Source organism: Novosphingobium mississippiense, assembly GCF_044029535.1.
Taxonomy (GTDB): domain Bacteria; phylum Pseudomonadota; class Alphaproteobacteria; order Sphingomonadales; family Sphingomonadaceae; genus Novosphingobium.
Window position 1 is genome coordinate 3,122,040 of record NZ_CP147001.1, and the last position, 56,247, is coordinate 3,178,286.

The 56,247-nt window shown below is 65.9% G+C and carries 54 protein-coding genes (2 of these 54 running past the window's edge); 23 read left to right on the forward strand and 31 right to left on the reverse strand.

The window, feature by feature from the left end:
* Both WBP06_RS14715 and WBP06_RS14720 read right to left on the reverse strand, forming a co-directional pair.
* Positions 1-102, reverse strand: the start of a protein-coding gene (locus WBP06_RS14715; RefSeq protein WP_395329257.1) for a DUF4118 domain-containing protein. 2,556 nt of this gene lie to the left of the window's left edge; only the first 102 of its 2,658 coding nucleotides appear in the window; the start codon lies at positions 100-102; its stop codon lies beyond the left edge, outside the window.
* 183 nt (positions 103-285) lie between these two features.
* Positions 286-570 (reverse strand): hypothetical protein, encoded by a 285-nt coding sequence (locus WBP06_RS14720; protein ID WP_395329259.1) that lies wholly within the window; start codon positions 568-570, stop codon positions 286-288.
* A 141-nt stretch (positions 571-711) separates the two neighbouring features.
* On the opposite strand from WBP06_RS14720, the gene WBP06_RS14725 reads away from it, so the two are divergent.
* Complete coding sequence (locus WBP06_RS14725; RefSeq protein ID WP_395329262.1) at positions 712-2,595, forward strand: potassium transporter Kup; 1,884 nt, start codon at positions 712-714, stop codon at positions 2,593-2,595.
* A 186-nt stretch (positions 2,596-2,781) separates the two neighbouring features.
* Here the strand turns inward: WBP06_RS14725 and WBP06_RS14730 are convergent, their stop codons facing one another.
* Both WBP06_RS14730 and WBP06_RS14735 read right to left on the reverse strand, forming a co-directional pair.
* Positions 2,782-3,768 (reverse strand): bile acid:sodium symporter family protein, encoded by a 987-nt coding sequence (locus WBP06_RS14730; RefSeq protein ID WP_395329265.1) that lies wholly within the window; start codon positions 3,766-3,768, stop codon positions 2,782-2,784.
* A 32-nt stretch (positions 3,769-3,800) separates the two neighbouring features.
* On the reverse strand, positions 3,801-4,835 hold the full coding sequence (locus tag WBP06_RS14735) for an aldo/keto reductase (protein WP_395329268.1): 1,035 nt from the start codon (positions 4,833-4,835) through the stop codon (positions 3,801-3,803).
* Positions 4,836-5,221: 386 nt separating this feature from the next.
* Here WBP06_RS14735 and WBP06_RS14740 point away from each other — a divergent pair, with 386 nt between their 5' ends.
* Positions 5,222-7,666 carry a TonB-dependent receptor gene (locus WBP06_RS14740; RefSeq protein WP_395329271.1) on the forward strand — a complete coding sequence of 815 codons (2,445 nt, stop codon included), beginning with the start codon at positions 5,222-5,224 and terminating at the stop codon, positions 7,664-7,666.
* Positions 7,667-7,951: 285 nt separating this feature from the next.
* Here the strand turns inward: WBP06_RS14740 and WBP06_RS14745 are convergent, their stop codons facing one another.
* Entirely contained in the window at positions 7,952-8,326 is a 375-nt protein-coding gene (locus WBP06_RS14745) for a YciI family protein (RefSeq protein WP_395329274.1), read from the reverse strand.
* A gap of 285 nt (positions 8,327-8,611) precedes the next feature.
* Here WBP06_RS14745 and WBP06_RS14750 point away from each other — a divergent pair, with 285 nt between their 5' ends.
* From WBP06_RS14750 to WBP06_RS14780, 7 genes are all read left to right on the forward strand, one after another.
* Entirely contained in the window at positions 8,612-9,901 is a 1,290-nt protein-coding gene (locus WBP06_RS14750) for a CynX/NimT family MFS transporter (protein WP_395329277.1), read from the forward strand.
* 133 nt (positions 9,902-10,034) lie between these two features.
* Positions 10,035-11,237 carry an SRPBCC family protein gene (locus WBP06_RS14755; protein WP_395329280.1) on the forward strand — a complete coding sequence of 401 codons (1,203 nt, stop codon included), beginning with the start codon at positions 10,035-10,037 and terminating at the stop codon, positions 11,235-11,237.
* A 210-nt stretch (positions 11,238-11,447) separates the two neighbouring features.
* Entirely contained in the window at positions 11,448-11,933 is a 486-nt protein-coding gene (locus WBP06_RS14760; protein WP_395329283.1) for a VOC family protein, read from the forward strand.
* 269 nt (positions 11,934-12,202) lie between these two features.
* Positions 12,203-12,985: a 4,5-DOPA dioxygenase extradiol gene (gene ygiD / locus WBP06_RS14765; RefSeq protein WP_395329286.1), complete on the forward strand. Its 783-nt coding sequence runs from the start codon at positions 12,203-12,205 to the stop codon at positions 12,983-12,985.
* 40 nt (positions 12,986-13,025) lie between these two features.
* Positions 13,026-14,138 carry an acetamidase/formamidase family protein gene (locus tag WBP06_RS14770; protein ID WP_395329289.1) on the forward strand — a complete coding sequence of 371 codons (1,113 nt, stop codon included), beginning with the start codon at positions 13,026-13,028 and terminating at the stop codon, positions 14,136-14,138.
* Between the two features lie 70 nt (positions 14,139-14,208).
* Entirely contained in the window at positions 14,209-15,021 is an 813-nt protein-coding gene (locus WBP06_RS14775) for a TauD/TfdA dioxygenase family protein (RefSeq protein ID WP_395329292.1), read from the forward strand.
* A gap of 171 nt (positions 15,022-15,192) precedes the next feature.
* Complete coding sequence (locus tag WBP06_RS14780) at positions 15,193-16,971, forward strand: bifunctional metallophosphatase/5'-nucleotidase (protein WP_395329295.1); 1,779 nt, start codon at positions 15,193-15,195, stop codon at positions 16,969-16,971.
* A 7-nt stretch (positions 16,972-16,978) separates the two neighbouring features.
* Here the strand turns inward: WBP06_RS14780 and WBP06_RS14785 are convergent, their stop codons facing one another.
* The 4 genes from WBP06_RS14785 to WBP06_RS14800 all read right to left on the reverse strand — a co-directional run bounded on the left by WBP06_RS14785 (position 16,979) and on the right by WBP06_RS14800 (position 22,139).
* Positions 16,979-17,692, reverse strand: coding sequence for an SDR family NAD(P)-dependent oxidoreductase (locus WBP06_RS14785; protein WP_395329298.1), 714 nt, complete (start codon positions 17,690-17,692; stop codon positions 16,979-16,981).
* On the reverse strand, positions 17,685-18,896 hold the full coding sequence (locus WBP06_RS14790; RefSeq protein ID WP_395329300.1) for an MFS transporter: 1,212 nt from the start codon (positions 18,894-18,896) through the stop codon (positions 17,685-17,687). The genes WBP06_RS14785 and WBP06_RS14790 overlap by 8 nt, the downstream gene beginning before the upstream one ends.
* Before the next feature lie 133 nt (positions 18,897-19,029).
* Entirely contained in the window at positions 19,030-20,109 is a 1,080-nt protein-coding gene (locus WBP06_RS14795) for a PLP-dependent cysteine synthase family protein (RefSeq protein ID WP_395329303.1), read from the reverse strand.
* Positions 20,106-22,139, reverse strand: coding sequence for a M3 family metallopeptidase (locus WBP06_RS14800; RefSeq protein WP_395329306.1), 2,034 nt, complete (start codon positions 22,137-22,139; stop codon positions 20,106-20,108). The genes WBP06_RS14795 and WBP06_RS14800 overlap by 4 nt, the downstream gene beginning before the upstream one ends.
* 239 nt (positions 22,140-22,378) lie before the next feature.
* Here WBP06_RS14800 and WBP06_RS14805 point away from each other — a divergent pair, with 239 nt between their 5' ends.
* The gene (locus WBP06_RS14805) at positions 22,379-22,765 is read left to right on the forward strand and encodes a hypothetical protein (protein WP_395329309.1); all 387 of its coding nucleotides are present in this window, start codon (positions 22,379-22,381) and stop codon (positions 22,763-22,765) included.
* Positions 22,766-22,771: 6 nt separating this feature from the next.
* On the opposite strand, the gene WBP06_RS14810 is transcribed toward WBP06_RS14805, so the two are convergent.
* Positions 22,772-23,830 (reverse strand): LD-carboxypeptidase, encoded by a 1,059-nt coding sequence (locus tag WBP06_RS14810; RefSeq protein ID WP_395329311.1) that lies wholly within the window; start codon positions 23,828-23,830, stop codon positions 22,772-22,774.
* 97 nt (positions 23,831-23,927) lie between these two features.
* On the opposite strand from WBP06_RS14810, the gene WBP06_RS14815 reads away from it, so the two are divergent.
* Together WBP06_RS14815 and WBP06_RS14820 are read left to right on the forward strand one after the other, a co-directional pair.
* Positions 23,928-24,803, forward strand: a complete 876-nt coding sequence (locus WBP06_RS14815; RefSeq protein WP_395329313.1) for an LOG family protein — start codon at positions 23,928-23,930, stop codon at positions 24,801-24,803.
* A 7-nt stretch (positions 24,804-24,810) separates the two neighbouring features.
* Positions 24,811-25,314: a GNAT family N-acetyltransferase gene (locus WBP06_RS14820; protein ID WP_395329316.1), complete on the forward strand. Its 504-nt coding sequence runs from the start codon at positions 24,811-24,813 to the stop codon at positions 25,312-25,314.
* Here the strand turns inward: WBP06_RS14820 and thiD are convergent.
* The 3 genes from thiD to glmM form a co-directional block, all read right to left on the reverse strand.
* Entirely contained in the window at positions 25,292-26,065 is a 774-nt protein-coding gene (thiD, locus tag WBP06_RS14825; RefSeq protein WP_395329318.1) for a bifunctional hydroxymethylpyrimidine kinase/phosphomethylpyrimidine kinase, read from the reverse strand. The genes WBP06_RS14820 and thiD overlap by 23 nt on opposite strands.
* Positions 26,066-26,157: 92 nt before the next feature.
* Entirely contained in the window at positions 26,158-26,385 is a 228-nt protein-coding gene (locus WBP06_RS14830) for a DUF1272 domain-containing protein (protein WP_395329320.1), read from the reverse strand.
* On the reverse strand, positions 26,385-27,725 hold the full coding sequence (glmM, locus tag WBP06_RS14835; RefSeq protein ID WP_395329322.1) for a phosphoglucosamine mutase: 1,341 nt from the start codon (positions 27,723-27,725) through the stop codon (positions 26,385-26,387). The genes WBP06_RS14830 and glmM overlap by 1 nt, the downstream gene beginning before the upstream one ends.
* A 135-nt stretch (positions 27,726-27,860) precedes the next feature.
* Here glmM and WBP06_RS14840 point away from each other — a divergent pair, with 135 nt between their 5' ends.
* Positions 27,861-29,147 carry a dicarboxylate/amino acid:cation symporter gene (locus WBP06_RS14840; RefSeq protein WP_395329324.1) on the forward strand — a complete coding sequence of 429 codons (1,287 nt, stop codon included), beginning with the start codon at positions 27,861-27,863 and terminating at the stop codon, positions 29,145-29,147.
* An 8-nt stretch (positions 29,148-29,155) separates the two neighbouring features.
* Here WBP06_RS14840 and WBP06_RS14845 read toward each other — a convergent pair whose 3' ends face one another.
* Complete coding sequence (locus tag WBP06_RS14845) at positions 29,156-29,764, reverse strand: HNH endonuclease (RefSeq protein ID WP_395329326.1); 609 nt, start codon at positions 29,762-29,764, stop codon at positions 29,156-29,158.
* 301 nt (positions 29,765-30,065) lie between these two features.
* Here WBP06_RS14845 and gluQRS point away from each other — a divergent pair, with 301 nt between their 5' ends.
* From gluQRS to WBP06_RS14870, 5 genes are all read left to right on the forward strand, one after another.
* A complete protein-coding gene (gluQRS, locus tag WBP06_RS14850) occupies positions 30,066-30,926 on the forward strand; it encodes a tRNA glutamyl-Q(34) synthetase GluQRS (protein WP_395329328.1) in 861 nt (286 codons plus the stop codon).
* On the forward strand, positions 30,923-31,156 hold the full coding sequence (locus WBP06_RS14855; RefSeq protein ID WP_395329330.1) for a hypothetical protein: 234 nt from the start codon (positions 30,923-30,925) through the stop codon (positions 31,154-31,156). Before gluQRS ends, WBP06_RS14855 begins: the two co-directional genes overlap by 4 nt.
* Positions 31,157-31,160: 4 nt before the next feature.
* Positions 31,161-31,730, forward strand: a complete 570-nt coding sequence (locus tag WBP06_RS14860) for a cob(I)yrinic acid a,c-diamide adenosyltransferase (protein ID WP_395329332.1) — start codon at positions 31,161-31,163, stop codon at positions 31,728-31,730.
* Positions 31,731-31,794: 64 nt separating this feature from the next.
* Positions 31,795-32,664, forward strand: a complete 870-nt coding sequence (locus WBP06_RS14865; protein ID WP_395329334.1) for a 3-hydroxyacyl-CoA dehydrogenase family protein — start codon at positions 31,795-31,797, stop codon at positions 32,662-32,664.
* Between the two features lie 97 nt (positions 32,665-32,761).
* Complete coding sequence (locus WBP06_RS14870) at positions 32,762-33,088, forward strand: hypothetical protein (RefSeq protein ID WP_395329336.1); 327 nt, start codon at positions 32,762-32,764, stop codon at positions 33,086-33,088.
* A gap of 68 nt (positions 33,089-33,156) precedes the next feature.
* On the opposite strand, the gene WBP06_RS14875 is transcribed toward WBP06_RS14870, so the two are convergent.
* From WBP06_RS14875 to mutS, 3 genes are read right to left on the reverse strand one after another with little or no spacing between them, the layout of a single operon-like run.
* Positions 33,157-33,588 (reverse strand): hypothetical protein, encoded by a 432-nt coding sequence (locus tag WBP06_RS14875; protein WP_395329338.1) that lies wholly within the window; start codon positions 33,586-33,588, stop codon positions 33,157-33,159.
* Positions 33,589-33,620: 32 nt separating this feature from the next.
* On the reverse strand, positions 33,621-33,836 hold the full coding sequence (locus WBP06_RS14880; protein ID WP_395329340.1) for a hypothetical protein: 216 nt from the start codon (positions 33,834-33,836) through the stop codon (positions 33,621-33,623).
* A 23-nt stretch (positions 33,837-33,859) separates the two neighbouring features.
* Positions 33,860-36,454 (reverse strand): DNA mismatch repair protein MutS, encoded by a 2,595-nt coding sequence (gene mutS, locus WBP06_RS14885; RefSeq protein WP_395334186.1) that lies wholly within the window; start codon positions 36,452-36,454, stop codon positions 33,860-33,862.
* Between the two features lie 151 nt (positions 36,455-36,605).
* Here mutS and WBP06_RS14890 point away from each other — a divergent pair, with 151 nt between their 5' ends.
* Entirely contained in the window at positions 36,606-38,867 is a 2,262-nt protein-coding gene (locus WBP06_RS14890; protein WP_395329342.1) for an NADP-dependent malic enzyme, read from the forward strand.
* A 224-nt stretch (positions 38,868-39,091) separates the two neighbouring features.
* On the opposite strand, the gene WBP06_RS14895 is transcribed toward WBP06_RS14890, so the two are convergent.
* The 10 genes from WBP06_RS14895 to hisN form a co-directional block, all read right to left on the reverse strand.
* Positions 39,092-39,841, reverse strand: coding sequence for an SDR family NAD(P)-dependent oxidoreductase (locus WBP06_RS14895; RefSeq protein WP_395329344.1), 750 nt, complete (start codon positions 39,839-39,841; stop codon positions 39,092-39,094).
* An 11-nt stretch (positions 39,842-39,852) separates the two neighbouring features.
* On the reverse strand, positions 39,853-40,743 hold the full coding sequence (locus WBP06_RS14900; protein WP_395329346.1) for an aldose 1-epimerase family protein: 891 nt from the start codon (positions 40,741-40,743) through the stop codon (positions 39,853-39,855).
* Between the two features lie 44 nt (positions 40,744-40,787).
* Entirely contained in the window at positions 40,788-43,196 is a 2,409-nt protein-coding gene (gene pheT / locus WBP06_RS14905) for a phenylalanine--tRNA ligase subunit beta (protein WP_395329348.1), read from the reverse strand.
* A gap of 20 nt (positions 43,197-43,216) precedes the next feature.
* Positions 43,217-44,314, reverse strand: a complete 1,098-nt coding sequence (pheS, locus tag WBP06_RS14910; RefSeq protein ID WP_395329350.1) for a phenylalanine--tRNA ligase subunit alpha — start codon at positions 44,312-44,314, stop codon at positions 43,217-43,219.
* A 110-nt stretch (positions 44,315-44,424) separates the two neighbouring features.
* Positions 44,425-45,297 carry a helix-turn-helix domain-containing protein gene (locus WBP06_RS14915; protein ID WP_395329352.1) on the reverse strand — a complete coding sequence of 291 codons (873 nt, stop codon included), beginning with the start codon at positions 45,295-45,297 and terminating at the stop codon, positions 44,425-44,427.
* A gap of 166 nt (positions 45,298-45,463) precedes the next feature.
* A complete protein-coding gene (gene rplT, locus WBP06_RS14920; protein WP_395329354.1) occupies positions 45,464-45,823 on the reverse strand; it encodes a 50S ribosomal protein L20 in 360 nt (119 codons plus the stop codon).
* A 13-nt stretch (positions 45,824-45,836) separates the two neighbouring features.
* The gene (gene rpmI / locus WBP06_RS14925; protein WP_021232722.1) at positions 45,837-46,040 is read right to left on the reverse strand and encodes a 50S ribosomal protein L35; all 204 of its coding nucleotides are present in this window, start codon (positions 46,038-46,040) and stop codon (positions 45,837-45,839) included.
* A 319-nt stretch (positions 46,041-46,359) separates the two neighbouring features.
* Positions 46,360-47,112, reverse strand: coding sequence for an SDR family oxidoreductase (locus WBP06_RS14930; RefSeq protein ID WP_395329357.1), 753 nt, complete (start codon positions 47,110-47,112; stop codon positions 46,360-46,362).
* A gap of 10 nt (positions 47,113-47,122) precedes the next feature.
* Positions 47,123-47,557, reverse strand: a complete 435-nt coding sequence (locus WBP06_RS14935; RefSeq protein ID WP_395329359.1) for a gamma-glutamylcyclotransferase family protein — start codon at positions 47,555-47,557, stop codon at positions 47,123-47,125.
* An 11-nt stretch (positions 47,558-47,568) separates the two neighbouring features.
* Complete coding sequence (gene hisN / locus WBP06_RS14940; protein ID WP_395329361.1) at positions 47,569-48,351, reverse strand: histidinol-phosphatase; 783 nt, start codon at positions 48,349-48,351, stop codon at positions 47,569-47,571.
* A 187-nt stretch (positions 48,352-48,538) separates the two neighbouring features.
* Between hisN and WBP06_RS14945 the strand changes: the two genes are divergently transcribed.
* Positions 48,539-49,483: a helix-turn-helix domain-containing protein gene (locus tag WBP06_RS14945; RefSeq protein WP_395329363.1), complete on the forward strand. Its 945-nt coding sequence runs from the start codon at positions 48,539-48,541 to the stop codon at positions 49,481-49,483.
* Between the two features lie 81 nt (positions 49,484-49,564).
* Here WBP06_RS14945 and WBP06_RS14950 read toward each other — a convergent pair whose 3' ends face one another.
* Positions 49,565-50,500: a ribose-phosphate pyrophosphokinase gene (locus tag WBP06_RS14950; protein WP_395329365.1), complete on the reverse strand. Its 936-nt coding sequence runs from the start codon at positions 50,498-50,500 to the stop codon at positions 49,565-49,567.
* Between the two features lie 205 nt (positions 50,501-50,705).
* The gene (gene glpX / locus WBP06_RS14955; protein WP_395329367.1) at positions 50,706-51,680 is read right to left on the reverse strand and encodes a class II fructose-bisphosphatase; all 975 of its coding nucleotides are present in this window, start codon (positions 51,678-51,680) and stop codon (positions 50,706-50,708) included.
* A gap of 133 nt (positions 51,681-51,813) precedes the next feature.
* On the opposite strand from glpX, the gene WBP06_RS14960 reads away from it, so the two are divergent.
* A complete protein-coding gene (locus WBP06_RS14960; protein WP_395329369.1) occupies positions 51,814-52,230 on the forward strand; it encodes a hypothetical protein in 417 nt (138 codons plus the stop codon).
* A gap of 113 nt (positions 52,231-52,343) precedes the next feature.
* Here WBP06_RS14960 and WBP06_RS14965 read toward each other — a convergent pair whose 3' ends face one another.
* Both WBP06_RS14965 and WBP06_RS14970 read right to left on the reverse strand, forming a co-directional pair.
* On the reverse strand, positions 52,344-53,651 hold the full coding sequence (locus tag WBP06_RS14965; RefSeq protein WP_395329371.1) for a homoserine dehydrogenase: 1,308 nt from the start codon (positions 53,649-53,651) through the stop codon (positions 52,344-52,346).
* Between the two features lie 98 nt (positions 53,652-53,749).
* A complete protein-coding gene (locus WBP06_RS14970; protein ID WP_395329373.1) occupies positions 53,750-54,607 on the reverse strand; it encodes a hypothetical protein in 858 nt (285 codons plus the stop codon).
* 368 nt (positions 54,608-54,975) lie between these two features.
* Between WBP06_RS14970 and WBP06_RS14975 the strand changes: the two genes are divergently transcribed.
* Both WBP06_RS14975 and WBP06_RS14980 read left to right on the forward strand, forming a co-directional pair.
* Positions 54,976-55,638: an energy transducer TonB gene (locus tag WBP06_RS14975; RefSeq protein WP_395329375.1), complete on the forward strand. Its 663-nt coding sequence runs from the start codon at positions 54,976-54,978 to the stop codon at positions 55,636-55,638.
* Between the two features lie 71 nt (positions 55,639-55,709).
* On the forward strand, positions 55,710-56,247 hold the 5' portion of the coding sequence (locus WBP06_RS14980) for a MotA/TolQ/ExbB proton channel family protein (RefSeq protein ID WP_395329377.1). The gene runs 236 nt beyond the window's last position; the window shows 538 of its 774 coding nt (coding positions 1-538); the start codon lies at positions 55,710-55,712; its stop codon lies off the right edge, out of view.

Below are 56,247 nucleotides of genomic sequence, written 5' to 3' on the forward strand. Positions count from 1 at the left end.
GCCCACCCCCGGGGCAGCGCCGAGAAAAATCTTCAGGCGGCCGCGATGCTCACGCGCGGCGGCGCGCAACAGGGCTTCGGGATCGGGGCGCGGTTCGTTCACGGCTGCGCTTGTGCGCCGGTGGCCGGCCGCCTGTCGAGAGCCAGATTCACGCCGGACATGTCGCACACGAAAAGATCCGCCCTGAGGCAAATCCCCGAGGCGGAAGGCGTCACCAGGCAGGAAGGAACGGGAAAACCTGGGGATTTCGGAAAGGGCGGGGCGGCGGCGCGATTCATCGGCGGCTCAAAAGTGACCGGGCAGGTCGATCTCAAGGAACAGGCGCGGCCCCCACAGGGCCAGCGCCAGGCCAAGGCTGAGCAGCGCGATGAACACCGCGCAAAGCCCAAGGTCGGCCACCGTGGGATCGTGCAGCACCGGCGTGATCGCCATCCGGTGTTCGGCCAGAATGACGCGCGATGCCGCCAGCAGGCACAGCAGGCCCACCACGCGCATCGCGACTTCGGCCGGCCACCAGCGCTTTCCCACACGCAGCGCGGCCAGCCTTTGGGGGGACAGATATCGGCGCATGGCACCATACTCCCGTCAGTGGATAACGGGTGCGAGATGGTCCTTCAGGCCGTTAAGGTTCCACGGGGAATTGCTCCGGCCGCATAAAGAAAGCATAAAGTTGGTGGCGCCTTCGCGCGCGCGAGACTAGGCGCCCGAACCATGAGCGAATCCTCAGGGCACCACGCCCCCAATGAAAGCCTCGCTGCGCTGGCCGTCGGCGCGATCGGGGTGGTTTTCGGCGATATCGGCACCTCGCCGCTCTATGCCCTGAAGGAAAGCTTCATCGGCCACCACCCGCTGGTGGTGGACCGGATGCACATCTTCGGCGTGATTTCGCTGATGTTCTGGACGATGATGCTGATCGTCACCGTCAAGTACGTCTTCATCATCCTGCGTGCGGACAACAACGGCGAAGGCGGCAGCCTCGCGCTGCTGGCGCTGATCGGGCGGACATTGGGCAAAAGCCGCTGGACGCCGCTGATCGCCATGCTGGGCGTGATCGCCACCGCCCTGTTCTACGGCGATGCCATCATCACCCCGGCCGTCTCCGTCCTCTCCGCCGTGGAGGGGCTGACCGTGGTGAACGAGGAATTTGCAGAGTTCGTGTTGCCGATCGCGGTGGTCATCCTGATCGGGCTGTTCTCGATCCAGTCGCACGGCACCGCGACGATGGGCAAGCTGTTCGGCCCGGTGATGATCGTCTACTTCCTGGTGCTGGCCGGCCTTGGCCTGCATTCGATCGTCAAGGCGCCCGAAGTGGTCTGGGCGCTGAGCCCGCACCACGCGCTGCAATTCTTCCTGATCAACCCGAAGCTGGCCTTCCTGGCGCTGGGCTCGGTGGTGCTGGCGGTTACCGGCGCGGAGGCGCTCTATGCCGACATGGGGCACTTCGGCCGCAAGGCGATCTCGATCTCGTGGCTCTATGTGGCTTTTCCGTGCCTGCTGCTGAACTATCTGGGGCAGGCGTCGCTGGTGCTGCGCAATCCCGATGCGATCCAGAACCCGTTCTTCTTCATGGCGCCGGACTGGGCCCGCCTGCCGCTGGTCCTGCTGGCAACGATGGCGACGATCATCGCCAGCCAGGCGGTGATTTCCGGCGCGTTCTCGGTCTCGCAACAGGCGGTGCAGCTGGGCTTCCTGCCGCGCCTGAAGATCCTGCACACCAGCGCCAAGGCGGCGGGGCAGATCTACGTTCCGCTGGTGAACTGGGGCCTGCTGATCATGGTGGTGCTGCTGGTGTTCGGCTTCCGCAGTTCGGGCAACCTGGCGGCGGCCTACGGCATCGCGGTGACGGGCACGATGCTGATCACCGCCTGCCTGCTGGGCGTGCTGACCTTCACCGTGTGGAAATGGCATCCGCTGCTGGCAGGCAGCGTCACCGCAGGCTTCCTGTTCATCGACGCGCTCTATTTCTTCTCGAACGTCACCAAGATCCCTGACGGCGGCTGGTTCCCGCTGCTGGTGGCTGCCGTGGTCTTCACCCTGCTGACGACCTGGGCCACCGGCCGCCAACTGATGCGCGACCGGCTTCGGGAGGACTCGATCCCCTTCGCCACCTTCATCCGATCGGTGGGCGAACGCGTGCGGCGCGTGGCGGGTACTTCGGTATTCCTCGCCTCCAATGCCGATGGCGTGCCGCCCGGGCTGCTGCACAACCTGAAGCACAACCATATCCTGCATGACAGGGTGGTGATCCTGACCGTCGCTGGGCAAGGCGTGCCGCATGTCGCCCCGGAAAACCGCGCCGAAGTGGAAGACCTGGGCCAGGGCTTCTATCGCGTGGTGCTGCGCTACGGCTTCATGGACGAGATCGACATTCCCGCCGCCCTGGGCGATGAAAACCGTGCCGGCGGCCCGTTCAAGCCGATGGAGACGAGCTACTTCCTCTCGCGCCAGACGCTGATCCCCTCCAGCCGCCCCGGCATGGCGCTGTGGCGCGAGAAGCTGTTCGCGGCGATGGTGCGCAATGCCGAAAGCGCAATGGAATTCTTCAAGCTGCCCACCAACCGCGTGATCGAACTGGGCAGCCAGCTGGAGATTTGAGCGGCGGGCGAGATTGCGCCTAACCTCACGCCACTCATCTCTACCATCACACCCAAGCGCTATCATCAAAACCCTCGTCGCCCCCGCGAAGGCGGGGGCCCCGCTTTCTTCTGCACTCTCTCGTATGGCGCAAGAAAAGCGGGATCCCCGCCTTCGCGGGGATGACGGGTTTGGGTGGGAAGCGAATCAGGCTGCCACGGGCTGCGCTTCCACCTTCTCCTGCGCCGCCAGTCGGCGGGCCAGCACGGCGCAGACCATCAACTGGATCTGGTGAAAGAACATCAGCGGCAGGATGATCGCCCCCACTTGCGCCGGCGGAAACAGCACCCCCGCCAGCGGCACGCCGGTCGCCAAGCTCTTCTTGGAACCGCAGAACAGGATGACAATGCGGTCCTCGTGCGAAAAGCCCAGCATCCGGCCCAGCACATTACCCAAGACCATGATCACCGCCAGGATACCCAGCGAGAGCGCTGCGATCAGGCCCAGTTCGGCAAGCGTCACCTTGTGCCACAGCCCATCGAGCACGGCCGCGCCGAAGGCGGTGTAGACCACCAGCAAGATCGATCCCCGATCGGTATAGCCCAGCAGTTTCTTGTGGCGGCTGACGAAGCCGCCGATCCACGGGCGCAGCAAATGCCCGGCGATGAACGGCAGCAGCAGTTGCACGGCAATCGCGATGATCGGGTCGGTCGAGAAGCCCTGCGTCTTGCCGGTGATGAACAGCGCGGTCAGCACCGGAGTGATGAAGATGCCCGCCAGATTGGAGAACGAGGCACTGCACACCGCCGCCGCCACATTTCCCCCGGCAATCGCGGTGAAGGCGATGGAGGACTGCACGGTAGAGGGCAACAAGGTCAGGTAAAGCACGCCCATCGCCAGCGAGGGCTCCAGCCCCGGAATCGCGCTGACGCCAAGCCCCAAGATCGGAAACAGCACGAAGGTCAGGCAGGCGACCGTCAGGTGCAGCTTCCACGCCTTCGCGCCATCGATGATCGCCTCACGCGAGAGTTTGGCGCCGTGGAGGAAGAACAACAGCGCGATCCCCGCGTCCGCCACCCCGCCCGCGATCCCCGCACAGACGCCGCGCGCGGGCAGGATCGAGGCGAGACCCACGGTCGAGATCAACAGCAGCAGGTAAGGGTCGATGTTCAGGCGGGCGAGAAGGCGGAGCATGGGCAGTCCTGATCTGGGAAAGAGCGTCTGAGTCAGTCCGGAATCGGGCCGGAACCCGCGCCGACTTCGCGAATGGCGGCGGCGATCCCGGCACGGTCCTCTTCGGTAAGGGCAAGGTTCGCACCCGCCACCCAGCCGTCGACTTGCGCCGGGCTGCGCGCGCCGACGATAGCGCCGGTCACCCCCGGCACCGCCAGCACCCACGCCACCGCGACCGCCGCTTGCGAAACGCCGTGCCGCTCCGCCACCGGCTTCATCGCCGCCGCCACCGCAAGGTTGCGCGTCAGGTTCTCGCCGGTGAAATCCGGATGGCGGGAACGCCAGTCGTCATCGGCCAGCCCCGCCGCCCGCTCGGCCGAAAAGGCGCCGGAGAGCAGGCCGGACTGCATCGGGCTATAGACGATCACGCCGGTATCATGGGCCAGGCACCAGGGCAGTTCGCGCGCGATCGCATCGCGCTTCAGCGCCGAGAGCGGCGGTTGCAGCGTATCGACATGGCCCATGGCCTCTGCCGCCGCCAGTTGATCGGCATTGTGGTTGGACAGGCCCACCGCGCGCACCTTCCCCGCCGCCTTCAGGTCCAGCAGCGCGCCCCAATATTCGTCGAGCGCGGTGCCGTCCTCGGCCGGCCAGTGCATCTGCAGCAGATCGATCCGCTCCACCTTCAGGCGGCGCAGCGACGCCTCGCACTCGGCCACGATCGATTCCCGCCGCCCCACGCGCCGCTTCGACTGGCGGTCGTTCGGATCCCACACCTGTCCGCACTTGGTGAAGACATAGGGCCGCTCCGCCTCCGGCATTTCCGCCAGCGCCTTGGCGACGACTTCCTCCGAATGACCGAGACCGTAGATCGCGGCGGTGTCAATCCAGTTCACCCCGCGCTCCACCGCGTGGCGGATCGCGCGGACCGAATCGGCATCGTCCTGCGCGCCCCAGCCCACTGCCCAGTCCGCCCCGCCGATCGCCCAGGCGCCGAAGCCGACGCGGCTGATCTCCATGCCAGTGGTGCCCAATGGACAGGTCATGGGCCGGTTCAGGGGCCGGGTATCGAGAGCGGCGGTGTTCATCGGGCTTCCTCCCTGGGGCCGGCACGATCAAATCCGGCCCCCTGTCCTGCCCCCATGGCAGGGGTGTGGAAAGCGGTCTTGTCGCTGAAAGCGCCAATGGCTTGACGCGAGGCGCCCCGGTGCCCGCCCACTCACTGGCCTGCGCTGCAGCGCAAAATGGCGAAATCGGTTCCCGAGCGCCGCACACCCGCAAAACCGTCGCATTTGCGCGAGTCCTGAGGGCCCACCAACCTCAGGCCGGGTTACAGCGGTCAACTACTTATTCGCAACTGCACAAGACCGGACTGTCATCGAACCGCCAAGTTCTCCCTCAAGCGGCCACCCCAGCAGCAAGCATGAGCCGCAAGCCCGGGAATCGATCTTACGACCTGCTTCGGGGAGCTGACATGAGAACCAAGTCCACTTTCGCCTATGCCCTGGCCACGGGCATATCCCTGCTTGCCTTCACTTCCGCCGCCGCCCATGCCGCCGCCTATTCCGCCAACGGAAACGCGGCCGATGCGGCGCCTGCCCCGGCTGCGGCCGCCGATCCGGCACCGGATCCGGCCGCCGGCACCCTGACCGACATCGTCGTGACCGCAGAGCGCCGCGACGTCAGCCTTCAGCAGGCGCCGCTTTCGGTCAGCGCGATCACCAACGATACGCTGAAGGCGGGCAACATCACCGATATCACCGGCCTCAACGGCACGGTGCCCGGGCTGGTCATCGCCAAGAGCGGCGGCGGCGAGCGGATCATCTCGATCCGCGGCATCGGTTCGGAAACGCCGGAGAACACCAACACCCAGCCCGGCGTCTCCTACCACATCGACGGCGTCTACATCTTCAACTCAATCGCCGCGAGCGCCGCATTCATCGACGTGGCGCAAGTGGAAGTGCTGCGCGGCCCGCAAGGCACGCTGTTCGGTCAGGGGTCGACCGGCGGCACCATCAACGTCGTCTCGATCGAGCCCAGCACCGATGCGCTGAAGGGCAACGTCAGCGCCGGCATCGGCAATTACAACTACATGGAAGGTTCCGCCGCCCTGAACGTGCCGGTTACCGATACGCTGGCGATCCGCGGCGCCTTCCAGTTCACCAAGCATGACGGCTATGCCCACGCCACCGAAGTGCCGGGCATCGACAAGTACGATCTGGACGATCAGGACGAGACCGGCTGGCGCCTGGGTGCCAAGTGGCAGCCACTGTCGAACCTGTCGATCACGCTGAACACGATCCAGTTCAATTCGAACACCAACGGCCCGGCGCAGAAGAACATCCTCGACCCCAATCCCGATCCGCGCGAACTGACGCAGGACTATCCGGGCCGCTCGAAGGTGAAGACCCAGCTCTATACCGGCGTGATCAAGTGGGACACGTCCTTCGCCACGATCAAGTCGATCACCGGCTACCAGAAGCTGCATTCGGAACAGGCCTGGGATGCCGACGGGCTGGACACCACGCTGTTCTACCAGAACACCTACAACCCGGTCAGCTACACCGGCGTCAGCTACGATCACGTGCCGCTCTGGGCGTCGGACACCAAGAGCTGGAGCCAGGAACTGAACCTCACCTCGAACAGCAACGGTCCGTTCCAGTGGGTGCTGGGCGGCGTCTACCTGCACTCCGAGAACAGCCAGTACGTCAACGAATACCGCAGCGACGACGACAACTTCCTGCAGAAAGCGCTGCCGGAAGACACCGCCTGGAACGATCCGCTGGTCAGCAACCTGACTTATGCCGAACTCTCCTCGATCAAGCGGGAGCTTTACGCCGTCTTCGCGCAGGGCACTTATGCGCTGACCGACAGGTTGAAGCTGACCGCCGGCGCCCGCTACAACCACGACAAGTCATCGGGCATGTACGATTCGATGTCGGGCGGCGTGTCCGGCCAGACCTCGGGCGCGTACCTCCAGCCCGCCTCCACCGGATCGCGCAGCGACCATGCGTGGACCGGCAAGGTGGCACTGGATTACCAGTTCACCCCCAGCAACATGCTCTACGCCAGCTATACGCGCGGCTTCAAGCCGGGCGGCATCAACAGCGCATCGGCAGCATGCGGCGGCGCCTATTGCATCTTCGGATGGCAGGATTCGATCAAGCCCAGCTACAAGAAGGAAACCGTCGATTCCTTCGAGATCGGCAGCAAGAACCGCTTCCTAGACGATACGCTCCAGATCAACGCCTCCGCCTTCCTGTACAACTACAAGAACATGCAGTTCCTTGAGGAAGACCCGGTGCTCTACGGCGAAGGCATCAGCAACGCACCCAAGGCGCGGGTCTACGGCCTGGAACTGGAAAGCACCTACGCGCCGACCGACCACTTGCGCTTCGACGCATCGATGTCCTGGCTGGAGGGTGAGTTCACCTCGCACTACTACGCGCTGGACCCGAATGCGGCTGCCAATGCCCAGAACGCCGCCGGCTATCCGGACTATCTGTTCTGGACCAACTTCTACTCCGCCTCGGTCGCCCGCGATGCCGCGCGCCAGGATATCAAGGGCAACCGCATTCCCAAGCTGCCGCGCTGGCAGGGCAATATCGCGGCCACCTGGAACGGCGAAGTCGGCCCTGGCAAGCTGACCGCCCGCGCCCAGCTGATCTATCGCGGCAAGTACCAGTATCGCCTGTTCAACGAAGGCGCGGTGGACCTCACCCCCTCGTACACGCAGGTCAACACGATGCTGAAGTACGAGCCGGAAGGCACCAACGCCGACATCACGCTGCGGGTGATCAACCTGTTCGACAAGAACGGCATCAACTCGCGCTTCTCGGACCCTTACGGTTCGGCGCAAGTGATGGACACCTATATCCCGCCGCGTCAGGTGATCCTCTCGGTGGGGTACAAATTCTAAGAGGGAGCCGATCGGGTCGCACCGTTGGTTTTACGGGAACGCGCCGGTCGCAAGGCCGGCGCGTTCTTGCGTATTCGAGGAAGGCGTCGAAGCTGTCCTTTCCGTCCCAAAACCCCGTCGCCCCCGCGAAGGCGGGGCCCCGCTTTTCTTCTCAACCTCTCACAATCACACAAAAGAAGCGGGATCCTCGCCTTCGCGGGGATGACGGAGATGCGAAGAGGGTGGGGCGAGTAAACGGCGCTCCTTCTCTCCCCGCCGCAACTTCTACCGGCGCAAACGGCAGCTCTAGCTCGCCGGATCGTACATGAATTCGCGAAGTTCCTGCGCGCAGCGGCAACTGGCCGCAATCTTGCGCGCCCATTCGACGGCGTCCTCTCGCGTGGGCAGTTCCAGCACGGTGAACCCGCCGGTGAGATGACCGCCCGGATAGATTTCGGCCGAGACCGTGCCGTCGACGGACACCAGCACGGGATCGACCGTCTCGTCGATGCCGCCGCCGAAGACGTAGACCCCCGCCGCCTTGGCTTCCTCGATCACGGCGTGCGATTCCACGACCGCGCTCTGGAACTCTGCTTCGCTGAGCACCATGGCTTCGCTGGGGAACGAGATGAGGTACTTGGTCATGCCGCGAAAGGTGCGCTGACTGCCGGGAAGCGTCAAGCTGACTCGCCTGTCCTCCCCGACCCGGGGAGGTGGCATCGCGAAGCGATGACGGAGGGGATTGGCCTCGTCACGAGACGCCAGTGTAAACCGCGAGTCCCCTCCACCGCCTTCGGCGGTCCCCCTCCCCTTGCCGGGGAGGACAAGACCTTCTCCCCCTTGCTCCCGCCCCGCGATCAACTATTGAGTCGCGCACCATCAAGAGTGTGCAGGTGCAGCATGTCAGCCTGCAAGGCATGATGGTCCCGCGATTCCGTGCGGACCGAAAAGCCCGCAGGAGTTGCCATGCCGTCCGGATTGTCCATTCCGCGCCGCGTCCCCCGCAGCGCCCTGGTCATGTTCGCCGCATCGCTCGGCTTCTTCTTCGTGACCGCGACGACGTTCACCTCATTGGGCTACGTGCTCTACACGATGATTGCCGAACTGGGCTGGTCCAAAGCCGCCGCCGGGCTCAGCTTCTCTCTGCTCGGCCTGGCCTGCGGGTTGGCCAGCCCGTTGCCGCCAATGCTGATGAAGGCGATCGGCACGCGGTTGACGGTGTTTGCGGGCTGTCTGGTCCTTGCGATCGGCTTCTTCATCGCCTCGCAGATCCATCATCTGGAACTGTTCTTCGTGGCGACCACGCTGATGGGCGTGGGCTTTTCGCTCGTCGCGCCCTCGCCCGCGGTCTACCTGCTGGCGACGTGGTTCCCGCGCACCTCGGCACGGATGATCGGCTTCTATTTCATGACCGGCGCGGCGGGCGGTATTGCCGGGCCGCTGATCGTCGGCACCATCGTCGGCCTCACCGGCAACTGGCGGCTGCACTGGATGGTCATGGCCGCCAGCGCGCTGGCATTGGGCGTGATCTCGCTGCTGTGCATCCGCGACGCGGTGAAGGTGGAAAGCGTCGATCAGGTGAAGGGCGCCGGGCATGAGGGTGGCGGCCCCGCAACCAGCGCGTGGACCGTAAGGCAGGCGCTGATGACGCCCACCTTCGTGATCCTGGCCCTGGCCATGACCGTGGTGCAGACCGTGGTCACCACCACCCATTCGATCCTTGTCGCGCATATCGCCAACCTCGGCCAGGGCGCGGCGCCGGGCGCCATCGCGATGAGCCTGCTGGCTTTCGCCGGCACCGGCGCCAAGGGCGTGACCGGCAGCTTGTGCGAGCGCGTGGACCCGCGGCGCATCTTCATCGCCGGGCTGGCCGTGCAGGCGCTGGCCATGGCGCTGCTGTGGTCCGCCAGCCACGTGCTGGTGGCCACGGTCGCCGCCGCGCTGTTCGGCATGGGCTGGGGCATGGCCTGGCTTTCCGCGCACATCCTGCTACTGCGCTACTTCGGTGCGGGCATCGCCGGGAACATGACGGCGATGGCCACCACCGTCACCACGCTGGCCGTGTTCGGCCCGATCGGCGCCGGCCGCATCGCGGACATGACCGGCAGCTATGCGCCCGCCCTGCTGGTCTTCGCGCTGATGCTGGCGGCGGCAACCGGCATGTCGATGCTGTTCCTGCGCGCGCCGGGTTCGCCGCCCGTCCGCACCGAAGCGCCGGAAGCGCTCGAACCCGCCGAACTGGTCCCCGCCGAGTAAAAAACCGCGCGGAACTTGCCAAAAGTCCCTTCGCCCAGCGCCAAGAGACGACCGGCAAGGCCCGCTAGGGTCATCCGGTAGCAAGGGATTGCCGAAGTGCGATCCGCAGTTTGCGTCACACGGGAAGCCAGCAATGACCATTCTCACCGACAAGTTCATCGACAGTCTGGAAAGCTCCACGCTCGACACGCTGGAAGCCGAGACGCTGCCGGCGGAATGCTATGTCGACGAGGAATTCTACCGGTTCGAAAAGGCCGCGCTGTTCGAGCATGAATGGCTCTGCGTCGGCCGGACCGAATGGCTGGAGAACCCGGGCGATTTCTTCACCGTCACCCGCGCGGACGAGCCGATGGTGATCTGCAAGACGCGCGACGGATCGATCAAGGCGCTGTCCTCGGTCTGCCAGCACCGCGCGATGCTGGTCGCCGAAGGCCACGGCAATGCCCGCGCCTTCGTGTGCCCCTATCACCACTGGACTTACGACCTGGACGGCACCCTCGTCGGCGCGCCGGCGATGAACCGCACCTGCAATTTCAACAAGAAGGCCGCCAGCCTGCCGGTGATCCGGCACGAGATCTGGCACGGCTTCATCTTCGTGAACTTCGATGCGGACGCCGCCCCGCTCACCCCGCGCCTGGCCGGGCTGGAGGAGGTGGTCGCCAACTATGACTTCGCCAACCTGCGCGGCCCCCGGCCCGAGGAGCCCAGCGTGTTCCCGTGGAACTGGAAGGTCATGCTGGAAAACAACAACGACGGCTATCACGCCAGCCGCCTCCACGCCGGACCGCTGCATGACTTCATCCCCAGCGGCCTTGCCAGCTTCCCCGAAGTGCCCGCCGATTCCGCCGGCTATTACCGGCTGAACGGCACGCTCCATAAGAACGCCGCCTTCAACGCCACGCAGAAGGCGGTCTTCCCGGTGTTCCCGAAGCTGACCGAGGAAGAGCAGAACCGCCTGCTGTTCGTGAACCTGCCGCCCAGCCTCTCGCTGGTGGTGCTGAACGACACCGTGCTCTACCTGATCATGGACCCGCGCGGGCCGGAGAGCCACGCGCTGACCATCGGCACGCTGATGGTGCCGGAGGCGATGGACGATCCGCTCTACGAACTGAAAATGAAGATGAACGACACCGCGGTCGAAGAGATCGTGGGGCAGGACTTCCACGTGGACGAACTGGTGCAGCAGGGCCTGCGATCCAAGTTCGCGCCGCGCGGTCGCTATTCCTGGCAGGAGGGCGCGCAGCGGCTGCTCAACGTCTGGCTGGTCGAACGCTACCGCGCCGAGTGGGATCGCCGTCGCGGTCCATCCGCTCCGGTCACGCGCCTCCACGCCTGATTCAAGTTTACCGTCACCCATTCCCGACGGCTGCGGCGTCCGACTTCTGTCGGGCGCCGCCTTTTTATCTGCGTGCGGTTAGGTGTCGTTCGGGGGCGTTTAGGTTCACTTGTGGACGGACGCTCAAGATCAAGGATTCGTGCGCCCCATGCCGCGCATGCAAACTCCCTCCGGCTAGGCCTTGGACGATAACCAAGGGAGCCTTCCGCAATGACCAACACGCTCATCTTCGTCGATTTCGCGACCGACGATCCCGCCAGGGCCGGCGAATTCTACGCCGAAGTCTTCGGCTGGGAGAACGATGCGCGCCCGCACGGGATCTACCACCGCATGGTTCCCGGCGGCTTCTTCCAGAACAAGGACGGCACCGACAGCCAGATCGGCAACCTCCACCTCGGCGTGTTCGACGCGAACAACGCGCGGCCGCACCCGAACCCCGAAGGCGTGGAGCCGCGCACACTGGCCACCGAAGGCCGCAAGGCCCGCATCTGGGTGCTCGTTTCGGACGACGACAGCCATGAGCGCATCCTTGCCACTGCCGAGAAACTGGGCGGCAAAGTGCTCTGGCGCGACCACTACTGGGCCGAGTTCAACGGTTACAACCACGCCTTCGCCGATCCCTGGGGCAACGAGATCATCCTCTGGGGCAAGGCGGGTGAAAATCCCGAAATTCCGGCGGATTACACTAAGGAATAACCGAGTTGCCGAAGTTGCCGAGCACACGGCCACCCCGGCAACTCACAACCCATCACCACCAAACCTCGTCGTCCCCGCGCAGGCGGGGACCCCGCTTTTCTTGGCGTCGTGGCAAAAGGCAGCGGGGCCCCCGCCTGCGCGGGGGCGACGAGGTGTTTTGATGCAAACACGGCCCCCCTTCCCCAACAAGTTCTTGTGCGCTTGCCCGCAAGACCATCCGCCCCCGCTCTCCCTAGCCTTGAACCACTGAGCAACGGAGCAATACGCGAATGAGCCGTCTTCCGATCGTCTTCTACGGTCACGGCAGCCCGATGGTGGCGCTGGAAAAGAGCGACGTGACCAGAAGCTGGAACGCGATCGCCGGCCGCATCGGCAAGCCGCGTGCGATCCTGTGCATCTCCGCCCACTGGCAGACGCGCGGCACCGCCGTCACCGCGATGGCCCAGCCGCGCACGATCCATGACTTCGGCGCTTTCCCGCAGGCCCTGTTCGACGTGCAATACCCCGCCCCCGGCGATCCGGAACTGGCCGAACGCGTGCGCGAACTGCTGGAACCGATGCCGGTGAAGATGGACGCCAACTGGGGCCTGGACCACGGCACCTGGTCGGTGCTGGTCCACGCCTGGCCCGAGGCGGACGTTCCGGTGGTCCAGCTTGGCATGGACCTGGCCAAGAGCCCCGCCGAACACTGGCTGGTCGGCCGCATGTTGCGCCCGCTGCGCGATGAGGGCGTGCTGATCATGGGCACCGGCAACATCGTCCACAACCTGCCGGCGATGGACTGGGCCAACCCGCTCGCCACACCCTATCCCTGGGCCGAACAGTTCAATTCCACCATGTGCAAGGCCATTGCCGAGGACGATCCCAAAGTGGTGATCGACTACGCGGCGCTGGGCGATGCAGCCCGGCTTTCGGTGCCCAGCGAGGACCATTTCCTGCCGCTGCTCTACGTGCTGGGCGCGCGCCACGAAGGCGAAGCGGCCGAGTTCGCGCCCCATTTCATCCAGCACAAGTCGCTCAGCATGACGAGCGTGCTCATCGGCGCGGAATGACCGCGCCCTTCCCCGATTTCCCTGCGTAACAGGAGTTTCGATGGCACTGATCAGCCTTAAGCCCGCGCTTGAAAAGGACCTTGTCCAGCCTAGCGCGCTGCACCACTTACGGGCCACGCCCGAAACGGTGCACTGGGGCTACTTCTCGCCCGAGATCAAGCCCGCGCTCACCGTGAAGAGCGGCGACCTGATCATGGCGCAGGCGGTCACCCACCATGCGGGCGACGATCCGGACCTGATGTTCGACGAGGACATCCGCCGCATCTTTACCGAGATCGATCCCGCCACCCGCGCGCCGGGCTGCCACATCATGACCGGCCCGATCTACGTGGAAGGGGCCGAGCCGGGCGACATGCTGGAAGTGCGCTACTTCCAGATGAAGCCGCGCTTCAACTACGGATCCAACCTCGCGGCCAACTGGGGCCATCTCTACGAGGAATTCGGCCAGACCGAGCGGGTGACGATCTACAAGCTGGACCCCACCGCCAACACCGCCGCCGCGCTCTACGCCTATGACGTGGAGGAAAAGTACGTCGTCCCCGGCCGCATCACCCATTGCCCGGAATGCGACCGATCGACCGCGCTGCCCGGCATCACCATCCCGGCGCGCCCGCACCTCGGCACCGCCGGCGTAGCGCCCGCCGTCAACGATCCGGTGAGCACGATCCCCCCCGGCCTCCACGGCGGCAATATCGACAACTGGCGCATCGGCGCCGGCGCGACGATGTATTACCCGGTGCAGGTGAAGGGCGGCCTGTTCTCGATCGGCGATCCGCACGTTTCGCAAGGCGACGGCGAGATCAGCGGCACCGCGATCGAAGCCTCGCTCGACGTGCTGTTCCAGATCGTGCTGCGCAAGGACTTCTCGTTCCCCTCTCCGCTGCTGGAAACGCCCGATTGCTGGATCGTCCACGGCTTCGGCAAGAATCTGGACAAGGCGATGAAGTCCGCCTCCACCGACATGCTGCACCTGCTGACCGAGCATCAGGGCCTGTCGCGCAACGACGGCTATTCGCTGATGAGCGTCGCCGCGGACTTCGGCGTGACGCAAGTGGTGGACGGCACGCAGGGCATCCACTGCCGCATCGAACGCCGCATCTTCCCGCACAAGGGCAGCGTGGCCGACCCGATCATCAAAGACAGTGAAGCTTGAGAGTGCGTTCGTGCCGGCCGGGTCCGGCCGGCACGAAGCCCGTGATGCGTTACACTGGAGCCGCCAAGAAATGGCCTATGAACTGATCGACGTGCGCCCGATGACCAAGCGCATCGGCGCGGAAATCTTCGGGGTGGACCTGACCCAGCCACTGGGCAATCAGGCCTTTGCCGAGATTCACGACGCACTGATGCAGCATCAGGTGGTGTTCTTCCGCGACCAGCCCATGGACCATGATGCGCACAAGGCGCTGGGCCGTGCCTTCGGCCGGCTCGCCATCCACTCGGGCGTTGCCGGGCTGCCCGATCATCCCGAGGTCGTCGCCATCCATGCCGACGAGAATTCGAAGTTCGTCGCGGGCGAGAACTGGCATTCGGACCTTTCCGCCGATGCCGAACCGCCGATGGGATCGATCCTGACGCTTCACACGCTGCCCGAAGACGGCGGCGATACGCTGTTCGCCAGCATGTACGCGGCTTACGACGCGCTATCGCCGGCGATGAAGGCCTTCCTCGATCCGCTGACCGCCGTTCATGACGCCAATCCTGTCTACAAGGCGATCTTCCCGGATTCGACCAAGACCTATCCCTGCAATTCGCACCCGGTGGTCCGCACCCATCCGGTGACGGGGCGCAAACTGCTGTTCGTGAACTCATCCTACACGACGAAGATCAACGGGCTGTCCGGGCCGGAGAGCAAGGCCGTGCTCGATTTCCTGTTCGAGCATGTGAAGGATGCGAACTTCCACGTCCGCTTCCGCTGGGAAAAGCACTCGGTGGCGTTCTGGGACAACCGCTGCACCCAGCACTTCGCGGTATGGGATTACTTTCCCGAAGTCCGCTCCGGCTTCCGCGTCACCGTCGCGGGCGACAAGCCGTACTGATCTGGCCCTACTGATCTGTTTGCCGCCACGGCGCTTGCCCTCACGAGCCCGGCGGTGGCAACCGCGCCTGTGTCGCCCCCAAGCAAGGCGGCACAGGCGCTCCGCCAATCTTTCTCGCACATGCAAAAAACGTCCTTGGCGCGTCATCTTGCAATCCGATAGAGCGCGGCCATGATCAGTTTCCGCATCGTGCGCGTCGCGCCGCTCGTCGCCGCCCTTCTCGTTTCCGCCTGCGCCACGCCGCAGGCGCATCGTCAGGCCTCCGATCAGTCGCCCGCCGCCAATGCGAAGGGCCCGATCGAGATCGGCGTGATCGCCATCAACGATTTCCACGGCGCGCTGGAACCGCCCAAGCAGACGGTCGACGCGCCCGACGGCAAGGGCAACGAAGTCTCCGTCCCGGCGGGCGGGGCGGCCTGGCTGGCCTCTGCCGTGGACGCGCTGAAGGCGGAACATCCTGAGCATGTGGTGGTGGCCGCCGGCGACCTTACCAGCGCCTCGCAATTGGCCTCCTCGCTCTATCTGGACGAGCCTTCGGTGGGCGTGATGAACCGCATCGGGCTGGAATTCAACGCCGTGGGCAACCACGAATTCGACCGGGGCTGGCAGGAGCTGAAGCGCCTGCAGGACGGCGGCTGCGCGAAGAACACCCGCTTTGAGCCGTGCCAGCTCGAACAGTTCGAAGGCGCGCACTACAAGTACCTCGCCGCCAGCACGGTGATGCCGGACGGTTCCACGCTGTTCCCCGGCACCGGCCTGAAGACCTTCGGCACCGGTGACCGCAAGATCACCATCGGCTTCATCGGCCTGTCGCTGAAGACGATCCCCACCCTCGTCGCGCCGGACCGCGTAGCCGGCCTGAAGTTCGAGGACGAGGCAGACACCATCAACCGTGCCGTCCCCGCGCTCAAGGCCGCCGGGGCCGATGCCGTGGTCGTGCTGATCCATCAGGGCCTGCGCACCAAGGGCGTGGCCGATCCCAACGGCTGCAACGAGGCGGCCGGCGATATCCAGCCGATCCTCGATCACCTGAACCCCGGCGTGGACGTGGTCGTTTCCGGCCACACGCACTGGGCCTATATCTGCAACTACACCGGCAATGCCGCCACCGGCCCGATCCTGCTGACCAGCGCGGGCGTCTACGGCAAGCTGGTGACCGACATCACGCTCGATTTCGATCCGGCCACGCACAAGCTGGTGAACAGGCAGGCGCACAACGTGATCGTGCAGTCGGAAGCCTATACCTCCGGCAAGGGCCCGGTGCCGACCACCACGGCTTTCCCGCAGTTCCAGCCGCGCGCGGACGTTTCCGCCTATGTGAAGCGCTACAAGGACGCATCGCTGCAACTGGTGGAGCGGCCGGTGGGTCACCTGTCCGGACCGATGGAAAAGGAAGGCGAAGGCGGCGTCGGCAACGGCGCTTCGCTGGGCGCGCTGATCGCCGATTCGCAACTGGCCGCCACCCGCAGCTATGGCGCGCAGATGGCCTTCGTGAATCCGTTCGGCATCCGCACCTCGCTGGTCCCCGCCGCCGACGGCACCGTGACGTTCGGCCAGATCTACGCGGTCACCCCGTTCAACAACCAGATGGTGACGATGACGCTGACCGGTGCGCAGATCCGCGCCACCATCGAACAGGGGCTGGACGATACCGGTGACAAGCAGATCCTCTCGCCCAGTCAGGGTATGAAGATCGCCTTCGACATGCGCCGGCCTTCGGGTTCGCGCGTGACGGCGATTGCGCTGGATGGCAAGCCGCTCGATCCGAAGAAGACCTACCGCGTCTCGGTGGTGAATTTCCTGGCCGAAGGCGGCGACGGCTTCGCCGGCTTCAAGGACGGCACCGACCGGGTGAACGGCCCGATCGATATCGAGGCGTTCGAGGACTGGCTTGCCGCCGTGAAGGTGCGTCAGGTCCCCGCGGAGGACCGGACGCAGCAGGCGAAGTAACTTCGCCTCACCAGGCCGTAGCGCCGGCGTCGATGGCGATGTCGGCGCCGGTGACGTAGCGGGCTTCCTCGCTGGCCAGCCAGCAGGCGGCCCAGGCGATATCCTCCGGCTCGCCAAGGCGCTTCAGCATGTTCTTGGCCAGCACCTGCCGCTCGAAATCGGGATCTGCGGCCAGATGGCGCGCGGTGGCGGCGGTCTTGATGAAGCCGGGCGCGATGGTGTTGGCGCGAATGCCGTGCGGCGCACCCTCCATCGCCAATTGCCGCGTCATCGCCAGCACGCCGCCCTTCCCCGCGCAATGCGCCAGCGCCGGAGAGCCTTCCAGCGCATGGCGCGCATTGGCCGATGCGAAATTGATCACGCTGGAAGTGCCGCCCTGCTTCAGCCACGGCCACGCCGCGCGGGTGGCAAGGTAGACGATGTCCAGTTCCCCGGTCAGCGTCGTCTTCCAGTCGGCGTAGGACAAATCCTCCAACCACGCGAAGACGGCGAAGGCGGCAGCGTTCACCAGCACGTCGATCCGGCCATGCGCTGCGCCGATGCGCGCGAACAGGGCCTGCGTCTGCGCCTCGTCGGTAAGGTCGCAGGCTTCGTCGGTGTCGGAACGGTCGACGCCGATCACGGTCGCGCCTTCCTCGCGGAACAGGCGGGCCACGCCCTGGCCGATGCCGTTGGCGGCCCCGGTGACGACGGCGATGCGGTTCTTCAGACGATCAGCCATGGGCCATCTCCATCTTGGCCGCCCCGCGCAGGCGCGAAGCGACGAGGGCGATCGCAACGCCACCCAGCGCCGCGATGGAAAGCACCATGAACGCGCCCAGCAGGCCACCGTTATGCTGCGCGGAAAAAGTCACGACGACGGGCGAGAGGAACTGCCCCAGCGCAAAGGCCGATTGCCAGAACCCGGTGCCACGACCGCGAAATTCGAAGGACAGGATCGACATCGACCAGACCAGCAGCGTCGGCAACAACAGCCCCGCACCGATCTGGTTGACGAAGCAGCCGATCAGGAAGCCCGGCACGTTCCCCGCCTTGCCCATCAGCGCGAAACCGAGCGAGAGCAGTGCGAATTCCACCAGCAGCAACCGGCTGACCGGCCACTTCCGGCTGAGCCGCGAATAGAAGAACGTCCCCAGCGGCACGCCCAGACTGGCCACCGCCGTCAGGATGCCACGCAGGGGATTGTCGATCCCCAGTTCGGCAAGCCCGCTGGGAGCCTGAATCTGCACGGTATAGAAGAACACCGACCCGTAGATCGTGATCAACACGATCATCGCCATCGTCCGCCAGGGAAAGCCCGCCCAGGACAGGTTGCGCGGTGCCGCGTCGGCCTCGTCATCCGGGCGCGCGGCGCTGGCCGGCTCCCACGTGAACTTCAGCACCAGACCGAACATCAGCACCGCGGAAATGTAGACTGCGAAAGGAATGCGCCAGCCGAAGCTGCCCAGAAACCCGCCCATCACGATGAACAGCAGCGCCGATACGGAGGCGAAGGCGGTCTGCGCCGCCAGCCAGCGATCGCGCGCCGCGCCCTTGTAATAGTCACCGATCATCGTGGTCGACAGCACGTAGATCAGCGCTTCCGCAATGCCCACGCCCACGCGGGAGATCAGGATGTGCGTCAGGTCATGCAGGAAGATCGGCAGCACGCCCACCACCGCATAGAGCAGGAACGAGAACAGCAGCAGGCGCCGCCGCCCGAAGTAGTCCCCCAGCATCCCGGCCAGCGGGCAAAGCAGCGCCACGCAGAGCGAGGGCAGCGTCAGGATCATCGGCACCCAGTATTCGTGGTTGGGCACCGAGGAGAACTCGGCCATCAGGTTGGGCAGGATCGGCGTCAACAGCACGATCGCCATCGTCGTCAGCGTGATCGGCAATAGCAGCGATACGCCGGTCATCCAGCCGGCCTGGTGATGTCGAACCATTCTCTCCCTTTCGCCACCCCATGTCGCTTGGGCGCGGATATTGGGAGAGATGGTGTCCGCGCCGGCAGGGCCCGTCCAATCGATTATGCGGAACGGTTGCTATCGGCAGCGTAGGTTCGGCCGAAAAGTCCGCTCAGGCCGGGCCCAGAAGTCCGGCGATCCGCGCCTCTGCCGGGCGCCAGTCCAGCCCGCGACCGGCCAGCCATTCCTCGTCGTAATACGTGCAGCCATAGCGTTCGCCGCCATCGCAGAGCAGCGTGACGATGCTGCCCTGCTGGCCCGCCGCATGCATTTCCTCGACGATCCGGGCGCAGGCCCAGAGGTTGGTGCCGGTCGATCCGCCCACGCGCCGCCCCAGCCGCGCCGAAAGCGCGCGCATGGCGCCGATGCTGTCCGCATCGGGCACGGCGATCATGCGATCGACCACACCGGGCACGAAGCTGGGCTCCACGCGCGGGCGGCCGATCCCTTCGATCATCGCCGCGCAGCCTTCGGGCAGCATGGTCTGGCTGCGATCCGCAAAGTGGCGGTGGAAGATCGAATGCTCCGGATCGGCCACGCAAAGCTGCGAGGAAAGGCGGCGATAGCGCAGGAAGCGGCCGATCGTGGCGGACGTGCCGCCGGTGCCCGCACCGCAGACGATCCAGGACGGTTCCGGATGCTCTTCCTCCGCCATCTGGTGGAAGATGCTTTCGGCAATGTTGTTGTTGCCGCGCCAGTCGGTCGCCCGCTCCGCATAAGTGAACTGGTCGATATAGTGCCCGCCGGTCTGCCGGGCGAGATCGTGCGCCACCTGATAGACCGTGCGCGGATCGTCCACCGCGTGAATCTCGCCGCCGTGAAAGCGGATCTCGTCCAGCTTAGGCTGCGCGGTCGTGGCCGGAACCACGGCGATGAAGCGCAGGCCCAGCATCCGCGCGAAATAGGCCTCGCTCACCGCAGTCGAGCCCGAACTCGCTTCGATCACGCAAGTATCCGGGCCGATCCACTCGTTGCACAGCGCATAGAGGAACAGCGATCGCGCCAACCGGTGCTTCAGGCTGCCCGTGGGGTGCGAGCTTTCGTCCTTCAGATAGAGCGTGATGCCCGGATAGCGCGGCAGATCGAGGCGGATCAGATGCGTGTCGGCGGACCGGTTGTAGTCCGCCTCGATACGCCGAACCGCCTCGCGCAGCCAGGTGCGCCGGTCTTCCCCCGCTTTACCTTCGCTCACGCCAGCAGACCGCGCCGTTCGAGCAGGGCGGTCACGTCGGCGTCACGCCCGCGGAAGGCGCGGAAGCTGTCCGCCGCCGGGCGCGTGGCACCGCGCGCCAGCACTTCGTCACGGAAGGCATCGCCGGTCGCCCGATCCACCACGCCCGCCTCCACGAACTTGCGGAAGCCGTCCGCCGCCAGCACTTCGGCCCAGAGGTAGCTGTAATAGCCGGAGGCATAGCCGCCCGAGAAGACGTGGGTGAAAGAGTGCGGGAAACGGTGCCATTCGGGCGGGATCACCACCGCCACTTCCTCACGCACGGCGCCGATCACTTCCATCGGATCGCTGCCCATCGTGCCAAGGTGGAGCAACAGGTCGAACAGGCCGAACTCGATCTGGCGCAGCACGAACAGGCCGGACTGGAAGCGGCGTGCGGCCAGCATCTTCTCGAACAGCTCCGCCGGCAGCGGCGCTCCCGTGCGGTGGTGGCCGGACATGCCGGTCAGCACTTCGCGATCCCAGGCGAAATCCTCCATCAACTGGCTGGGCAGTTCCACCGCGTCCCACTCGAAGCCGCTGGTGCCGGCCACGCTCGGCCGGTTCACGCGGGTGAACAAGTGGTGGAGGCAGTGCCCGGTTTCGTGCAGCAACGTTTCCACTTCGGTATGCGAGAGCAGCGAAGGCGTATCGCCACCCTTGGGCGCGAAATTGCAGGTGAGGTAGGCCACCGGCACGCGGGCACTGCCACCATCCGCCAGACGCGGGCGCGCCTGCGCCATCCAGGCCCCGCCCTGCTTGCCCTGTCGGGCGTGGAGGTCGAGATAGAGCCCGGCGATCACCGCGCCATCCTCGTCCGCCACATCGTAGTAGCGCGCATCCTCATGCCAGAGCACGACATCGGTCCGCTCTGCCAGAGTGATACCGAACAGGCGGCCCAGCAGCACCTGCCAGCCCGCCAGCACCCGCTCCACCGGGAAATAGGCACGCACTTCCTGCTCATCGACGGCGAAGCGCGCCAGCTTCATGCGGTTGGCGGTATAGGTCAGGTCCCACGGCTGAAGATCGGCAATGCCCAGTTCCTGCGCGGCGAATGCGCGCGCGTCGGCCAGGTCACGCTCGGCACCCGGACGGGCGCGACCCGCCAGATCGCGCAGGAAGTGCAGCACTTCACCGGCGTTGGGCGCCATCTTGGTGGCCAGCGACAGCTCCACCGGATCGGCAAAACCCAGCAGCGCGGCGGATTCGCGGCGCAGTTCCAGGATGCGGGCGATGCGCTGGGTATTGTCGAACGCGCCCGCGTTGGGGCCCTGATCGGAGGCGCGGGTGCCGAACGCGGTGTAGACGCGCTGGCGCAGCCCGCGATCCTCGGCAAAGGTCAGCACCGCGTTGACGCTGGGCCACTGCAGCGTGACCACCCAGCCTTCCAGCCCCTTGGCGGCGGCATTGGCGGCGAACATGCCCATCGCCGAATCCGGAATGCCGGCCAGCAGCGCTGCGTCGGTAACGTGCTCGCTCCAGGCATCGGTCGCGTCCAGAACGGCGGCGGAAAAGGCATTGGCCAAGCCCGCCAGTTCCACCGACACTTCGGCGAACCGCGCGCGCTGCTCCGGCGGCAGCGCCACGCCGGACAGGCGGAAACTGCGCAGCATGTGCTCGACGGCAGCACGATCGGCGGGGGAGCGCTGGGCGAAGTCCGGGCTGGTCTCCAGCGCGGCGATCACTTCGTACAGTTCGTGGTCCTGGAACACCGCCGTCATGACTTCGACGATGCGCTGTTCGCCGGCGGCATGCGCCTCACGCAGTTCGGGGGTGTTGGCCACCGATTTCAGGTGCGACACGGCCGACCACAGCGCATCCATGGCGGTATCCGCCTGTTCCAGCGGCAGCCAGGCGGCATCGAAATCGCGCGGCTTTTCCGCCACGATCCGCGCCACAGCCGCCTGCATGTCCGCCAGCGACTGGTCCAACGCCTTGCCGATCGCCTCCGGCGTGAGCGCGGCATAGTCGGGCAGCGACAGGGGATCGAGCAGGGAGGAGGTCATCGGCATGCTTTCAGGTATTGTCGTTGCGCCTGACCTAGTGGCTGGGGCGCCGGGGTTAAACCCCCTGCCTCCAGATAGGGCCATTCCGGCCTCGATATCCGCAACCATCCCTAGCCGCGCGGAAGGGCGGGGAAAGGAATGGTTGGATACCCTCTCGGTGAAGACAAACGGTTAGCGCAGCTTCTGATCCTATTGTGATTGGAAAACGCTCTAGCCTGTTCGGATGGCCCGAGGGATGGATGCGCATGGACGAACCCGAGATCGCCTTTCAGCCCGCAGCCGAGATCGCGTCGCCCGTCATCGTTGCCCAGGATCGCCGCGAACCGCGCGAGGATGTGGAGATCATCGCCAACTTGCGCAGCGCCTTCGCGACCTGGACCGTGGTGCTGAAGGACCTGAATCGGCTCGGCGCCCGGGTCGAGGGGATCAAGGGGCTGGAAGTCGACGAGGCGGTCAACCTTGGCCTGCCCGGCTGCCGCCCGGCGATGGCTTTCGTCGCCTGGAACAGCGCGCATGGAACCGGGCTGGAATTCGCCGAACCGCTGGACCTTGCCGTCTATGAGGATCTGGTCGAGCGTCACGGGTTGGGGCGGCAGAGTGCGCCGGCCATCACCTTGCGCCCGATCGGCTGATGCCCCTTAACTGACGGCAGCTTCCAGCAGGCGCATCGTTCCCGCATCCGCGTCGATCTCCACCGGCAGGCCCACCGGCACGCTGGCCTGCGCGGCGATATGGCCGATCTGCAAACCCTGGAAGGCGGGAACCTTCAAGGTGCCGAACTGGCGGTCCAGCACTTCGTAGATGGTGAAGTTCGAATAGCCGCCGTCGGGGTTGGTGCAATTGGTGCACTGGCCGAAGACCACGCCCGCCACCTTGTCGAACACCCCTGCCAGCGCCAGTTGCGTCAGCATCCGGTCGATCCGGTATTCGGATTCGTTGGTGTCTTCCAGGAACAGTACCGCGCCGGTGAAGTCGGGCAGGTAGGGCGTGCCGACCAGCGCCGACAGCACCGAGAGATTGCCGCCCAGCAGCCGCCCGCGGGCCGTGCCGCCGTGAAACACGCGCACGTCCCTGCCCCGCCCGGCCAGATTGACGCCCGCGCCTTCGGGCACCTGCCACGTGGGCGTCGCCCCCTCGAATGCCAGCGCGTGGAAATTCGCCCATGCGGCGGGCGGCCAGGACGCGCCGGCATTCGGGCCGTGGATGCTGGCCACGCCGGTGCGCGCCGCGAAAGCCAGATGGAGCGCCGTGTTATCGCTGAAGCCGACGAACAACTTGGGCGTCTTCGCAATCTTGGCATAGTCCAGCAGCGGCAGGATCCGCGCGCAGCCCCAGCCGCCGCGCACCGACATGACACCACGCACCTCGGGATCGGCGAACATCGCCATCAGATCGTCGGCCCGCGTGCGATCGGATCCGGCCAGATAGCCCTCCCGCTCCAGCATGTGCGGCGCCGGCCTGGGCACCAGCCCCATCGCGCGCACCGTGGCCGAAACCTCCTCCAGACCGAAGCGGTCGCCGACGAATCCGGCCGGCGCGACCAGCCCCAGTACATCGCCTTCGCGCAAGCGCGGCGGCTTCACCAACCGGGGCGCAGCCGGGGCGGAAAACGCCGGCATCGCAGGCAGCGCCGCCGAAGCCGCCGCGATGCCAAGACCGGCCAGTGCCGTACGGCGCGTCAGGATCGAATTCGTCATGGAAACGAAACTAGGCGAGCGCATCTCTTGCATGCAACCGCAAGCGTCCTAGATATTTGTGCTTTCTCACGCCGCGTCCTGCGGCCATGGTACCCCGATGAGCGATACTGAAGACACCAAAGTCACCAAGCGCCGGTTCTACAAGGCCGAGCAGGAAGCCTCCTTTGCCGATGCGCAGGAAGGCACGCTGCAGACGCAGAACCCCTCTTACCGCCTGGCTTTCCAGGACACCGAATTCCTGCTGCGCGACGAACTGCGCCCGGTCCGCTTCCAGCTTGAACTGCTGAAACCGGAAATGCTGCTGGAAGAGGCCAACATCGGCTCCACGCTGGTGATGTACGGCTCTGCCCGCATTCCCTCACCCGAACAGAGCGATGCCGTGCTGGCCCGCGCCACCACCGACGAAGAAAAGCTGGTGGCCCAGCGCCTGGTCGCCAAGGCCAAGTATTACGAAGTCGCGCGTGAGCTTGCCCAGATCGCCAGCAAATGCGCGGTGGTGGAAAAGGGCATGCGCCAGTTCGTGGTCTGCTCGGGCGGTGGCCCGTCGATCATGGAAGCGGCCAACCGCGGTGCGCGCGAAGTGGGCGCCGAGACCCTGGCCCTGAACATCGTGCTGCCGCACGAGCAGGCGCCCAACCCCTACGTCACCCCGCGCCTCTCGTTCCAGTTCCACTACTTCGCGCTGCGCAAGATGCACTTCCTGCTGCGCGCCCGCGCGGTGGCGGTGTTCCCGGGCGGCTTCGGCACGTTCGATGAATTCTTCGAACTGCTGACCTTGATCCAGACCGGCAAGATGAAGCCGATGCCGATCCTGCTCTATGGCCGCGAGTTCTGGGAACGCGTGGTCAATTTCGAGGCGCTGGCCGAAGAAGGCGTGATCAACAAGAGCGACCTCAACCTGTTCCACTGGTGCGAAACCGCCGAGGAAGGCTGGAAGGTCGTGCGCGAGTTCTACGACCTCGACTGCGGATAAGTTGGAAATGGGGGCGCAGCTTCGCACCGAAAGGCTGCTGCTGCGCCCTGCCCTTGCCGACGACGCCGAAGCGCTTCATGCGATCTTCGTGCAGCCGGCGGCGATGGCCTACTGGTCGCGGCCACGCCACACCGACATCGCCGAAACGCGCGACTGGCTGAGCGGGATGATCGCCATCCCGCCGGATCAGGGCGAGGATTTCATCGTCACGCTGGACGGCCGGGTGATCGGCAAGGCGGGCCTCTGGCGCTTTCCCGAGATCGGCTTCATCCTCGACCCCGCCTGCTGGGGCCAGGGTTTCGCGCGAGAAGCGCTGGAAGCGGTGATCGAGCGCGCTTTCACGGTGCATCGCTTGCCCCACATCACCGCTGACGTGGACCCGCGCAACCAGCGCTCGCTGGCGCTGCTCGCCCGCTTGGGTTTCGTCGAGACCGGCCGCGCCGCGCGGACATGGCAGGTTGGCGATGTCTGGTGCGACAGCGTCTACCTCAGGCTGGCCGTGCGCCAATAACCTGGCGAATCGCGTGATGCCCCAGCGGACCGTGCCCGGCACCGAACCCCGGCGCGGCCTGCAGGGCGTCGCGCACAAAGTCCCGTGCCTGCTCCACCGCCGACACCAGATCGTCGCCCCGCCCCATGCAGGTGGCGATGGCGCTGGAAAAGGTGCAGCCGGTGCCGTGGCTGTGGCGCGTCTCGATGCGTGGGGCGGTCCACAGAAGCGGTGCCTGACCGGGGCGGACGAGACGATCCTCGACAATCGGCCCGTCGGCGTCACCGCCCTTGGCGATGTAGGTCACGGCGCGCGCGGCCATGCCCTCGTCTCCGCCCAGCACGACCAGTTCGGGCACATTGGGCGTTGTCAGCGTGGCCAGCGCCATCAGGCGTTCAAACGCGGCGATCGTCGCCTTGTCTGCCAGAATCGAGCCGCTGGTGGCGATCATCACCGGGTCGAACACTACAGGGACATCCAGCGCTTCCAACCGCCCAGCCACGATATGGGCGATCTCCGGACTGCCGAGCATGCCGATCTTCACGGCATCGACGCCCACGTCACCGATGCAAGCGTCGATCTGCGCCGCCACCATCTCGGGCGAGAGCGCCACCACATCCGTCACGCCGCAAGTGTTCTGCGCGGTGATCGCGGTGATCGCCGTCATCGCATAGCCGCCCAGCACGGTGATCGTCTTGATATCGGCTTGAATCCCCGCGCCGCCCGAAGAATCGGAACCGGCGATGGACAGGATGCGGGGCGGGGCGGGCATGGCCGATATCGTCATGTGCGGGGCTGATGACAGCACCGGCCGCCTTCGACAAGTATTGCCTTGGGCATTGCGTCAGGCGCTACCTTGGCCCGTTACCCCTTGAAGCGCCGCTCTTTCGAAGGCGGGGCGGAATCGAAATGCCGTTTCGCCCGCGTCGGCCGGTCGACCAGCTCGCCACCGCAATTGGGGCAAAGGTCATCCAGCGCCTCGGCGCATTCGACGCAGTAGGTGCATTCGAAGCTGCAGATGAACGCGCCGGGTGCCTCGGCAGGCAGATCGGTGCCGCAGCGTTCGCAATCGGGGCGCATTTCCAGAGCCATTACGCAGCAGCCTCTTCCACGGCGGTGCAGATCGAGGCGACGGCCGCCTCGACATCGCCGGCATTGTCGCCTTCGGCCATCACGCGGATCACCGGCTCGGTGCCCGAGGCACGGATCACCAGACGGCCCTTGCCGTTCAGCGCGGCCTCGGCCTCGGCAATCACCGCCTTCACCCGGTCTGCCTCCAGCGGCTTGCCACCGGCGAAGCGCACGTTGCGCAGAAGCTGGGGGACCGGATCGAACAGGTGCAGCACCTCGCTCGCCGGCTTGCCGGACTGGACCAGCGCGGCCAAGACCTGAAGCGCCGCTACGGTACCGTCGCCGGTGGTCGCGTGGTCCAGCAGGATCATGTGGCCCGACTGTTCGCCGCCGACATTGAAGCCGCCCGCGCGCATCCGCTCCAGCACGTGACGGTCGCCCACCTTGGTGCGCTCCAAGGTCAGGCCCTCTGCGTTCAGATAGCGTTCCAGGCCCAGGTTCGACATCACCGTCGCCACTACACCACCGCCGCGCAAGGTGCCGCGCGCGGCAAGCTGGGTGCCGATCAGCGCCATGATCTGGTCGCCGTCGACCGTCTTGCCCTTCTCATCGACCACGATCAGGCGGTCGGCGTCGCCATCAAGCGCAATGCCGATGTCCGCGCCGGAGGAAACCACGGTTTCCTGCAAGGCCTCGACATGGGTGGAGCCGCACTTGGCGTTGATGTTCTTGCCGTTGGGCGTCACGCCGATCGACACGACTTCGGCGCCCAGTTCCCAGAACGCGGAAGGCGCGACCTGATAGGCGGCGCCATTGGCGCAATCGACGGCGATCTTCAGTCCGTCGAGGCGCACTGCCTCTGGCAGCGAGCGCTTCACGGCGTGGATATAGCGGCCACGCGCGTCGTCGATGCGGCGGGCCCGGCCGATTTCCTCCGACGCGGCGAGCGGGATGTCCTGCGCGAGCATCGCCTCGATCGCCAGCTCATCCTCGTCCGAAAGCTTGAAGCCGTCGGGGCCGAACAGCTTGATGCCGTTGTCCTCATAAGGATTGTGGCTGGCGGAGATCATCACGCCCACATCGGCGCGCAACTCGCGGGTCAGCAGGGCCACGGCCGGAGTCGGCATCGGGCCCAGCAGCACCACGTCCATGCCCACGCTGGTGAAGCCCGCGACCATCGCGTTTTCCAGCATGTAGCCCGAAAGGCGCGTGTCCTTGCCAATCACCACACGATGCCGGTGGCTGCCGCGCAGGAAACGGGTGCCGGCCGCCTGGCCGACCTTCATGGCGATGGCGGCGGTCATGGCGCCCTGGTTGGTGCGGCCGCGAATGCCGTCGGTGCCGAAGAATTGTCTGCTCATGACCTGCCCCCTTGGAGACCATTTCGTGAATGGCGGATGACGCGCGCTCTTACCCAAGCCTTCGGCAAATTGCCATGCGCCACGCAGACCATTATGGAAGATCGAAGACGAAGGTCGCAATTCCCCAGGAGCCCGATGAATACCCCAAGCCCCACGGCCGCCGAAAGCAGTGCCTCGCGCATTCCAGAGATTCGCGTTCCCGGCACACTGACACTGATTGGCCTTGTCGGCGGGCTGGTCCTCGGGCTTGTCCTCGCGGGTAAGCCGGCCGCCGTTCCGGTGCTGGAATTCGCAGGCCCCATCGGCTCGCTGTGGCTTCAGGGCCTGCAGATGACGATCCTGCCGCTGGTGGCCGGGCTGCTGTTTTCGGGCATTGTCGAGACGATAGCCGTCGCGCAGGCCGGCGCCATGGCGCGACGCACCTTGGGCACCATCGTCGGCTTCCTGGCCTTCAGCGCCACGCTGGGCGCGGTGGCCATGCCGGTGCTGCTGAAATTCTTCCCGATCCCGGCCGGCGTGCAGTTCGCCCATCCAGAGGATCCGGGCAAAGTGCCGGGCATTGCCGACTTTCTCTCCTCGCTGATGCCGGAAAACGTGATTTCGGCTGCCGCCGCGGATGCGATGTTGCCGGTGATCGTCTTCGTCGCCCTGTTCGCCATCGCCTCCACCCGCCTTGCGGACGAGCCGCGCCGCCTGCTGGCCGTGCTGTTCGAAGGGCTGGCGGGCGCAATGATGGTGGTGATCGGCTGGGTGCTGATGCTGGCCCCCATCGGCGTCTTCGCGCTGGGCTTCGGCCTTGGCGTGCGCAGCGGCGGCGCCGCACTGGGCGCGCTGGCGCACTATATCGTGCTGGTGACGGCGGTAGGCACCGTGGTGATGATCGCCGGCTACGTGATCGCCGTGTTCTCCGGCCGCCGATCGCTGCCGGCCTTTGCCGCCGCCATGCTGCCTGCGCAGATCGTCGCCATTTCCACCCAGTCCTCGATCGCCACGGTCCCCGCCATGCTCGCTTCCAGCCGCAAGCTGGGCGTTTCGGCGACGACGTCGGAATTCGTGCTGCCACTGGCGGTCACCCTGTTCCGCGCGACCGGCCCGGCGATGAACATGGCGGTTGCCGTCTACGCCGCCAAGCTGGCGGGCCTGGAACTCACCACCGGGGCCCTGGCGGCCGGCGCGCTGGTCGCCTTCGCGACGACTTTCGGCGCCGTTTCGCTGCCTGGCACGATCAGCTTCGTCTCCTCGATCGGCCCGATCGCGGCCGCCATGGGCGTGCCGCTCTGGCCCCTGGGCGTGCTGGTGGCAGTGGAAGTGCTGCCTGACCTGATGCGCACGGTGGGCAACGTGACGATGGACGTCGCCTTGACGACTGCGGTGGATGAAGGCGTGGACGCGGTTTCGTCCGAAACCGAAACCATTCATTGAGGCCTTCTTCAGGCCTCCAGCTCGATGTCCCAATAGAGCCAATCGCGCCAGGTTTCGTGGAGGTAGTTCGGCGGGAAGGCGCGGCCGCGTTCCTGCAATTGCCAGCTTGTCGGCCGGATCGGCGCCACCAGCGGCGGCATGTTCGCCTGCTTGGGCGTGCGCCCGCCTTTCTTGAGATTGCAGGGCGCGCAGGCGGTGAGGATGTTTTCCCAACTCGTCCGCCCGCCAAGCCGGCGCGGCACGACGTGATCGAACGTCAGTTGGTGGGGGGAGCCGCAATACTGGCAGCTGAAACGATCGCGCAGGAACAGGTTGAAGCGGGTGAAGGCGGGAAATTCGGAAGGCCGGACATATTGCCGCAGCGCGATCACCGAAGGGATCTGCATCGACCAGCTGGGCGAATGGACCACCCGGTCGTAGCTGGAAATGATGTCTACCCTCTCCAGAACGATCGCCTTGATCGCGGTCTGCCAGGGCCAGAGGCTGAGGGGGTAGTAGGAAAGCGGCGTGTAATCCGCATTGAGCACTAGCGCAGGGCAGTCCGAAAGACTTCTGGAGGGATCATCCTCCGCGCTGCGGAACCGGGCCGCGCGCTCGATCAGCTCCGATCTGAGCATGGCCTCCTGTCGCAGGCTGTCATTGCGGTTTCATGGCAACGCATGGGTTTCTTTGCAGCATCTACACGAGTCGACGTCAAGCCGGGACGGGGGTGGCTCCATACAACAATCCACAGCTTCGCCACAACGATTCCACAAACTGTCCGCATGAAGCCAACAGGCACTGCACACGTTATGCAGGCTTTATCCACAAACCGTTCCACACGGCATGCGCCGTCGAATTGCCGCCTTTCCTCGCGCTGAAGAACGAAGAGCGCGCCGGGACTTGCGACAGCCGGCAGCGGGGCTAGGAGCAGGGGTGATGATCCGCACCCGCTTCGCACCCAGCCCCAACGGCCCGCTGCATCTCGGCCACGCTTATGCCGCCGTGGTGGCGCACGATCTGGCCCGGGCGCGCGGCGGCGAATTCCTGCTGCGGATCGAGGATATCGACGGCGAACGCAGCCGCGCCGAATTCGTCGAGGAATTCTTTCTGGACCTCGCATGGCTTGGTCTGGCGTGGGACGGAGAGGCAGGATTCCAGTCCCGACACCTCACAAGCTATGTCGATGCGGGCGAGCGCCTGAAGGCCATGGGCCTGCTCTACCCCTGCCGCTGTACCCGCGCCGAGATTGCCGCCGCCGCCACACAGATGGGGCCGGACGGGCCAGTCTATCCCGGCACCTGCCGCCACCGGCCCGGCACTTCCGAAAGCGTCGATCCGGAAGGCGCGGCATGGCGGCTTGACGTCGCCCGCGCGGTGAAGATGACCGGCCCGCTCGAATGGACCGATGAACTGGCCGGCCCACAGCACGCCACGCCGGAAATCTTCGGAGACGTGGTGCTGCTGCGCAAGGACCTGCCCGCCAGCTATCACCTTGCCGCCACGCTGGACGATGCGGCGGATGGCATCACCCTGGTCACGCGCGGGATGGACCTGTTTCCGGCCAGCCACGTCCACCGCCTGCTGCAAGCCCTGCTCGGCCTGCCGGTGCCCGTCTGGCACCATCACCCGCTGCTGGTGGAGCCCGACGGGCGCAAGCTGGCCAAGCGACGCGGATCGCCCTCGCTGGGCGACCGGCGCCGCGCCGGAGAAGACGGCAAGGCCATCGCCGAGGCGCTTCGGCAGCACCGCTTCCCCGCTGGCATTTCGCTTTCCGAGAGCCTACACCAAAGCCCATGAGCACCATTCTCATCCCCATCATCATCCTGCTGATGATCATGGTCGTCGTCAGCCTCGTGCGCGGCATCGTCGCCTTCATGCAGAGCACGAAGGAAGACCTGAACCGCGATCCGAACGCGACCGGGCCTACCGCGAACCAGCTGCTGCAGAACAAGATGATGTTCAACCGCATCAAGTATCAGGCCGCCGCCGTGGTGGTCTGCGCAATCCTGCTGGCGATGGCACGCTAAGACATTGGTCCGGCTCAACAAGATCTACACCCGCACGGGTGACGACGGCACCACGGGCCTTGTCGATGGTTCGCGCCTGCCCAAGTACGCCGCGCGCATGGAAGCGATCGGCGCGGTGGACGAAACCAACTGCGCCATCGGCCTTGCCGTCTGCGCGCTCACGCAAACACCGCACGCCGCCGTGCTGACGCGCATCCAGAACGATCTGTTCGATCTTGGCGCCGATCTGGCGACTCCCGGCGATGACTTCACCCCGGGCGAAATGACGCTGCGCATCGTGTTCCCGCAAGTCACCTGGCTGGAAGGCGAGATCGACGCGATCAACGCGCATCTCCAGCCGCTGAAAAGCTTCATCCTGCCCGGCGGCAGCGAGGCAGCGGCGCGCGTCCACGTGGCCCGTGCCTCCGCCCGCAAGGCGGAACGTTCCGCCGTCGCCATGGCGGCCGAAGTACCTGCCAATCCGGCTGCGCTGTCATACCTCAACCGGCTCAGCGACTATCTCTTCGTCCTCGCCCGGGCGGTGAATGCCAACGGGGCCGACGACGTGCTTTGGGTGCCCGGCCAGAATCGCTAGGTTCCCTTGCCGAGCGTCGGTGATAATCGTGCCGGCACAAAGGGATCAGCAGAGGAGTTTGGCAGTGCGGAAAGTCGGAATCATCGGCGCGGGCATCATGGGTTCGGGCATCGCCCAGACCGTGGCCAGCAAGGGCATGGACGTCGTCCTGTCCGACATCTCGGTCGACATCGCCGAGAAGGGCAAGGCTGGCATCGCCAAGGGCCTGGCGCGGTTGGTGGCCAAGGAAAAGATCGCGCAGGCCGATGTCGACGCGCTGCTGCCCCGCATCGCCACCGCCGGCGACTATGCAACGATGGGCGACTGCGACCTGATCATCGAAGCCGCGACCGAGCGGGAGGATATCAAGCTCAAGATCTTCACCGCCGTGGGCGAAGTGCTGGGCGCGAATGCCATCCTGGCCTCCAACACCAGCTCGATCCCGATCACCCGCATGGCCGCCAGTTCGCCCGATGCGACGCGGTTCTGCGGGCTGCACTTCTTCAACCCGGTGCCGGTGATGGGCCTGGTGGAAGTGATCCCCGGCCTGGCAACCTCGGCCGAGACCACCGCGCGGATGAAAGCCTTCGGCGAAGCGCTGGGCAAGACCGTGGTGCTGGCCGGCGACGCCCCGGGCTTCGTGGTCAACCGCATCCTCTGCCCGCTGCTGAACGAGGCGATCTTCGTGCTGGGCGAAGGGCTGGCCTCGGTCGAGGATATCGACGCCGGCATGCGGCTGGGCGCGAACCATCCGATGGGCCCGCTGACGCTGGCCGACTTCGTGGGCCTCGATACGCTGTACGAGATCATGAAGGTGTTCCAGGCGACCACCGGCGATCCGAAGTACCGCCCGGCCCCGCTCCTGCAGAAGTATGTCGAGGCCGGCTGGTACGGCCGCAAGTCCGGCCGGGGCTTCTACGACTATTCGGGCGAAGTGCCGGTTCCGACGCGCTGAGCGGGATGCGCGACGGGAAGATCGCTTCCCGTCGCGTTCGTCCAATACCGGAACCCGGACGATCCCTTAGCCGTTAACCCGGTAAAGGAGATTCGCCATGATCGACCGTCCAGACGATTCCGATTCCGCGCCCGAAACCTTCAACCCCGAACAGGATGACGAGGAAGCGCAGGCCCAGTCCGTTGCCGAAGAGGCGCAGGACCGCGCCACCGACCCGTTCGGCCTCGAAGACAGCGAAAAGGTGAAAGGCGGCATCGACGACGAGGATGACGTCGAAGACCTGGTCGACCACATGAACCAGATGGATTCCAGCGGCGTCATCGACATGTCCGCCTATCGCGGCGAGGAGACGATGGACGACCTTGAAAACCGCTATGGAGCGCAGAACGCGGCAGACGAGGATTTCGAGGACGACGACAGCTGAAAGATTACAGCGGACAACATTGCTGTAGGTGACAGGAGATAGGTTCAGCTCTCCAGCCCCATGCGCCTTCACTTAGTCGGCAAGGAAACACCGAATTGGTAGGCGTTGGAGATTTTCGAAGCTTTGGCGTCAACCTCGAACAGGAGGTATATATCCGTCACGTAAAGGGGAACAAACATAAGATATGTTCTCCCATCGTGCGACAAAACCGTGCCGAACCTCAGGTTTTCGGGAGTGTATTTCGGATCGATACCAACCGCGCATCGATCGACGGACAACTTCAACTTTTCGAGTTCCTCCGGCCGGATGGTCGCATCCTGGACATCGCTGATCGTAAAATCGGCTTGAGAAATCGTTCGCGGAAAGTCATCGCAGAAGGTGTGCTGGCAGGCCGAGCTGGCTAAGCACAGCGACGACATCATTAAGGCTACCGCAAAAGAGACCGTGCGGCTTCCGGCGGATCTCGCAGCAAAGAGATGTTTTGGCGTGCCACTCAACATTTGCGCGCGATAGCAGTCATTTCCCGTCCAACCTAATTCGACTGCGGGTCCTTCGCCCAGGGATTCTTGTGCTCGGTCTTCTGCTGGCCCACGCGAGCCGCGACATTTTCGGCGAACTTCGTGACCGAACTGTCGTCGTCGCCATCGGACGATGGCACCGAGCAATAGGCGGTCAGCAACACGCTGGCAGACCAGAACAGCGCCTGCCAGCGGCTCTTGAAGACGTTCCTGATCTTGGGCCCGAACATGCGCGCAGGCTAGCGCGGAAGGGTTAAGACTCCGTGCCTGCCTCTCGCTTCAGGTCGTAGAGGATCTCCAGCGCGTCGCGCGGGCTCAGCGCATCGATGTCCATCTCGCGCAGCTTGTCGCGCAGGGCGTCGCACTGTTCCTCGTGCGCCTCATGCGCCGCCGCGAACAGCGGCAGGTCGCCCAGCCCTGCAGCAAGGCCGCCGGTCTCGGCACGGCCCTTCTCCAGCTTTTCCAGCACCGACTTGGCGCGGCTGATGACTTTCGGCGGCACCCCGGCAAGGCGCGCGACGGCAAGGCCGTAGCTGCGGTCGGCCGGCCCTTCGGCCAGTTCGTGCAGCAGCACCAGATCGCCCTTCCACTCGCGCGCGCGAACGTGGTGGAGCGACAGCGCCTCGCAAGTCTCCCCCAGTCGCGCCATCTCGTGATAGTGCGTGGCGAACAGGCAGCGACAGCGGTTGGTTTCGTGGACGGCTTCGGCGACCGCCCAGGCCAGCGCCAGGCCGTCATACGTCGAGGTACCGCGCCCCACTTCGTCGAGGATGACGAAGCTGCGATCGGTCGCCTGCGCCAGAATGGCGGCGGTTTCCACCATCTCGACCATGAAGGTCGAACGCCCGCGCGCCAGATTGTCCGAAGCGCCGACGCGGCTGAACAGGCGGTCCACCATGCCGATCCGCGCCGACTTGGCGGGCACGAAACCACCCGCCTGCGCCAGCAGCACGATCAGCGCGTTCTGGCGCAGGAAGGTCGACTTACCGCCCATGTTGGGGCCGCCGATCAGCCAGAGCCGGTCATGGCTGGCCAGCCGGCAATCGTTGGCAACGAAGCGCTCGCCCTGAACCTTCAGCGCCGCTTCCACCACCGGATGGCGGCCGCCCTCGATATCGAGCGAAAGGCCATCGACCACTTCGGGTCGCGCCCAGCCGCCCTCCGCCGCGCGCTCGGCCTGCCCGGCGGCCACGTCGAAACGGGCCAACGCGGCGGCGGTGCGGGCGATGGCGTGGCGCGCCGCCACGGCTTCGGCCACCAGTTCCTCGAAATGCGCTTCCTCGGCGGCGAGCGCGTGGGCCCCGGCCTCGGTGATGCGGCTGGCCTCTTCATGCAGGGCGAGCGCGTTGAAGCGCATGGCGCCGGCCATCGTCTGGCGGTGCGAGAAGCCGCTGTCGGGCTCCAGCAGCTTGTCGGCATGACGCTGCGGCACTTCGATGAAGTAGCCGAGCACATTGTTGTGCTTGATCTTCAGCGCGGCAACGCCGGTTTCCTCGCGGTACTTTGCCTCCAGCGCGGCGATCGCGCGGCGGGCATTGCCCGAAGTGACGCGCAACTCGTCCAGCCCGGCGTCGTAGCCGCTGGCGATGTAGCCACCCTGCCCGCGCTCGGTCGGTGGGGTTTCCACCAGCGCCTGGGCGAAATGGTCGACCAGTGCCGCCCAATGATCTTGGCTCCCGCCCAGTTCGGGCATCAACCGGTCCAGCAGCACCGGCAGGTCGTCCATCTGCGCCAGCCGTTCGCCGATGCGGCGCGCACCGGAAAGACCATCGCGCAACTGGCCAAGATCACGCGGAGAGCCACGCCCCGCCACCACCCGGCCCAGCGCACGGCCGACATCCGGCAGCGCCCGCAGCGCCGCGCGCATATCCTCACGCAGCAGGTGATCCTCGTGCAGCCATTCCACCATTTCCAGGCGTTCGGCGATGGCGTGGCGGTCCGTCAGCGGCGCGGACAGGTCTTCGGCCAACTGGCGCGCACCGGCGCCGGTAACGCAGCGATCGATCGCTTCCACCAGACTGCCCTTGCGGCCGCCTTGCGAGGATTCGAGGATTTCCAGACTGGCGCGCGTCGCCTCGTCCATCGCCAGCGCCGCATCGCCACTGCGCGCCTCGGGCGGCAGCAGCAGCGGCAGCTTGCCGCGGCCGACATGGTCGAGATAAGCGATCAGGCCTCCCGCCGCCGCCAGCATGGCCCGCGTAAAGGTGCCGAACCCGTCGAGCGTGGCAACGCCGTGCACCAGCTTCAGCCGCTCATCGCCGCCATCGGACGAGAACTCATGCCCCGAACGCGCGATCGCCCCGTCGGGCGCCAGTTCCCAGCCGTCCGGCACCACCAGTTCGCGCGCACCCAGCCGCGCCAGCGCCGCGCCCAGCCGGTCGGGCGGACACTCTTCCAGTTCCATGCGCCCGGTGGAGATGTCGCAGGCGGCGATCCCCACCGTGCCGCGCAGATCGCAGGCCCCCGCCAGCACATTGGCGCGGCGCGGTTCCAACAGCGATTCCTCGGTCAGCGTGCCGGCGGTGACGAAGCGCACGATATCGCGCCGCACCAGCGCCTTGGACCCGCCGCGCTTCTTGGCCTCCGCCGGGGTTTCGGTCTGTTCGGCGATCGCCACGCGGCAACCTGCCTTGATCAGACGGGCAAGATAGCCTTCGGCCGCGTGGACGGGCACGCCGCACATCGGGATCGGCTGGCCGCCGTGTTCGCCGCGCGTGGTGAGTGCAATGTCCAGAACCTGGCTTGCGATTTTCGCATCATCGAAGAAAAGCTCGAAGAAATCGCCCATTCGATAGAACAGCAGGCAGTCCCCCGCCACCTCGCGCAAGGCAAGGTACTGCGCCATCATCGGGGTCACGCCGGCGGTTTCGGAATTGCTGCTCATGGGGGAGAGCGTTAGCGCCCCGGCTTGGTTCTTGTGAAGCGGCGCGAACGCGCCTTTCCCCTATCGCGTCGCGCAAACATTCGATAGGGCCCCTGCCAAATCCGGGAGAAAACGCTTGTCCGAGAAGCCCAAGGTCCAGTTCACCGAGCGCGAGGCGCTGTTCTATCACAGCACGATGCGCCCCGGTAAGATCGAGATTATTGCGTCAAAGCCGATGGCGACGCAACGCGACCTCTCGCTCGCCTATTCCCCGGGCGTCGCCATTCCGGTCCAGGCGATCGCCGACGATCCCGCCACCGCCTACGATTACACCGCCAAGGGCAACCTGGTCGCAGTGATCTCCAACGGCACCGCGATCCTGGGCATGGGCAACCTCGGCGCCCTTGCATCCAAGCCGGTGATGGAGGGCAAGGCCGTCCTCTTCAAGCGCTTCGCCGACGTCGATTCCATCGACATCGAACTCGCCAGCGAGGATACCGACGCGCTGATCGAAGCCATCGCCATGATGGAACCCAGCTTCGGCGGCATCAACCTTGAGGATATCAAGGCGCCCGAATGCTTCATCATCGAGCAGGCCCTGCGCGAACGCATGAACATCCCGGTCATGCATGACGACCAGCACGGCACCGCGATCATCGCCGCCGCCGGCCTGATCAACGCCTGCCTGATCACCGGCCGCAAGCTGGACGAGATCAAGGTGGTGGTGAACGGCGCTGGCGCCTCGGCACTGGCATGCACCGCGCTGATCAAATCGATGGGCGTGCGGCATGAGAACGTGCTGGTCTGCGATACCAAGGGCGTGATCTATCCGGGCCGCGAGCGCGTGGACCAGTTCAAGTCCGCCCACGCGGTGAAGACCGACAAGCGCACGCTGACCGAAGCGCTGGTCGGCGCCGACGTGTTCCTGGGCCTTTCGGCCAAGGGCGCGCTGACGCCGGACATGGTGAAGGACATGGCGCCGGAACCGATCATCTTCGCGATGGCCAACCCGGACCCGGAAATCACCCCGCCCGAAGCCAAGGCGGTGCGCCCCGACGCGATCGTCGCCACGGGCCGTTCGGACTATCCGAACCAGGTCAACAACGTGCTGGGCTTCCCCTTCATCTTCCGCGGCGCGCTGGACGTTTCGGCCACTGCGATCAACGAAGAGATGAAGATCGCCGCCGCCAAGGCCATCGCCGAACTGGCGCGCGAGCAGGTGCATGAAGACGTTGCCGCCGCCTATGGCGAAGCGCAGCAGTTCGGCCGCGACTACATCATCCCTGCCCCGTTCGATCCGCGCCTGATGGAAGTGGTGTCGATGGCGGTCGCCAAGGCGGCGATGGATTCCGGCGTTGCCGGCCGCCCGATCGAGGACTTCGAAGCCTATCGCGATCAGCTGAAGGCGCGCCTGAACCCGACGACCTCGGTGCTCACCCGCGTCTACGAGCAAGTGCGCGCCAACCCCAAGCGCATGATCTTCGCCGAGGCGGACAACGAAGTCGTGCTGCGCGCGGCGATCCAGTATCGCGATTTCGGCTATGGCGAGCCGATCCTGGTGGGCCGCACCCAGGTCATCTTCGACAAGATGGCGGAACTGGGCGTTTCCGATCCGGAAAGCTACCACATCGAAAACTCGATGGTGTCCGACCATGTCGGCCCGATGGTCGAGATGCTCTACGAACGCCTGAAGCGCCGCGGCTTCCTGCAGCGCGACGTGCAGCGCATGGTGAACACCGATCGCAACATCTTCGCCTCCGGTCTGCTGAAGCTGGGCGTGGGCGATGCGATGATCACCGGCATGACCCGCCCCTTCGCGCAGACCATCAAGGAAGTGCGCCGCGTGCTGGATCCGGCAGAGGGCAAGCTGGCCTTCGGCATCCACATGCTGGTCGGCAAGAACCACACGGTGTTCATGGCCGACACCACGATCAACGAGCGTCCGACTGCCGAGCAGTTGGCCGTGATCGCCAAGGAAACCGCCGCCGTGGCCCGCCGCCTGGGCCATGAGCCGCGCGTGGCCTTCCTCAGCTACTCCACCTTCGGCAATCCGTCGGGCAAGTGGCTGGAAGAAACCCGCGAGGCGATCCGCATCCTGGACGAGCAACAGCCGGACTTCGAGTACGAGGGTGAAATGGCTCCCGACGCCGCACTGAACCCGAAGATCATGAAGCTCTATCCGTTCAGCCGCCTTTCGGCGCCTGCCAACGTGCTGATCATGCCGGGCCTGCAGTCGGCCAATATCTCGGCCAAGCTGCTCAAGGAGATCGGCGGGACGACCTCGATCGGCCCGATGCTGATCGGCGCGGAAAAGCCGGTGCAGATCGTGCCGATGACCGCCATCGCGCCGGAAGTGCTGACCTTGGCCGTACTGGCGGCGGCGGGCATCACCGGCTGATTCTTATCGGTTGGTAGAATAAAAACGGGGGCTTGCGGACATCCGCAAGCCCCCGTTTTTCGTTTGGGCTTTCAATAGGCTGCCCAACCTTGAGCCTACTTCACGCAATCCACTCCGTCGCCCCCGCGAAGGCGGGGGCCCCGCTTTTCTTTGCGACCTCGCAGGAAGGAAGCGGGATCCCCGCCTTCGCGGGGATGACGGGAATTAGTGAGAGCAGGCTAAAGTCAGCCCTTCCGCGAAACCTGGAAGCCCGCGAAGGACTGGCTGACCGGCATCAGTTCCAGCGTGTTGATGTTGAGGTGCGCCGGCAGCGTCGCCACCCACAGCACGGTTCCGGCGATATCCTCGGCCGTCATCGGGTTCGCACCGCCGTAGAGCGTGTCCGAAGCCTGCTGGTTGCCGCCGGTGCGCACCAGCGTGAATTCGGTCTCCACCATGCCCGGCTCGATCGAGGTGACGCGCACGCCGGTGCCGGCAAGGTCAGACCGCAGACCCAGCGAGAACTGGTGCACGAAGGCCTTGGTGCCGCCATAGACGTTGCCGCCGGTGTAGGGATAGGTTGCCGCCACCGAAGACAGGTTCACGATCCCGGCCTTGCGCTCCACCAGCGCGGGCAGCAACTTGTGGGTGAGGGAGACCAGCGCGGTGACGTTGGTGTCGATCATCGTCTTCCACGCATCGAGCGAGGCGCTCTGCGCCGGCTCGGTGCCGAGCGCGAGGCCGGCGTTGTTGACGAGGCAATCGATCCCGGCGAACTCGGCCGGAAGCGCGGCCAGGGCGGCATCACGCGCGGCTTCATCGCGCACGTCGAACACGGCCGCGTGGAACTTGTCAGCCCCCAGTTCGGCCTTCAGCGCGTCCAGACGCTCGGCCCGGCGGCCGGTGCCGATCACGCGCCAGCCCGCCGCGACGAATGCGCGGGCGCAAGCCTCGCCGATACCGGATGTGGCGCCGGTTACGAGTGCAGTCTTCATGGGGGTCTCCTTCAGTCGGCAGTAAGGACGGTCACGTCCATGCGGAAACGGCGGTTGGCGCCGGGGGCGAGCGAGAGCATGCCCGGTTTGGCGCGAAAGTCGCCGGAATAGCCCAGTGGATCGGCATGGCCCTGCCACGGCTCGATGCAGAGGTAGTTGGCGCCGGGCTTCTGCCAGATGCCCAGCATCGGCATGTCCGGGAAGGCCACGGCGAGTTGGCCGCCGCCGGGGGAGCCGAACGTCAGCGCGCGGCTGGCAAGGCGATCCCAGATTACCGCGTCTTCCACGAAGTGCGCGGCATCGGGGCGATAGAGGTGGCCTTCCACCAGCGTTGGCACCGGTTCCGGCAGGACGAGGCCGGTGGCCGGGTCGATCCGGCGGATCGGCTGCGGCTCGGCCTGTTCGAAGGCGATGGTGTGCTCGGCCTTGGGCGCGCCGCCGGGTAGCGGCCATGCAAACGCGGGGTGATAGCCCAGACTGAACGGCATCGGCGCATCGCCGGGGTTGGAGACTTCCGCCTCCACATGCAGCGTCGCGCCCTCGATCCGGAAAACGAGGTCCAGCACGAAGGCGAAGGGGTAGACCTTGCGGCTCTCCGCACTGTCCCGCAGGCGCAGGCGGACCGCGCCCGCCTCCGCCTCGACCACGTCGAAGGCGGAGTGGCGGGCGAAGCCGTGGCGGGGCAGTTCATAGTCCTGCCCGTCCAGCCGGTAGCGATTGCCATTCAGCCCGCCCACGATCGGGAACAGGATCGGCGCGTGGCCGGTCCAGAACGCCGGATCGGCGTCGGTCATGTATTCGCGCCCGGTCCGGTCGGTCAGCGACCAGAGTTCGGCCCCATGCGTGGCAATGCGCGCGGTAAGATCGCCGGCGGAGATGGTCACGAATTCCCTATCAGTCACCGGCGATCTTCCCTTTTTCCCGAGCAGCCTCTGCAGCCGCCCCTTCAGCCGCGCAGCACGGCTCCCAGCTTGGCGGCGGCGGCGGTCACCTTGTCGCTGATCGCCTTGAGGTCTTCTTCCTTGTAGCTCTTTTCAAGCGGCTGGAGGGTGACTTCCAGCGCGAGCGACTTCTGACCTTCGGGCACGCCTTGGCCGCGGAAGTCGTCGAACAGGCGGGCCGAGACGATGTTCGCCTTGTCCGCGCCCGCCACCATGCGGACGAGATCGCCCGCCGGCAGTTCGGCAGGGACCAGGAATGCATAGTCGCGCGTCACCGCCTGCAACGCCGGGGGTGCATAGCGGGTGCGGGCGAAAGTGGCGGCGCCCTTCTTGCCGGGGATCGCGTCGAGATAGATCTCTGCCACGGCCACCGGGCCTTCGATGTCGAACTGCTTGGCGACCGTGGGGTGCAGCATGCCGAAGCGTGCCAGCACGTTCTTGGGGCCAAGGCGCAGCGTGGCCGACTGGCCCGGGTGGAACTGCGGTCCTGCCTCACCCATGACCTGCAACTTCTCTACCGGAGCGCCGGCCTCGGCCAGCAGCGCGGTGACTTCAGCCTTGGCGTCATAGGCGTCGAACGCGGTCGCCTTGCCGGTCGCCCAACCGCGCGAGACCTTCTCACCCGCCAGCACGAAGCCCAGCGCCAGACGCTCGTCGCTCGCACCGCCCTCGCCGCGCAGATAACGGCGGCCCAGTTCGAACAGGCGCAGCGACGAAGCACCGCGATCGAGGTTGCGCTTGGCCGCCATCAGCAGGCCCGGCAGCAGCGAAGGCCGCATGACCTTCATGTCCTCGCTGATCGGATTGGCCAGCGACCAGAGAGCATTGCCGTCCGCAAAGGCATCGGCCTCGGCCGAAGGCAGGAACGACCAGGTCACCGCCTCGTGCAGACCGCGCGCGGCAGCGGCGCGGCGAACGCGGCGCTCCAGCGCCTGCGTCGGCGTGGCAGTCGGACGGGCGACGCCATCCGCACGCGGCAGGGCGACGCTGGTCACCTTGTCGAGCCCGTTGATGCGGACGACTTCCTCGACGATGTCGGGCGCGCCATCGACGTCAGGGCGCCAGCCGGGAACCGTGACGGCCCAGCTCTTGTCGAAACCGGCTTCCTGCGCGATCACCGAAAAGCCCAGGCTTTCCAGGATGCGCTGCTGCTCACCCGGGTCGATCGTCACGCCGCCCAGCTTCTCGGTCAGCGCCGGATCGAAGTGGACGATCTTCGGCGTCGCCGGGGCTGCCCCGCTGCGCACCGCCTGCGAAGCTTCACCGCCGCACAGCGTCTGGATCAGCTTGGTCAGATGGTCGAGGCCGGTGTCGAGGAAGTTCGGATCGATCCCGCGCTCGAAACGGCTGCGCGCGTCCGAGGTGAGGTTGAGCTTGCGGCCGGTCTTGGCGATGCGCTCCGGATCGAAGTAGGCGATTTCGAGCAGGACGTCGGTGGTTTCGTCCCCGCAACCCGAATGCTCGCCGCCCATGATGCCGGCTATGTCGTGCACGCCCGAATCGTCGGCGATCACGGTCATCTCGGCGTCGAGCGTGTAGCTCTTCTCGTTCAGCGCGACGACCGTTTCGCCATCCTTGGCACGGCGCGCGACGACGGCACCGTTCAGCTTGGCCAGGTCATAGGCGTGCGCCGGGCGGCCATAGGCCAGCATCAGGTAGTTGGTGGCGTCGACCAGCGCCGAGATCGGACGCTGGCCTGCCGACTTCAGGCGATCCTGCAGCCACTGCGGCGAAGGTCCATTCTTCACGCCCTTGATCACACGGCCATAGAACGCCGGGCAACCCTCGGCATCGTCGGTGCGCACGTCCACCGGGCAGGGGAAACCGCCGGCAATGTCCAGCACCTCGATCGGCTTCAGCGTGCCGAGGCCGGCAGCGGCCAGATCGCGCGCAATGCCGTAGACGCCCATGCAGTCCGGACGGTTCGGGGTGATCGCCACCTCGATCACCGGATCGGCGCCGTGATAGTCCGCGAAAGGCGTGCCGACCGGCGCGTCTTCGGGCAGTTCGATGATGCCGTCGTGGTCTTCGCCCAGTTCCAGCTCACGCGTGGAGCACATCATGCCGTTCGATTCGACGCCGCGCACGGCGGCAACCTTCAGCACCATGCCGTTGGCGGGCACCGTGGCGCCGGGAAGGCCCAGCACGCCGACAAGGCCCGCACGCGCATTCGGCGCGCCGCAGACGACCTGCAGCACGCCCTCACCGGTGTCGACGGTCAGGACCTGCAGCTTGTCCGCCTGCGGATGCTTGTCCGCCGTCAGAACCTTGGCCACGCGGAAGCCGGCCAGCTTGGCGGCGGGGTCTTCGATGCCTTCGACCTCAAGGCCGATGGCGTTGAGCTTCAGCGCGATATCCTCAAGCGAGGCGTCGGTCTCAAGGTACTGCTTGAGCCAGGAAAGCGAGAACTTCATTTTCTAGATCCTTCCCGCGCTCAGGCCGGAGTGCCAACGCCGCCCGAAAGGGTCGGCACGTCGAGGGCGGAGAAACCGTAGTGGGAGAGCCAGCGTACATCGCCGTCGAAGAAGGCGCGCAGGTCGTCCATGCCGTACTTCAGCATGGCCAGGCGATCGATGCCGATGCCGAAAGCGAAACCCTGCCATTCGTTCGGATCGAGCCCGGCGAATTCGATGACGCGGCGGTTGACCATGCCCGAGCCGAGCACTTCCATCCAGCCGCCCTCGCCCTTCGACGGGTCGCCGCCGATCACGCGCTTGCCGTCGATCAGGGTGAAGCCGATATCCGCTTCCACCGAGGGTTCGGTGAAGGGGAAGTAGCTGGGGCGCAGACGCAGGACGATGTCCTCACGCTCGAAGAACGCCTTCAGGAACGTCTCCAGCGTCCACTTCAGGTGGCCGAGGTGCACGTCCTTGTCGATCACCAGACCTTCGACCTGGTGGAACATCGGCGTGTGGGTGGCGTCGCTGTCCGAACGATAGACGCGGCCCGGCGCGATGATACGCAGCGGTGCGCCCTGCTTCAGCATGGTGCGCATCTGCACCGGCGAGGTGTGCGTGCGCAGCAGCATCTCGCGTTCCTGCGCATCCCGGTCCGGGAAGTAGAACGTATCGTGCATCGCACGCGCCGGGTGGCTTTCCGGCATGTTGAGCGCAGTGAAGTTGTGCCAGTCGTCCTCGATCTCCGGCCCGGTGGCGACGGAAAAGCCCAGATCGGCGAAGATCTCGGCAATCTCGTCCATCACTTGCGAGATCGGGTGGACGGTGCCGCGCGGCGCTTCGGGTGCGGGCAGCGAGAGATCGATGGTCTCGGCGGCGAGGCGGGCGTTCAGCGCCGCCGTCTCCAACGCGTCCTTGCGGGCGGTGAGCGCGTCGCTCACGCTTTCGCGCAGGGTGTGGATCTTCGGCCCTTCGACCTTGCGCTCTTCGGGATCGAGCTTGCCCAGCGTCTTCAGCAGGCCGGAAATCGAACCCTGCTTGCCCAGAAACTCGACACGCAGCGCCTCCAGCGTATCGAGATCGGATGCTTCCGCAATCCGCGAGAGCGCCTCCTGGCCGGTTGCTGCGTAGTCCACTGGTGGTTTGCCTGACTGTTGCTGATATCTGGAAGCGCGGTCCTTAGGGGGAGCGGGCGAGAATCGCAACGGCGCGCGACGCACGAAGGGTCAGCCGGGCCGGCCTTTCATCACCCCGTCGCCTGGTGCCGCGCCATGGCCTGGCGGGCAAGCCGCGCGCGTTCGCGCAGCAGGGGTTCGGTCAGCGGCTTTTCCAACGCGGCATACTGGCGCGGCGTCATGCCCATGAAGGCGCGGAAGTCCCGCACGAACTGGGCCTGATCGTGATAGGCATCATCCATCGCACCGATCCATTTCATCGTCGGCGACAGGGTGAACTGCTCCACGCTGCGCAGGAAGCGCTGGCGCCGCAACAGCAGCTTGGGCGGGAAGCCGAACGCCGCGCGGCAGACCCGCTCCACCATGCGCGGATGCGCGTCGACCGCGGCGGCAAGATCGCTGGCCGCGCGAAGTTCGGGATCGAGCAGCGCACAGCCGATCGCGCCGATCAACCCCTCATGCGGGACGGGGCGCGGCGGGATGGCCGAAAGGAAGGATACGAGGCAATCGAACTGGGCACCGGGCGAAAACGCCTCGTCCGCCAGCAGATCGTGCAGCGGCCGGAAACGGGCGAAGGCATCGTCCTGCCCGCCATCGACCATCCGGTCGGCATAGCGGTCGGCCGGAACCTCGGTCAGCGCGGCCCAGCCCAGCGGGCTCAGCCGGAAGCCCCATTGCCGGGCGCGGCCCATGGAAAAGCGCACTTCCTGCGATCGCGGACCGCCCACGGAGAAGTCGCAACCGTCCAGCTGGCTGCCGGTTCGCATGGTAGCCTGGATCGGCGCGCCATAGTGAAAGCGGAAGGTCGCCCAGTCGGGGCAGAGAACATCGTGCAGACGTTCACCCACACCGATATCGACATCGCAGTAGAACAGGGTCGAGACATAACGTTCCAGGCCCGGAGGGACCGGGCAGTACTGAATGATTACCCGCCTGGCTGTCATTCCCTGTTTTCTCTTGGCGCCGCCACGCCCCCTTCGCAGGAAACGTACCGGGACTTGAACGGGCGCGCAAAACAATTCGCCCGAACGATAGTGCGCAAACAATTAGGGGCGCGAGTGCCTAAACACTCGCGCCCCGTAACTGGTTTCGCAGATCGCGATTGCAGGCTTACGCCGGCAGCGCGGCCTTCGCCTGAGCGATCACGGCGGTGAACACCGAACCCTCGTTCATGGCGAGATCGGCCATGGCCTTGCGATCGAGTTCGATGCCGGCCAGCTTGATGCCGTGCATGAACTGCGAATAGGTCAGGCCTTCGGCGCGAACGGCAGCGTTGATACGCTGGATCCACAGGGCGCGGAAGGTCCGCTTCTTGATCTTGCGGTCGCGGTACGCGTACTGGCCGGCCTTTTCGACGGCCTGACGGGCAACGCGGATCGTGTTCTTGCGACGGCCGCGGTAACCCTTGGCCTGTTCCAGAAGACGCTTATGCTTGGCGCGGGTGGTAACACCCCTCTTGATACGGCTCATCGGTCAGTACTCCTCAGTTGAGCCCGTAGGGCGCCCACTTTTTGATCGTCTTGGCATCGGCGTCGGAAATGACTTCGGTGCCGCGATTCTGGCGGATGTACTTGCCGTTGTGGCTCATGAGGCGGTGGCGCTTGCCGGCTACGCCGTGCTTCACCTTGCCGGTGGCGGTGAGCTTGAAGCGCTTCTTCACACCGCTCTTGGTCTTCAGCTTGGGCATTTCGTTTCCTTTCACAGGGACACGTCCGGTCAGCCATGGCAGCCCTTTTCGCCAGGCCGACCCGCGAATCTCCCGACGGAGACTCAACCGTGTCGATTGAAGGGCGCGCCTTTAGTGGGGGAATGGCGCGAACGCAAGGGGCAGGGAGAGTCTTTGTGCGAGCCCACGCCCGCGCGAAACAGGCATCCGCCTGTTCGCCGGCACCGGCCCAGTCCCCCACCCGACATCCCATCAAGGGTACACTGTTGTGGGAGGTCAGGTGAGGGACTGGGCCGGTGCCGCAAGCTCGTCACGGATGAGACGAGCATACCCGACAAGCTCAGGTATAGATCATCTTGCGGGTCATGCCGCCATCGACGACGATCTGCTGCCCGGTGACAAAGCCTGCCCCTGCCAGCCATTCGACGGCTTCGGCAATATCCTCCACCACGCCCACCCGGCCGACGGGGTGCTGCGCCTTGTCCGCTTCGGAATAGTCCGGTTCGCGCCGCTTCGCCGCCTTCTGCCAGGGCCCGGTCTCGATCCAGCCGGGCAACACGGCATTGACGCGGACCTCCGGCCCCAGCCCGATCGCCATGGCGTGGGTCAGGGCGCAGAGCCCGCCCTTCGACGCCGCATAGGCATAGGAGTCCGGCTCGGACTGCAAGGCGCGGGTCGAGGCGATGTGGACCACGCTGGCCGGCGCCGCGGCGCGCAGCAGGCCCAGCGCCTCACGCGTGCAAAGGAACGCGGCGGTAAGGCTCGAATCGATCCAGCGCTGCCAGTTTTCCAGCGACAGGTCTTCCAGCGGGCCGGCGTTCGGATTGGCGATCCCGGCATTGTTGACCAGCAGGTGCACCGCATCGGTCCACGCCGTTATCTCGGCAAAGGCAGCGCGCACGGCCGCTTCACTGCCGACATCGCAGGCGATCGGCAGAAAGCGATCCCCCGGCAGCAGGGCCGCCAGTTCGTCCAGCGCCTCTCCATCCAGATCGAGCGCGGCGACGCGCCAGCCCAACCCCGCGAAGTGCAGGACCAGTCCGCGCCCGATACCTGCGCCGCCGCCGGTCACGATTGCCACCTTGTTCGTCATCGCCGCCTCCTCACGCACCGTTGCGCAGAGTGGTAAAGGCCTGCCGCCCCGTCCGTTCCAGCCAGCCGAGATAGTTGCCGTCGCGGATCACCGGCGCCGCATCGGGCAGCGCCACGCGCCAGCAATAGACCTGCGCCCGCGCGCTGCGGCCGGAGGCGGTGCGCACCGGCAGGCTGACGCGGCGATATTCACGCCCTTCGTAGCGGTCCAGCTTGGCAAGATCGCCCGGCCGCAGCGCCAGCCGGCAAAGCGTGCCCTGAACCCGCGCGCCGGAGCGTGGGGAAACGAGAGCCGGAAACCACCCGTTGCCACCCTTCACGGCGCGGATACGCCCCGGCACGCGCGCGGGTTCGGCACTTTCCATCCGGGCCGCGATCCACTGCCCCATCCGCGTTCCCGCATGGGGCTGCAAGGTGCCATAGACGAAGAGGCTGACCCGGCGCACCGATCGCGCCGTCAGTGATCGCAGGCCATCGCCTCGACCACGTCCTCCAGCCGCGCCGGATCGCCGATGGCGAGGACATGGCCTTCGGACTGCTGGTGCAGCGGCTCTCCATTCCAGTCGCACATCGTGCCGCCCGCGCCCTCGACGATCGGCACCAGCGCCGCCCAGTCGTGCAGCTTCAGCCCCGCCTCGCACACGAGGTCGATCTGGCCGGAGGCGAGCAGGCCGTAGTTGTAGCAATCGCCGCCCATCATCATGCGCTTGTGGTCGGTCTTGGCCGCCAGCGCCATGAAGTGTTCGCCCTCGTGGTCGTTGAAATACTGCGGGCCGGTGGTGGCCAGCATCGCATCCGACAGTTCGCGGCAGGGGCGCGTGCGCACTTCCTTGCCGTTGAACGTCGTCCCCATGCCGCTGGCGCCCACCCAGCGTTCGCGCAGGATCGGCTGGTCGATCACGCCCAGCACCGGCCAGCCATCGACCAGCAGCGCGATCAGCGTGCCGAAGATCGGGCGCCCGGCAATGAAGGAGACGGTGCCGTCGATCGGATCGAGCACCCAGGTCCGGCCCGAGGATCCTTCGTCCGTCCCGAACTCCTCACCGATGATGCCATCGCGCGGGACTTCGGCCTTGAGGATCCGCCGCATGGCCTCCTCCGCCGCCTGATCGGCGATGGTGACGGGAGAAGAGTCGGACTTGCGCTCGGCCACCAGGCCGGAGCGGAAGTGCGGCCTGATCGCTTCGCCCGCCGCATCGGCGAGTCGCAGGGCAAGGGCGATATCCTGATCGAGTTTCATGCGCGATCTCCTGCCTGCTCCGCCCCGGCCCGGTCAAGCGCCCACCTGAAATTCGCGCGGCCACGCAGAGGGCTGGTAGAAAATGGCCCCTGAGCAGAACCCTTATGTGTTTTTCACACATTGCGGCAGACTGCGCGCCACCCTATCCCCGTGGCAGGGGGCTCATCTTCTGCAAAAGAGTAGGGGTATGCTGCGAAGGAAACTCCCGGCTATCGATCCGGCGATCGCGCCGGAGCAGGGATATACAAGGGACGGCCAGCCGCTTTCCTACAATCGCGCGCCGGCTGCGGACATCGCGCCGTGGATCGCGCGGCTTTACGTGACGCGGGTGGCCGCACCGGCGGACTACACGCTGTCGTGCGGGCTGTTCAACGATACGGCGATGCTGCGCATCCAGACCGAAGGGGACTGGTCGGCGGATACCGGCGACGGCACCCGCAGGCTGGGCCATGCCGCGCTGTTCTTCGGCCCCCAGTCGCGCCGGATGCCGGTGTCGGTAACGGGCAGCTTCACCAGCGTGGGCCTGGCCCTGCGCCCCGGTGCCTGCACCGCGATGCAGGGGCCGCGCGTGGGCGACTTCGTCGACCGGCTCATCAGCACCAGCGCAGTGGCAATGCCGTCCGAACGGTTCCTGGCCATGCTGGATCCCGACGCCCCGGGCGAGGAATGGCTGCTTCAGCTTGAGCAGCAATTCCGCCATCGGATAGAGCAGATGGGCTGTCCGCCGCCCGATCCCGTCACCGTGCGGTTCGAGACGATCAGCTATCGTGACCCGTCGACGACGGTGAGCGATGCCGCGCGCGAATGCGGCGTGGACCGGCGCACGCTGGAGCGTGTGGTGAACCGCGATTTCGGCATGCCGCCCAAGCAGGTGCTGCGCCGCGCCCGCGCGCTGGACATGGCCAGCTATCTGCGCGGCGTGGCCGACAGCGACGAGGCGGACGAGATCGCCCTGCGCTATTACGACGAGAGCCACCTGATCCACGAATTCACCGAACTGTTCGGCATGTCGCCCAGCCAGTTCGTGAAACGCCCGCAGCCGATCCTGACGTTGGCGCTGGAATCGCGGCAGGCCCGGCGGCTGGAAGCGCTAAATCGGTTGCAGCCGGGCCAGATCAGGCCCTGGGAATAAACGAAAAGGGCCGGCGCCTTGCGGTACCGGCCCTTTCGATATCGGATCGGGCAGGATCGGATTGGATCCGGCCCGGCCCGCTCAGTCGAACAGGCTGGAGACCGAGCTTTCGTCCGCGATGCGGCGGATCGCCTCGCCGATCAGCGGCGCAATGGTCAGGATGCGGATCTTGTCCGAAGCCTTGGCATCGTCGGTCGCCTGGATCGAATCGGTAATCACCAGTTCCTTCAGCGCCGAATTGGTGACGCGCGAAACCGCCGCGCCCGAAAGCACGCCGTGGGTGATGTAGGCGGTGACGCTGGTGGCGCCCTCGTCCATCAGCGCCTGCGCGGCGTTGCACAGCGTGCCGCCCGAATCGATGATGTCGTCGATCAGGATGCAGGCGCGGCCCTTCACGTCACCGATGATGTTCATCACTTCCGACTGGCCGGGCTTGTCGCGGCGCTTGTCGACGATGGCGAGCGGGGCGTTGTCCAGGCGCTTGGCCAGCGCGCGGGCGCGGACCACGCCACCCACGTCGGGCGAAACCACCATCAGCGACTGGTCGCCGTAACGGGCCTGGATGTCGGCGGCCATGACCGGCGCCGCGAACAGGTTGTCGGTCGGGATGTCGAAGAAGCCCTGGATCTGGCCGGCATGCAGATCGACCGAGAGAACGCGGTCGGCGCCGGCTTCGGTCAGCAGGTTGGCGACCAGCTTGGCCGAGATCGGCGTGCGCGGGCCCGGCTTGCGGTCCTGGCGGGCGTAACCGAAGTAGGGGATCACGGCAGTGATGCGCTTGGCCGAAGCACGACGCAGCGCGTCGATGCAGATCAGCAGTTCCATCAGGTTGTCGTTGACCGGATAGCTGGTCGGCTGGACGACGAAGACGTCCTCACCGCGCACGTTCTCGTGGATTTCGACGAAGATTTCCTCGTCGGCGAAACGGCGCACCGCCGCATCGGTCAGCGGAAGCTCCAGATAGCCCGCGATGGCCCGCGCGAGCGGAAGGTTGCTGTTGCCGGACATGATCTTCATGGCGAATCCCCGAGACGGCTGTGTGGTTGATGGGTGGCGGAACGCGCCCGCCTCTACTCATGAGTCATCGGATTGCAACAGAAAGCGTGGCCCCGTCACCGTGACTCACCCCCCAATGGGCCAGAATGGGGCAGACACGATAACAGCAAAAAGCCGGCCCGAAGCATCCTTCGGACCGGCCTTGTAGCAGGTAAGCGTCTGATAATCAGCCGCGAACGCGATGTTCGCCCTTGATCCAGCGGACGGTGCCGGAACTGGCGCGCATCACCACGCTCTCGGTCGTCATCTTGCCGCCCTTCAGACGTTTCACGCCCGACAGCAGCGAACCGTCGGTCACGCCGGTGGCGGCGAAGATGCAGTCGCCCTTGGCCAGGTCACGCAGCTTGTAGACCTTGTCGAGGTCCTGAATGCCCCACTTGCGGGCGCGGGCGCGTTCGTCGTCGTTGCGGAACAGCAGGCGGCCCTGGATCTGGCCGCCGACGCAGCGCAATGCCGCCGCCGCCAGCACGCCTTCCGGCGCGCCGCCCGAACCCATGTACATGTCGATCGTGGTGTTCTCGTCGGTCACCGCGATCACGCCGGCCACGTCGCCATCGCCGATCAGCACGACGCCGCAGCCGATGCCGCGCAGTTCGGCGATCAGTTCGGCATGGCGCGGACGGTCCAACACGCAGACGATGATCTCTTCGGGCTTCACGCCCTTGGCCGCCGCCACTGCCTTGACGTTTTCGGTCGGGCTCTTGGTCAGGTCGATCACGTCCTCGGGGTAACCCGGGCCGACCGCCAGCTTTTCCATGTAGACGTCGGGCGCGTTCAACAGGCCGCCCTCTTCCGCCGCCGCCAGCACCGCCAGCGCGTTGGGGCCGGCCTTGGCGGTGATCGTGGTGCCTTCCAGCGGATCGAGCGCGATGTCGATCTTGGGGCCGCGGCCGGGGGCGCCGCCCACCTTCTCGCCGATGAACAGCATCGGCGCCTCATCGCGCTCACCCTCGCCGATCACCACGGTGCCGTCCATGTAAAGCGTGTCGAACGCCTTGCGCATCGCCTCTACCGCGGCATGATCGGCCGCCTTCTCATCCCCGCGCCCCACCAGTTCGGATGCCGCGATGGCCGCCGCCTCGGTTACGCGGACCATCTCGAGAACCAGAACGCGATCGAGGACTTTACTTGCTTCGGGCATGATCACTCCGCATTAAGGCGTGGAGGGAATAAGGTTCGGGCAGGGGGCTTAGACAGAGGAATACCAATTGTCGAGGACATGGCGTGCCCTATTTGCAATCGCGATCTTCCTTCCCGTACCCGCGATCGCTCAGGTGAATTCGGGCACTGCGGCGGCCACGCAGGACGGCAGTTCGGTGTCCGACGCGGACCGCGCCGTGGCCGAGAAGATGATGTCCGGCGGCGGCCGGGTCGTGCCCGATACCTCCCACCGCGCCTGCGTACGCCAAGGCCGCCCGGGCGAGATCGTGGTCTGCGCCCCGGATGAGGATCAATTCCGCGTCGAATCGTCGGCCGACAGCGACCCCACCGGCAAGGCCGGCACCGACGACGGCCGGCTGCGTCCCCCCAATTTCGAAAAGAACATCGGCGGCGTCACCGTGGCGCGCGGCTGCTTCGTGCCGCCCTGCCCGCCCGCGCAGCCGCTGATCATCGACCTGTCGCAGATCCCCGAAGCGCCGGCCGGATCCGATGCCGACCTGATCTCCAAGGGCGAGTTGCGGGCGCACTGATTGCGGCATCGGCCCTCTCCCCCACCTGACTTCCCCTACCGGCTAGAATGCGGAAAGTCGGGCAGGGGGAGTGAGCCGGTGCCGAATCCGGGCATGAGCCCGGACCAAAACCCTTACCGTTCGATGATCTGCATCACCAAAGGCGCGGCGGTCAGGCTGTCGGAACCCTCCAGCACGCGCACGGCTTCGCGCACGGCCGATTCGGGCCCTTCGTGGGTGACGATGGCCAGGATCACCTCGCCCTCCTGCCCGGCATCGCCCTTCTGGATCATGCTGGCGATCGAGACCCCGGCATCGCGCATGGCCGCCGTGATATCGGCCAGCACGCCCGGACGGTCCGGCACGGTGAAACGGATATAGCTGCGGCTGCGGCGGTGGCCGGTTGCCGCGGGCTCCATCGCTTCCAGCTCGCCCGCCGGCATCGAGAAGGCAGCCCCCTTCTCGCCGCGCGCGATGTCGATGATGTCGGCCACCACCGCGCTCGCGGTCGGGCCGTCACCGGCTCCGGCACCCTGGAACAGCAGGCGCCCCATGAAGTTGCCCTCTGCCACCACCGCGTTGGTGGCACCGTCGACATGGGCCAGCGGATGATCGAACGGCACCAGATGCGGATGCACGCGCTGGAACAGGCGGGCAGTGCCGTCGGCGCGGTCGATCTCGCTCATGCCGATCAGACGGATCACATAACCCAGCGAACGGGCCTGCTCGATATCGGCGGCCTTCACGCGCGAGATGCCGGTGGTCTCCACCGTATCGAAACGCAGCCGCGAACCGAAGGCGATGGCCGCCAGGATCGAAAGCTTGTGCCCGGCGTCGATCCCCTCGATATCGAAGGTGGGATCGGCCTCGGCATAGCCCATGCGCTGCGCTTCGGCGAGGACGTCGCCGAAATCGCGGCCCGTGTCCTCCATGGTGGAGAGTATGTAATTGCAGGTGCCGTTCAGGATGCCATAGACGCGCTCTATGGCATTGGCGGCGGCGCCTTCGCTCAACCCCTTGATCACCGGGATGCCGCCGGCGACGGCAGCTTCGAACTTCAGTGCCACCCCGGCCGCCTCGGCGGCAGAGGCCAGCTCAAGGCCGTGGTGCGCGATCATCGCCTTGTTGGCGGTGACCAGTCCCTTGCCCTGGGCGATGGCGTTCCGCGCCAATGCCAATGCCGGGCCATCGGATCCGCCGACCATCTCCACCACCACATCGACATCGGGCCGCGCGGCCAGCGCCGCGGTGTCGTCCACCCAGTCGTAACGGGAAAGGTCGACCCCGCGGTCCTTGGTACGATCGCGCGCGCTGACGGCGGCGATGCGGATGGGGCGGCGCGCGCGCCGGGCAATCAGTTCGGCATTGGTCTCGATAAGACGGACGACGCCCGCCCCGACCGTGCCGAGACCGGCTAGCGCAATATTCAGCGGTTCAACCATGGAGTTCCCTTTCGCGAGCGCGCCCTAAGCGAGCCCACGGGGAAATTCCAGTACCTTCGCGCGTAATCCTGGCAACGGCCGCGCGAAAAGCACCTCGCTCAGCGCCCGCCCAGATTGCGGGTGCAGGGCCCAAGCTGGTTCAGCACCATGCGATAGTCCGCCGCCGCCTGGCGCATCGCGTCCATTCCCTCGGACACATTGGCGCGGGCGGGCGGGTTTGCCGGCAGGAAACAGGCCAGGCGATACCATTCCAGCGTCTCGGGCTGCGGCGGGTGGCCGATGTTGGCCACCAGTTCGGAGAACGACACGCCCCAGGCCGGCGCCGCGCCCGGGTTGTGAACCACGGTGATCGATGCGGCGGACCCGTTGTGCGTGTTGAGGAAGATCTGCGTTTCGCCCTGTCCGGCCAGGTTGCCCGGCACGAACAGCATCTCGCGCACGCCGGTGATTCGCGCCGGCGCGTCGGGCGAGACCAGCGCCTTCAGGATGCCGCGCAGGCGCGCCTCGGCCGGCTCGCTCCACAGCTGCTGCGCCGTCGGCATCACCAGTTGCAGTTCGCCGGGCCGTCCCGCAACGGGACGGGCGAACAGCAGCACGTCCACCTTCTTCAGTGCCGGCGGCTTGCCGCGCGCGTCGAGCGGAAGGTCCACCAGATAGGCAAAGGATTCGCCGATCGGTGCCGAGCCGGTCAGCAGTGCGCGCGTTTCGGCAGTGACGTAGAAACGCCCCATGCCCGGCGTCAGCCCCGGTGCCCGCTCGTCCTCCACCCGCGCCATCTTGCGAACGGTCGCGCGGACCACGATTCCCGACGATTCGGAAAGCATTGCAAGATCGGCAAAAGTTGCCTCGCGAAGGGCCGGGGCACTGGCCTGGGCCTGCGCCGCTGCCGGAAGAACTTGCGCGGCCAACGCGACACAAGCCAGATTCAGGACGAGGCGGGGCAGATTCGCAGGCATTGTCTAATCTCTCCGGGAAACGCGGGGCCACGCCTTAGCGCCTTGCGCCAGGCAGCACAAACAACCCCTCCCCGCTTGGAACTTAACACCCCTGAATCAAGTGTTAACGGTACGATTGCCGATAAGGCGTTGCACAGGGGCAACGGTGTCGCTAATGAAATCGGCAAAACGGGGCAAAAACACGAAAATGCCCCACGGTTCGCCAACCCGTTTCATTGTTTACGGATAGGCAGACTGAACAGCCGTCAGGGTGGGTAATTTAGAAGTTTCGTCATGGACCTTTCCCCCGGGGAATGGGCCATGGGCGCCTTTGGGCTTGTCCGCACCCGGGTTGGGTCCAGGGCTTGGTAATGGAGTGATGCGTTTGAATGGCTTACGCTGACCAGCAAATGAGCGGTAACAAGATTACCGCGCTTGTCATTGTCGCGCTGCTTCACGTCTTTGTAGGCTATGCACTCGTCACGGGTCTGGCCTATGAAGCCGCGAAAAAAGTCATCAACAAGGTGACCACAGTCGACATCAAGGAAGAGAAACCGAAGGAGGAAGAGCCCCCGCCGCCGCCTCCCAAGCAGGATACGCCGCCGCCGCCGATCGTGGCGCCGCCGCCGCCTATCAATATCGCACCGGCTCCGCCGCCGGTGACGACCGTCACCACGCCGCCGCCGGTTCCGATTCCCGCGGTTCCGATTCCGGCTCCGGCCGCCGCTCCGCCGGCACCTCCGGCCCCGCCGGCCCCCTCGAAGGCGCGTGGCGCCTCGGTCAAGGGTGGTTGGACCAGCCGCTTCAACCAGGAATATCCCTCCAAGGCCCTGCGCGAAGAGCGTGAAGGTCGCGTGGGCGTCCGGGTTTCGGTCGGTCCCGATGGTCGCGTTGCCAGCTGCTCCGTCACCAGCTCCAGCGGCAGCCCGGATCTCGACTCGGCAGCTTGTGAAGGCATGAACCGTTTCGGTCGTTTCAACCCCGCTCTCGATGATGCGGGCAACCCGACCAGCGGCTCGTTCGCCACGACGATCGTCTACAAGCTCAGTTAATTTGACGGCCTGGCCGGAACCCGATCGATGGATCTGGCCACATCCTGCATTCTTCTTGAGAGGTAAATCGCATGCTTATCGTTGACATCCTTGCCGCCGCTGGCGAAGCCGCGCCGCAGAACAAGTTCGGTTTCGTTGAAGCCCTTCAGGCCGGTGGTTTCATTTCGTACGCCACCGTGATCATCATGGGCATCATGTCGTTCGGCTCGTTCTACATCCTGTTCACCAAGTGGTTCGAACAGGCCAAGATCATGCGCCAGTTCGGTGCCGTCCGCACCCAGTTCTGGAAGGCTCCGACCCTTCGTGAAGGCGCTGCCAAGCTCGAAAAGAACAGCGCATGGCGCCAGCTCGTCGACGACGGCATCGCCGCCGAAGACCAGCACTCGAAGATGACAGACTCGCTTGAAGCCCACGACTGGATGCACGCTTCGCTCGCGCGTTCGGAAGCTTCGATCAACTCGCGCCTGGCTTCGGGCCTGCCGTTCCTCGCCACCGTCGGTGCAACCGCTCCGTTCATCGGTCTGTTCGGTACCGTCGTCGGCATCTACCGCGCCCTGATCGCCATCGGCATCGCCGGTTCGGCCTCGATCGACAAGGTTGCCGGCCCCG

Bases quoted from the DNA above. Each gene is read 5' to 3' on its own strand.
- WBP06_RS14945 (WP_395329363.1), top strand. From the start codon at position 48,539: ATGCTGCGAAGGAAACTCCCGGCTATCGATCCGGCGATCGCGCCGGAG.
- WBP06_RS14815 (WP_395329313.1), top strand. From the start codon at position 23,928: ATGAGCGATACTGAAGACACCAAAGTCACCAAGCGCCGGTTCTACAAG.
- WBP06_RS14895 (WP_395329344.1), bottom strand. From the start codon at position 39,841: ATGAAGACTGCACTCGTAACCGGCGCCACATCCGGTATCGGCGAGGCT.
- WBP06_RS14830 (WP_395329320.1), bottom strand. From the start codon at position 26,385: ATGGCTCTGGAAATGCGCCCCGATTGCGAACGCTGCGGCACCGATCTG.
- WBP06_RS14750 (WP_395329277.1), top strand. From the start codon at position 8,612: ATGCCGTCCGGATTGTCCATTCCGCGCCGCGTCCCCCGCAGCGCCCTG.
- WBP06_RS14820 (WP_395329316.1), top strand. From the start codon at position 24,811: ATGGGGGCGCAGCTTCGCACCGAAAGGCTGCTGCTGCGCCCTGCCCTT.
- WBP06_RS14790 (WP_395329300.1), bottom strand. From the start codon at position 18,896: ATGGTTCGACATCACCAGGCCGGCTGGATGACCGGCGTATCGCTGCTA.
- WBP06_RS14975 (WP_395329375.1), top strand. From the start codon at position 54,976: ATGGCTTACGCTGACCAGCAAATGAGCGGTAACAAGATTACCGCGCTT.
- WBP06_RS14845 (WP_395329326.1), bottom strand. From the start codon at position 29,764: ATGCTCAGATCGGAGCTGATCGAGCGCGCGGCCCGGTTCCGCAGCGCG.
- WBP06_RS14735 (WP_395329268.1), bottom strand. From the start codon at position 4,835: ATGAACACCGCCGCTCTCGATACCCGGCCCCTGAACCGGCCCATGACC.
- WBP06_RS14755 (WP_395329280.1), top strand. From the start codon at position 10,035: ATGACCATTCTCACCGACAAGTTCATCGACAGTCTGGAAAGCTCCACG.
- WBP06_RS14875 (WP_395329338.1), bottom strand. From the start codon at position 33,588: ATGTTGAGTGGCACGCCAAAACATCTCTTTGCTGCGAGATCCGCCGGA.
- WBP06_RS14810 (WP_395329311.1), bottom strand. From the start codon at position 23,830: ATGACGAATTCGATCCTGACGCGCCGTACGGCACTGGCCGGTCTTGGC.
- WBP06_RS14785 (WP_395329298.1), bottom strand. From the start codon at position 17,692: ATGGCTGATCGTCTGAAGAACCGCATCGCCGTCGTCACCGGGGCCGCC.
- WBP06_RS14855 (WP_395329330.1), top strand. From the start codon at position 30,923: ATGAGCACCATTCTCATCCCCATCATCATCCTGCTGATGATCATGGTC.
- WBP06_RS14760 (WP_395329283.1), top strand. From the start codon at position 11,448: ATGACCAACACGCTCATCTTCGTCGATTTCGCGACCGACGATCCCGCC.
- WBP06_RS14800 (WP_395329306.1), bottom strand. From the start codon at position 22,139: ATGCCGATGACCTCCTCCCTGCTCGATCCCCTGTCGCTGCCCGACTAT.
- WBP06_RS14840 (WP_395329324.1), top strand. From the start codon at position 27,861: ATGAATACCCCAAGCCCCACGGCCGCCGAAAGCAGTGCCTCGCGCATT.
- WBP06_RS14965 (WP_395329371.1), bottom strand. From the start codon at position 53,651: ATGGTTGAACCGCTGAATATTGCGCTAGCCGGTCTCGGCACGGTCGGG.
- WBP06_RS14775 (WP_395329292.1), top strand. From the start codon at position 14,209: ATGGCCTATGAACTGATCGACGTGCGCCCGATGACCAAGCGCATCGGC.
- WBP06_RS14915 (WP_395329352.1), bottom strand. From the start codon at position 45,297: ATGACAGCCAGGCGGGTAATCATTCAGTACTGCCCGGTCCCTCCGGGC.
- thiD (WP_395329318.1), bottom strand. From the start codon at position 26,065: ATGCCCGCCCCGCCCCGCATCCTGTCCATCGCCGGTTCCGATTCTTCG.
- mutS (WP_395334186.1), bottom strand. From the start codon at position 36,454: ATGATGGCGCAGTACCTTGCCTTGCGCGAGGTGGCGGGGGACTGCCTG.
- WBP06_RS14970 (WP_395329373.1), bottom strand. From the start codon at position 54,607: ATGCCTGCGAATCTGCCCCGCCTCGTCCTGAATCTGGCTTGTGTCGCG.
- WBP06_RS14880 (WP_395329340.1), bottom strand. From the start codon at position 33,836: ATGTTCGGGCCCAAGATCAGGAACGTCTTCAAGAGCCGCTGGCAGGCG.
- ygiD (WP_395329286.1), top strand. From the start codon at position 12,203: ATGAGCCGTCTTCCGATCGTCTTCTACGGTCACGGCAGCCCGATGGTG.
- glpX (WP_395329367.1), bottom strand. From the start codon at position 51,680: ATGCCCGAAGCAAGTAAAGTCCTCGATCGCGTTCTGGTTCTCGAGATG.
- WBP06_RS14950 (WP_395329365.1), bottom strand. From the start codon at position 50,500: ATGAAGATCATGTCCGGCAACAGCAACCTTCCGCTCGCGCGGGCCATC.
- WBP06_RS14740 (WP_395329271.1), top strand. From the start codon at position 5,222: ATGAGAACCAAGTCCACTTTCGCCTATGCCCTGGCCACGGGCATATCC.
- WBP06_RS14720 (WP_395329259.1), bottom strand. From the start codon at position 570: ATGCGCCGATATCTGTCCCCCCAAAGGCTGGCCGCGCTGCGTGTGGGA.
- WBP06_RS14780 (WP_395329295.1), top strand. From the start codon at position 15,193: ATGATCAGTTTCCGCATCGTGCGCGTCGCGCCGCTCGTCGCCGCCCTT.
- gluQRS (WP_395329328.1), top strand. From the start codon at position 30,066: ATGATCCGCACCCGCTTCGCACCCAGCCCCAACGGCCCGCTGCATCTC.
- WBP06_RS14930 (WP_395329357.1), bottom strand. From the start codon at position 47,112: ATGACGAACAAGGTGGCAATCGTGACCGGCGGCGGCGCAGGTATCGGG.
- rplT (WP_395329354.1), bottom strand. From the start codon at position 45,823: ATGAGCCGTATCAAGAGGGGTGTTACCACCCGCGCCAAGCATAAGCGT.
- rpmI (WP_021232722.1), bottom strand. From the start codon at position 46,040: ATGCCCAAGCTGAAGACCAAGAGCGGTGTGAAGAAGCGCTTCAAGCTC.
- pheT (WP_395329348.1), bottom strand. From the start codon at position 43,196: ATGAAGTTCTCGCTTTCCTGGCTCAAGCAGTACCTTGAGACCGACGCC.
- WBP06_RS14770 (WP_395329289.1), top strand. From the start codon at position 13,026: ATGGCACTGATCAGCCTTAAGCCCGCGCTTGAAAAGGACCTTGTCCAG.
- WBP06_RS14730 (WP_395329265.1), bottom strand. From the start codon at position 3,768: ATGCTCCGCCTTCTCGCCCGCCTGAACATCGACCCTTACCTGCTGCTG.
- WBP06_RS14725 (WP_395329262.1), top strand. From the start codon at position 712: ATGAGCGAATCCTCAGGGCACCACGCCCCCAATGAAAGCCTCGCTGCG.
- glmM (WP_395329322.1), bottom strand. From the start codon at position 27,725: ATGAGCAGACAATTCTTCGGCACCGACGGCATTCGCGGCCGCACCAAC.
- WBP06_RS14805 (WP_395329309.1), top strand. From the start codon at position 22,379: ATGGACGAACCCGAGATCGCCTTTCAGCCCGCAGCCGAGATCGCGTCG.
- hisN (WP_395329361.1), bottom strand. From the start codon at position 48,351: ATGAAACTCGATCAGGATATCGCCCTTGCCCTGCGACTCGCCGATGCG.
- WBP06_RS14870 (WP_395329336.1), top strand. From the start codon at position 32,762: ATGATCGACCGTCCAGACGATTCCGATTCCGCGCCCGAAACCTTCAAC.